Source organism: Spirosoma gilvum (assembly GCF_054776815.1).
Genome location: NZ_BAAHBH010000009.1, coordinates 230687 through 288357 on the forward strand (window position 1 = coordinate 230687; position 57671 = coordinate 288357).

49 protein-coding genes (2 of these 49 running past the window's edge) are annotated in these 57671 nt (G+C 48.2%); 24 read left to right on the top strand and 25 right to left on the bottom strand.

The features are described 5' to 3' along the window. Window positions 1–25, bottom strand: the 5' end (the start) of a protein-coding gene (locus ACYVFD_RS23380; RefSeq protein ID WP_461092919.1) for a dienelactone hydrolase family protein. Its footprint begins 1034 nt before the window's first position; 25 of the gene's 1059 nt are visible here — the first part of the coding sequence; its start codon is at window positions 23–25; its stop codon lies beyond the left edge, outside the window. 269 nt (window positions 26–294) lie between these two features. Here ACYVFD_RS23380 and purE point away from each other — a divergent pair, with 269 nt between their 5' ends. Continuing rightward, the gene (gene purE, locus ACYVFD_RS23385) at window positions 295–783 is read left to right on the top strand and encodes a 5-(carboxyamino)imidazole ribonucleotide mutase (RefSeq protein WP_461092920.1); all 489 of its coding nucleotides are present in this window, start codon (window positions 295–297) and stop codon (window positions 781–783) included. A gap of 47 nt (window positions 784–830) precedes the next feature. Then, window positions 831–1646, top strand: a complete 816-nt coding sequence (locus ACYVFD_RS23390) for a LysM peptidoglycan-binding domain-containing protein (RefSeq protein WP_461092921.1) — start codon at window positions 831–833, stop codon at window positions 1644–1646. A 93-nt stretch (window positions 1647–1739) separates the two neighbouring features. Here ACYVFD_RS23390 and ACYVFD_RS23395 read toward each other — a convergent pair whose 3' ends face one another. Then, a complete protein-coding gene (locus tag ACYVFD_RS23395) occupies window positions 1740–2606 on the bottom strand; it encodes a DUF481 domain-containing protein (RefSeq protein WP_461092922.1) in 867 nt (288 codons plus the stop codon). Window positions 2607–2694: 88 nt separating this feature from the next. Between ACYVFD_RS23395 and ACYVFD_RS23400 the strand changes: the two genes are divergently transcribed. The 3 genes from ACYVFD_RS23400 (at window position 2695) to ACYVFD_RS23410 (ending at window position 6106) form a co-directional block, all read left to right on the top strand. After that, window positions 2695–3660, top strand: a complete 966-nt coding sequence (locus ACYVFD_RS23400; protein WP_461092923.1) for a Gfo/Idh/MocA family protein — start codon at window positions 2695–2697, stop codon at window positions 3658–3660. Window positions 3661–3766: 106 nt separating this feature from the next. Beyond that, on the top strand, window positions 3767–4948 hold the full coding sequence (locus ACYVFD_RS23405; RefSeq protein ID WP_461092924.1) for an AIR synthase related protein: 1182 nt from the start codon (window positions 3767–3769) through the stop codon (window positions 4946–4948). Window positions 4949–5005: 57 nt separating this feature from the next. After that, complete coding sequence (locus tag ACYVFD_RS23410; protein ID WP_461092925.1) at window positions 5006–6106, top strand: T9SS type A sorting domain-containing protein; 1101 nt, start codon at window positions 5006–5008, stop codon at window positions 6104–6106. A 51-nt stretch (window positions 6107–6157) separates the two neighbouring features. Here ACYVFD_RS23410 and ACYVFD_RS23415 read toward each other — a convergent pair whose 3' ends face one another. From ACYVFD_RS23415 to ACYVFD_RS23440, 6 genes are all read right to left on the bottom strand, one after another. After that, window positions 6158–9226: an efflux RND transporter permease subunit gene (locus tag ACYVFD_RS23415; RefSeq protein WP_461092926.1), complete on the bottom strand. Its 3069-nt coding sequence runs from the start codon at window positions 9224–9226 to the stop codon at window positions 6158–6160. A 96-nt stretch (window positions 9227–9322) separates the two neighbouring features. After that, complete coding sequence (locus tag ACYVFD_RS23420; RefSeq protein ID WP_461092927.1) at window positions 9323–10372, bottom strand: efflux RND transporter periplasmic adaptor subunit; 1050 nt, start codon at window positions 10370–10372, stop codon at window positions 9323–9325. Further along, window positions 10369–10815, bottom strand: coding sequence for a DUF3995 domain-containing protein (locus tag ACYVFD_RS23425; protein WP_461092928.1), 447 nt, complete (start codon window positions 10813–10815; stop codon window positions 10369–10371). Before ACYVFD_RS23425 ends, ACYVFD_RS23420 begins: the two co-directional genes overlap by 4 nt. Before the next feature lie 20 nt (window positions 10816–10835). Next, complete coding sequence (locus ACYVFD_RS23430) at window positions 10836–12215, bottom strand: TolC family protein (protein ID WP_461092929.1); 1380 nt, start codon at window positions 12213–12215, stop codon at window positions 10836–10838. 49 nt (window positions 12216–12264) lie between these two features. Continuing rightward, the gene (locus tag ACYVFD_RS23435) at window positions 12265–12876 is read right to left on the bottom strand and encodes a TetR/AcrR family transcriptional regulator (protein WP_461092930.1); all 612 of its coding nucleotides are present in this window, start codon (window positions 12874–12876) and stop codon (window positions 12265–12267) included. A 299-nt stretch (window positions 12877–13175) separates the two neighbouring features. Continuing rightward, window positions 13176–15335 (bottom strand): ATP-binding protein, encoded by a 2160-nt coding sequence (locus ACYVFD_RS23440; protein ID WP_461092931.1) that lies wholly within the window; start codon window positions 15333–15335, stop codon window positions 13176–13178. 197 nt (window positions 15336–15532) lie between these two features. On the opposite strand from ACYVFD_RS23440, the gene ACYVFD_RS23445 reads away from it, so the two are divergent. The 3 genes from ACYVFD_RS23445 (at window position 15533) to ACYVFD_RS23455 (ending at window position 19096) form a co-directional block, all read left to right on the top strand. Further along, on the top strand, window positions 15533–16108 hold the full coding sequence (locus ACYVFD_RS23445; protein ID WP_461092932.1) for a thioredoxin family protein: 576 nt from the start codon (window positions 15533–15535) through the stop codon (window positions 16106–16108). A 148-nt stretch (window positions 16109–16256) separates the two neighbouring features. Then, the gene (locus tag ACYVFD_RS23450) at window positions 16257–16802 is read left to right on the top strand and encodes a sll1863 family stress response protein (RefSeq protein ID WP_461092933.1); all 546 of its coding nucleotides are present in this window, start codon (window positions 16257–16259) and stop codon (window positions 16800–16802) included. Window positions 16803–16975: 173 nt separating this feature from the next. Next, entirely contained in the window at window positions 16976–19096 is a 2121-nt protein-coding gene (locus tag ACYVFD_RS23455; protein ID WP_461092934.1) for a peptidylprolyl isomerase, read from the top strand. A gap of 235 nt (window positions 19097–19331) precedes the next feature. Here ACYVFD_RS23455 and ACYVFD_RS23460 read toward each other — a convergent pair whose 3' ends face one another. Both ACYVFD_RS23460 and ACYVFD_RS23465 read right to left on the bottom strand, forming a co-directional pair. Beyond that, window positions 19332–20264, bottom strand: coding sequence for an RraA family protein (locus ACYVFD_RS23460; protein WP_461092935.1), 933 nt, complete (start codon window positions 20262–20264; stop codon window positions 19332–19334). Between the two features lie 111 nt (window positions 20265–20375). Then, complete coding sequence (locus ACYVFD_RS23465; protein WP_461092936.1) at window positions 20376–21314, bottom strand: RraA family protein; 939 nt, start codon at window positions 21312–21314, stop codon at window positions 20376–20378. A 141-nt stretch (window positions 21315–21455) separates the two neighbouring features. On the opposite strand from ACYVFD_RS23465, the gene ACYVFD_RS23470 reads away from it, so the two are divergent. Beyond that, on the top strand, window positions 21456–22895 hold the full coding sequence (locus ACYVFD_RS23470; RefSeq protein ID WP_461092937.1) for a mandelate racemase/muconate lactonizing enzyme family protein: 1440 nt from the start codon (window positions 21456–21458) through the stop codon (window positions 22893–22895). A 74-nt stretch (window positions 22896–22969) separates the two neighbouring features. Here ACYVFD_RS23470 and ACYVFD_RS23475 read toward each other — a convergent pair whose 3' ends face one another. The 6 genes from ACYVFD_RS23475 to ACYVFD_RS23500 all read right to left on the bottom strand — a co-directional run bounded on the left by ACYVFD_RS23475 (window position 22970) and on the right by ACYVFD_RS23500 (window position 28568). Then, window positions 22970–23881: a TIGR01777 family oxidoreductase gene (locus tag ACYVFD_RS23475; RefSeq protein WP_461092938.1), complete on the bottom strand. Its 912-nt coding sequence runs from the start codon at window positions 23879–23881 to the stop codon at window positions 22970–22972. A gap of 70 nt (window positions 23882–23951) precedes the next feature. Then, window positions 23952–24506 carry a hypothetical protein gene (locus tag ACYVFD_RS23480; protein WP_461092939.1) on the bottom strand — a complete coding sequence of 185 codons (555 nt, stop codon included), beginning with the start codon at window positions 24504–24506 and terminating at the stop codon, window positions 23952–23954. A gap of 107 nt (window positions 24507–24613) precedes the next feature. Beyond that, entirely contained in the window at window positions 24614–25522 is a 909-nt protein-coding gene (gene rimK / locus ACYVFD_RS23485) for a 30S ribosomal protein S6--L-glutamate ligase (RefSeq protein ID WP_461092940.1), read from the bottom strand. Between the two features lie 83 nt (window positions 25523–25605). Next, window positions 25606–26073: an ATP-dependent zinc protease family protein gene (locus ACYVFD_RS23490; protein ID WP_461092941.1), complete on the bottom strand. Its 468-nt coding sequence runs from the start codon at window positions 26071–26073 to the stop codon at window positions 25606–25608. Window positions 26074–26159: 86 nt separating this feature from the next. Next, a complete protein-coding gene (locus ACYVFD_RS23495) occupies window positions 26160–27284 on the bottom strand; it encodes a DNA polymerase III subunit (RefSeq protein WP_461092942.1) in 1125 nt (374 codons plus the stop codon). A gap of 66 nt (window positions 27285–27350) precedes the next feature. After that, window positions 27351–28568, bottom strand: a complete 1218-nt coding sequence (locus ACYVFD_RS23500; protein ID WP_461092943.1) for a GlmU family protein — start codon at window positions 28566–28568, stop codon at window positions 27351–27353. A gap of 84 nt (window positions 28569–28652) precedes the next feature. On the opposite strand from ACYVFD_RS23500, the gene ACYVFD_RS23505 reads away from it, so the two are divergent. Continuing rightward, the gene (locus tag ACYVFD_RS23505) at window positions 28653–29708 is read left to right on the top strand and encodes a hypothetical protein (RefSeq protein WP_461092944.1); all 1056 of its coding nucleotides are present in this window, start codon (window positions 28653–28655) and stop codon (window positions 29706–29708) included. A gap of 75 nt (window positions 29709–29783) precedes the next feature. On the opposite strand, the gene ACYVFD_RS23510 is transcribed toward ACYVFD_RS23505, so the two are convergent. Then, window positions 29784–30548 (bottom strand): SDR family NAD(P)-dependent oxidoreductase, encoded by a 765-nt coding sequence (locus tag ACYVFD_RS23510; protein ID WP_461092945.1) that lies wholly within the window; start codon window positions 30546–30548, stop codon window positions 29784–29786. Between the two features lie 104 nt (window positions 30549–30652). Continuing rightward, entirely contained in the window at window positions 30653–31561 is a 909-nt protein-coding gene (locus ACYVFD_RS23515; RefSeq protein WP_461092946.1) for a ChaN family lipoprotein, read from the bottom strand. 167 nt (window positions 31562–31728) lie between these two features. Here ACYVFD_RS23515 and ACYVFD_RS23520 point away from each other — a divergent pair, with 167 nt between their 5' ends. The 3 genes from ACYVFD_RS23520 (at window position 31729) to ACYVFD_RS23530 (ending at window position 35231) form a co-directional block, all read left to right on the top strand. Then, complete coding sequence (locus ACYVFD_RS23520) at window positions 31729–33141, top strand: ATP-binding protein (RefSeq protein ID WP_461092947.1); 1413 nt, start codon at window positions 31729–31731, stop codon at window positions 33139–33141. A gap of 86 nt (window positions 33142–33227) precedes the next feature. Beyond that, window positions 33228–34892 (top strand): NAD(P)/FAD-dependent oxidoreductase, encoded by a 1665-nt coding sequence (locus tag ACYVFD_RS23525; protein ID WP_461092948.1) that lies wholly within the window; start codon window positions 33228–33230, stop codon window positions 34890–34892. A gap of 66 nt (window positions 34893–34958) precedes the next feature. Continuing rightward, window positions 34959–35231 carry a UBP-type zinc finger domain-containing protein gene (locus ACYVFD_RS23530; protein ID WP_461092949.1) on the top strand — a complete coding sequence of 91 codons (273 nt, stop codon included), beginning with the start codon at window positions 34959–34961 and terminating at the stop codon, window positions 35229–35231. A gap of 43 nt (window positions 35232–35274) precedes the next feature. Here ACYVFD_RS23530 and ACYVFD_RS23535 read toward each other — a convergent pair whose 3' ends face one another. Together ACYVFD_RS23535 and ACYVFD_RS23540 are read right to left on the bottom strand one after the other, a co-directional pair. After that, on the bottom strand, window positions 35275–36807 hold the full coding sequence (locus tag ACYVFD_RS23535) for a SusD/RagB family nutrient-binding outer membrane lipoprotein (protein WP_461092950.1): 1533 nt from the start codon (window positions 36805–36807) through the stop codon (window positions 35275–35277). 26 nt (window positions 36808–36833) lie between these two features. Continuing rightward, window positions 36834–40004 carry a SusC/RagA family TonB-linked outer membrane protein gene (locus tag ACYVFD_RS23540; protein ID WP_461092951.1) on the bottom strand — a complete coding sequence of 1057 codons (3171 nt, stop codon included), beginning with the start codon at window positions 40002–40004 and terminating at the stop codon, window positions 36834–36836. A 418-nt stretch (window positions 40005–40422) separates the two neighbouring features. Here ACYVFD_RS23540 and ACYVFD_RS23545 point away from each other — a divergent pair, with 418 nt between their 5' ends. The 11 genes from ACYVFD_RS23545 (at window position 40423) to ACYVFD_RS23595 (ending at window position 51616) form a co-directional block, all read left to right on the top strand. Further along, the gene (locus ACYVFD_RS23545; RefSeq protein ID WP_461092952.1) at window positions 40423–41241 is read left to right on the top strand and encodes a phytanoyl-CoA dioxygenase family protein; all 819 of its coding nucleotides are present in this window, start codon (window positions 40423–40425) and stop codon (window positions 41239–41241) included. A gap of 57 nt (window positions 41242–41298) precedes the next feature. Further along, on the top strand, window positions 41299–42513 hold the full coding sequence (locus ACYVFD_RS23550; protein WP_461092953.1) for a sterol desaturase family protein: 1215 nt from the start codon (window positions 41299–41301) through the stop codon (window positions 42511–42513). Between the two features lie 71 nt (window positions 42514–42584). After that, entirely contained in the window at window positions 42585–43211 is a 627-nt protein-coding gene (locus ACYVFD_RS23555; protein ID WP_461092954.1) for a peroxiredoxin family protein, read from the top strand. Window positions 43212–43246: 35 nt separating this feature from the next. Beyond that, a complete protein-coding gene (locus ACYVFD_RS23560; protein WP_461092955.1) occupies window positions 43247–43519 on the top strand; it encodes a hypothetical protein in 273 nt (90 codons plus the stop codon). Between the two features lie 13 nt (window positions 43520–43532). Beyond that, a complete protein-coding gene (locus ACYVFD_RS23565) occupies window positions 43533–44693 on the top strand; it encodes a methionine aminotransferase (RefSeq protein ID WP_461092956.1) in 1161 nt (386 codons plus the stop codon). Window positions 44694–44723: 30 nt separating this feature from the next. After that, on the top strand, window positions 44724–45278 hold the full coding sequence (locus ACYVFD_RS23570; RefSeq protein ID WP_461092957.1) for a carboxymuconolactone decarboxylase family protein: 555 nt from the start codon (window positions 44724–44726) through the stop codon (window positions 45276–45278). Beyond that, window positions 45278–46081, top strand: a complete 804-nt coding sequence (locus ACYVFD_RS23575) for a mycofactocin-coupled SDR family oxidoreductase (protein WP_461092958.1) — start codon at window positions 45278–45280, stop codon at window positions 46079–46081. The genes ACYVFD_RS23570 and ACYVFD_RS23575 overlap by 1 nt, the downstream gene beginning before the upstream one ends. A 131-nt stretch (window positions 46082–46212) precedes the next feature. Next, the gene (locus ACYVFD_RS23580; protein ID WP_461092959.1) at window positions 46213–46548 is read left to right on the top strand and encodes a hypothetical protein; all 336 of its coding nucleotides are present in this window, start codon (window positions 46213–46215) and stop codon (window positions 46546–46548) included. Window positions 46549–46707: 159 nt separating this feature from the next. Beyond that, the gene (locus ACYVFD_RS23585; RefSeq protein WP_461092960.1) at window positions 46708–47232 is read left to right on the top strand and encodes a YciE/YciF ferroxidase family protein; all 525 of its coding nucleotides are present in this window, start codon (window positions 46708–46710) and stop codon (window positions 47230–47232) included. Between the two features lie 218 nt (window positions 47233–47450). After that, a complete protein-coding gene (locus ACYVFD_RS23590) occupies window positions 47451–47849 on the top strand; it encodes a T9SS type A sorting domain-containing protein (protein ID WP_461092961.1) in 399 nt (132 codons plus the stop codon). A 365-nt stretch (window positions 47850–48214) separates the two neighbouring features. Beyond that, on the top strand, window positions 48215–51616 hold the full coding sequence (locus ACYVFD_RS23595; protein ID WP_461092962.1) for a PAS domain S-box protein: 3402 nt from the start codon (window positions 48215–48217) through the stop codon (window positions 51614–51616). A 48-nt stretch (window positions 51617–51664) separates the two neighbouring features. Here the strand turns inward: ACYVFD_RS23595 and ACYVFD_RS23600 are convergent, their stop codons facing one another. From ACYVFD_RS23600 to ACYVFD_RS23620, 5 genes are all read right to left on the bottom strand, one after another. Continuing rightward, on the bottom strand, window positions 51665–52369 hold the full coding sequence (locus tag ACYVFD_RS23600; RefSeq protein ID WP_461092963.1) for a TlpA family protein disulfide reductase: 705 nt from the start codon (window positions 52367–52369) through the stop codon (window positions 51665–51667). A 346-nt stretch (window positions 52370–52715) separates the two neighbouring features. Continuing rightward, on the bottom strand, window positions 52716–53783 hold the full coding sequence (locus tag ACYVFD_RS23605) for a PLP-dependent cysteine synthase family protein (protein ID WP_461092964.1): 1068 nt from the start codon (window positions 53781–53783) through the stop codon (window positions 52716–52718). Window positions 53784–53874: 91 nt separating this feature from the next. Further along, window positions 53875–55011: a redoxin domain-containing protein gene (locus ACYVFD_RS23610; protein ID WP_461092965.1), complete on the bottom strand. Its 1137-nt coding sequence runs from the start codon at window positions 55009–55011 to the stop codon at window positions 53875–53877. 140 nt (window positions 55012–55151) lie between these two features. Continuing rightward, window positions 55152–57167, bottom strand: coding sequence for a c-type cytochrome (locus ACYVFD_RS23615; protein WP_461092966.1), 2016 nt, complete (start codon window positions 57165–57167; stop codon window positions 55152–55154). An 85-nt stretch (window positions 57168–57252) separates the two neighbouring features. Next, window positions 57253–57671 carry the end of a family 16 glycoside hydrolase gene (locus tag ACYVFD_RS23620; protein WP_461092967.1) on the bottom strand. It continues 1468 nt past the right edge of the window, so only the last 419 of its 1887 coding nucleotides appear in the window; its start codon lies off the right edge, out of view; its stop codon occupies window positions 57253–57255.

Genomic DNA, 57671 nt, shown 5'->3' on the forward strand with positions numbered 1-57671 from the left:
TGATAAAAAGTAGTAATGGCTTCATGTTGCCTGATTTTGTGTCAGGCAAATCAGTGTTTTTTTTCGGGCAAGTAGTAAGGTTTTAACATTTGTTGAGATTTTTTAACATAAAGCAGCAAATAGTAGTGTGCTATAAACCTTTCGTCGCTACGCGACTATAACTTGAGTTGAAGGACGATTAACCATTTATGGCTAATGCTTCAGATTCCACATCTAAATAAAAATAAGCCTTTACGGTGCGTGATTGTCGGGTAATCTGCGTTATTTCGCAGAGAGTCAAGTTAGTTCATCTGAATGATAGGTATTATTATGGGTAGCCTTTCGGACCGGAAGGTGATGCAAGAGGCTGCCGACATCCTGAATGAGTTGGGTGTAGCGTGGGAAATGGATATTGTTTCGGCCCACCGGACGCCTGAGAAAATGGTCGATTATGCGAAGACAGCCCGCGACCGGGGAGTTAAGGTAATTATTGCTGGTGCGGGTGGTGCTGCTCACCTGCCCGGAATGGTTGCGTCGTTGACAACGCTACCCGTTATTGGCGTTCCAGTGAAATCAAGTAATTCCATTGATGGGTGGGACTCCGTCTTATCGATTTTGCAAATGCCTGGTGGGGTTCCTGTAGCGACGATGGCACTGGATGGAGCGCGTAATGCTGGGATTCTGGCGGCCCAAATTGTAGGAACCTTCGACAGTACCGTTGCCGAAAAACTTAGTCAGTTTAAAGAAGGCTTGAAAGAAAAGGTTGCTCAGATGAGTTCTGACTTAGCCAACACTATGAAATGAAGTAATCAGCTACTTTACGTTATTCACTACCTGTAATTAAGTAAACCATGGCAACGGAAAGCCAACATTCTAATCCACGTCCAGTCGCAAACTCTAATTTGCCAGCTATTACGCTTGTCGTGTTGGTAGGGTTGATTGGGGCTTTGTTATATATCGGTTACGATTATATTACAGATGACACCAACGGCTCTGATGAACTGACCAACGTTGCACTCGATACCGCTTCACAGCAACCATTGGCACAAAACGACCCCGACATGCTGATGTCGCCAGAAGAGGTGGATACGTCGTCGCAACCCGCGCCGGTTGATCTTTCGCAAGCAGCCCCTCCCGAAGATGCCCCGGAAGCCAACGCCAATGCAGAAGAGGTTGCCAAAGATAATCGTGAAACAACGGATGGAAAACCAGCATCTGATGAAAAACCGGTAGCCGTAAAGCCAACGCCTGAAAAACCTAAAGTAGAGAAGCCCGTCGAGAAACCGAAGGAGGATAAGCCTAAGGAAGAGAAGCCTAAAACCGAAGAAGTGGTCGAAAAAGCGAAGGTAAAGCCCGGCGGGGTTACGAGCACTTATACGGTTGGATCAGGTGAAACATTTTATGGGGTCGCCAATCGGTATAATATGAAGATCAGTACCCTGAAGGAAATGAATCCGGGCGTCTCGGAAAGTGATGTAAAAGCAGGTATCACGAAACTGAATGTGAAAGTAATGGCCGTACATACGGTTGGACCGGGCGATGTTCTGCGGGTAGTTGCTCAGAAATACGGGGTTAGTAAGGAAGCCATCATGCGAGCCAATAAGCGGACTAAAGATATTGCGAACCGTGGCGAAAAACTGATTATTCCCTTCCCTGATAAACAGTAAAGGCAGTAATAGGAGTGAGGAGCGAGGAGTGAGAATGGCTGACGCATGTTTTTTTCTTGCGTCAGCATTCTCACTCCTCGCTCCTCACTCCTATTACTGTTTTTCATATACCAGCCCCATCGTAAATCGAAAATCGTTGTTCTGGCGACCGGGTACAATCAGGCTTTCGTAGGCATTGGCGACGGTCGAACGTAGACTGATCACCTTGGTTAATTGAAACTGAACGCTGAGGCTAGCGTTCCAGCGAACATTATATTGTCCTAGAGCGGGTTGGTAAAAAGCTGTATGCGTTATTTTAAACCGGTCGTTATCGAATGAATATTCGCCGAACAGGCGGGCTGAATTTCGAAAGATATTGATGTCAGCCAGTTCAATAAAATCGGTGTATTCCTGCATCACTACGTCGGTGATCGAGATATAGGCTCGCTTTCGGTTCAGGAGTTTATAGCCCATTCCGGCTGCTACTGTCCAGCGATGATTAATTTGTCGCAAATTGCTCCGTTCATAAGAGCCAAAGGCCAGATAATACAGCCGTTTTTCGTGCCGGAATGTCGTTCGAAAATCCCCAAACCATTCCCGTTCGGCCAGGATGCCGCTTTGCTTTCCATAAACAAAGGATGGGCTGCTCGACAGCTTGAAATAGTTACTGAGCTGGTAATCAATGGAGCCTGTTAGTTGCAGTAAGGTTCGATTAACATTGCCGGCTGTAATGGTGCCATCGGCTGTCAGTCGATACCGGAAGATTGGAGCAGGTAGCCTAACCAGCGTGTCTTTGCGTATGGTATCAGTCTTGATTTTTGTTGAATCAGTATTTGTGCTGGTTTTTGTCGTATCAGCTTCCGGTGTCGACGGGCGTAGCGGGTCGGGCTGTTCAACGATCTGGGCATTTACATAGGAACCAGTAAAAAGAAAAACGATCAAAAAGAGCCATAACAGAGCGTATTTCACAGAAAGCAGCATTGGTGAGGTCGCAACTTAGAAAAAAAGAACTTAATTGGCAGTCGACAACGAGTCAATTTATCCTATAGCCCAATCAACTGATCGTACCATGACCCGCTGGGGAATTTTAGGGCCGGGCCGTATTGCCCACAAATTTGTACAGGACCTGCTAACGGTGCCTGATGCCCAACTCTACGCCGTTGCTTCCTCTGACCGACAACGGGCCGCTGAATTTGCCGAAACATATACAATTCCACACGCCTTTGGTTCGTATGAAGAGTTGTTAACCTTGCCTGACTTAGATGTCGTGTATGTAGCAACGCCCCACGTCAAGCACCACGAAAACGTGATGATGTTGCTGAAGGGAGGGGTTGCCGTATTGGGCGAAAAACCCTTTGCGATGGATGGTGAACAGGTTCGGGAAATGGTCGAAACGGCTCGCTCGAAAGGTGTATTTCTCATGGAAGCCCTTTGGAGTCGGTTCATGCCTGGTGTTGTGTTTGCATTGGATCTGGTTAAATCGGGTGCCATAGGGAAAGTGGTATCGGTGAAAGCTGATTTTGGTTTTAAAGCTCCATTCCTACCCGAAAAGCGTCTGTTTAATAAAGCGCTGGGCGGTGGTTCACTGCTCGATATTGGTATTTACCCCTTGTTCTTATCGTATCTGATCTTAGGGAAGCCAACCACGGTTAAGGCATCGGCAACGTTCAGCTCAACGGATGTGGATGTGCAGTGTGGTATGGTTCTGACGTATGCCGACGGACAAGTGGCGTTGCTGGATAGCTGCCTGCTGGCTGCTACAGATTGTGTAGGGATCATTCAGGGCGAAACGGGTCAGATTCGGATTCACAGTCGGTTTCATGAAACGAAGGGCGTTACCCTAAACCGCGAAGATGGCACTACCGAAACATTTCCTTTCGATCGGGATACGCATGGGTATGACTACGAAGCCAAACACGTCATGCATTGCCTGGCTGAAGGAAAAACAGAAAGCCCACTCTGGTCGCTCGATGACAGTCTGAACCTGATGGGATTGCTGGATAGTGTTCGAGCGGAAGCGGGGATTATTTATTAATGAATAATGGAAAATGAATAATGGACATGAACTATGAAGGACGACTGGGAGAACGTACTTACCTTTGTCTATTATTCATTCTTCATTATCCATTATTCATTATTGAATGGATCGCTATGCACAGCGCGGGGTATCCGCCAGTAAAGAAGACGTTCATAACGCCATTGCCCAACTCGATAAGGGCCTTTTCCCCAAAGCTTTCTGCAAAATTGTACCCGACACGCTTGCAGGAGATCCGGATTTCTGTACGATTATGCATGCCGATGGCGCGGGTACGAAGTCCTCACTGGCCTATCTGTATTGGCGCGAAACAGGCGATCTGAGTGTCTGGAAAGGTATTGCGCAGGACGCTGTGGTGATGAATACCGACGACCTTATTTGCGTGGGAGCTACCGGTCCGATGCTGCTTTCGTCGACCATTGGCCGTAACAAAAACCTGATACCGGGTGAAGTCATCGCCGAAATCATCAACGGGACCGAAGAAGTGCTCCAGATGTTGCGGGAACATGGTCTTGAGATTTACAGTACTGGGGGCGAAACGGCCGATGTAGGGGATCTGGTTCGTACCATTATTGTCGATAGTACGGTTATTGCCCGTATGCGACGCGATCAGGTTATTTCTAACGACCACATCCAGTCGGGCGATGTCATTGTGGGATTGGCTTCCTATGGACAGGCAACGTACGAAACTAGTTATAATGGCGGGATGGGGAGCAACGGTCTAACTTCGGCCCGGCATGATGTCCTGGCTCATTATCTGGCTGATACGTACTCTGAGAGTTTTGATCCAGCCGTTGATCGCAGCCTGATTTACAGCGGCTCCAAAAAACTTACTGACACGATCGATATTAAAAATTCTGATTCGCAAGTTGTACAGCCAACTATCGGTCAGCTTATTCTGTCGCCCACGCGTACCTATGCGCCCGTTGCCAGGGTGTTGTTAGATAAACTGCGGACGCAGATTCATGGGATGGTTCATTGCTCGGGTGGGGCGCAGACGAAGGTGCTTCATTTTGTCGATAACCTACATATTATTAAGGATAACCTATTCCCAATTCCTCCTTTATTTCGGTTGATCCAAAGCGAAAGTGGAACGGCCTGGCAGGAAATGTATAAAGTCTTCAATATGGGACACCGGCTGGAGGTATACCTGCCCGAAGCTTACGCTCGGGCAGTGATTGACATTTCGCAATCGTTCGGGATAGATGCACAGGTTATCGGCCATGTTGAAGCCTTTGCAGGCAAGCAGGTGACCATTCGAAGTGAAGTCGGTGAATTTGTTTACTAAGTGACTTATTCCTGTTTTGCGGTCCAATAGGCGAATTCGCTAACTGATCCGCATGCCATGGGAAAAATGTACAGGATTATTGTGTTTGCCGGGTTGCTCATTCATCAAATAGCAATGGCGCAAACGGTACCGTTTGCTGGTACATGGAGTTTTGAAGGGAATGACAATGGAAGCTCGTCAAACCCGCTAGTGGCTGTCTCGTCGGTCAGCTACACAGGCGTCAATAAACTGGCGGTTAATCCCTATACGAGTGGCTATGTAAATCTGGGCGTAAACGTACAGAACTGGTCCACTTCATTATGTAACCAAACCGAATACGTTCAATTTTCTGTCCAACCTCAGGGTACTGCTCACGTTACCTTGACATCGCTTTCATTTGCGTTCGCACACTCTACACAGGGACCTCAGCAGATCTATGTTCGTTCGAGTGCCGATGGGTTTGCGAGTGATATTTACACCAGTTCAATCTCTACATCCTATCAAACGGCTTCAATTACGCTTAGTGGGGCAAACTTTATCAATCAATCATCGGCTATTACGTTTCGTATTTATGCTTGTCAGCCGACCGCTGGTGGAGGGACGCTCAAATTAGATGAAATACAGCTTAATGGCTCGTCCTTGCCCGTTACGCTGCTTTTATTCACGGCTAAGCCTGATGGCGACCGGGTTCAACTGGCCTGGGTAACTACCTCAGAGTATAATGCCGATAAGTTTGTGGTTGAACGGAGCCGTGATTTGGGCGAGTTTGTACGAGTTGGCGAAGTAGCTGCTAAAGGAACTACTTATGAGCGGCAGAACTATGACCTGACCGATAACGATCCGAAACCGGGTGTTAATTACTATCGCTTAAAACAGCTTGATTTGGACGGAACAGTTCATACCTATAAACTTATATCGGCCACGGTCCAATTGAATGAACCAGTTGTCTCGGTGTATCCTAACCCGGCCAGTCCCGACCGGATTCACCTGCGCTTATGGAACGCCGAGGCTGCTACTGTCCGGTTACTAACAGGTATGGGAGAACTGGTTAATGGCCGGTTGGAAAAACAGGAAGGAGAAGCCGATTTCATTGTTGATCAGACATTACCAACCGGACTATATTGGCTAGAAATACAAACCAATGGGCAACGAAAAGTGGTTAAGGTCCTGATACGATAGATAAACAACTTCCCGAAAGTTTTGAACTTTCGGGAAGTTGGAATTTATAAGCTACACCAACTCAGGCTCGGCTTCAACGGCTTTGACTTTAACCTGTGGTGGTAGCAGCTTGTATAGTACTGGCGTTACCACACGTGAAAGTAATGTGCTGGAAATCAGGCCGCCGATGAGTACCCAGGCTAGTGGTGAATAGAGCGGATTGCCTTCAATGGCGAGCGGAATCAATCCCCCGATGGCCGTTAATGAGGTTAGTACGATCGGAACAAAACGAATTTCGCCCGCTTCCTGAATCGCATCGATGAGCGACATACCTTCTTCGCGCAAATGGTTGGTGAAATCGACCAACAGTATGGAGTTTTTGACTTCGATACCGATCAGGGCAATCAGACCGATAACAGCGACGAACGAAAACGGATTCCCTGTAAAATAAAGGGCCAGTACCGCTCCAATCACGCCTAAAGGAATTACCGACAGTACAATCAGCGTGCTTTTGAAGGTGCCAAACTCCAGAACCAGTACGGCAATGAATCCAAAAATGGTGATCAGGATAATGGTGCCTAACCCACCGAATGATTTTTCCCGACTTTCGAGTTCGCCCGCAGCTTTGTAGCTGAAACCGTTCGGGAATTTCATCTTATCCAGTTTCGCCAGTACGTCATTGAACACATTATCGACCAGATAACCTGTTTTTACAAAGCCTGTGATGGTTACGTAACGGTCTTTGTCGTAGTGGCGGATCTGATTCATGCTGCTTTCAAATTCCAGATCGGCAATCTGACGAAGCGGTACGGCCGAACCCGTTAATGTGTTGACGTACAAATCGCTCAAAACGCGTTGATCGGCCACTTTCCCTTTAGGAAGCGTTACGTTGATGGTATAATCGTCGCCGTTGGGTTCTTTGAATGTGCCTACGTTCAAACCTGCAATGGCCAATCGGATGGTACGGTTTACATCGGCAATGGAAATGCCCAATAACCCGGCTTTTTCTTTGTTGATGCGTACTCGTAAATCCGTTTTCTGATTTGAAAGTGGGTTGTTGACGTAAATCAGGCCGGGAGTTTGTTTGAAAGCCGTTTCTACACGTGATGCCATCACTTTCAGTGTATCGAGGTTTTCACCAAACACACGAATAGCTACGGGTGCTTCCTGGTCTGGGCCCTGCTCGAAGTCTTTTACTTCGATTTTGGCATTCGGATAATGCTTGAACCGTTCACGAAGTTTATCGATCAACACCCGTTTTTCGGCCGGTTCGAGATCTACTAACTGCACATAAAACTGGGCGTAGTTGGGCGATTCATTCCGCTGAATAATGTTGTAATAAATTCGCGGTTGACCGCGCCCTACGTTCGTTGTAATATATTTGACATCTGGTTCACGCTTCAACGCACCCTCCACATAACGCGCTACGCGGTCTGTTTCAGATAAGCTGGTACCATCCGGCGTTTCAATGTTAATCAGGAACTGCGGTTTTTCAGAAGCGGGGAACAACGCAAAACCAACGAGTTTGAACATATATAAAGCGCCGGTAAACAACACGCCAGCGATCAGCAGCGTCACAACCGGATGGCGTAAGCCCCAGTGCAATAAGCGACTATACGAACCACTGATCAGCTTTTTCAGCGCCCGCATGAAGATGTTGCCTTCGGGGTTATGCTCTTCTTTCAGAATCCGGCTCGATAAAAACGGAACAATGGTCAGCGAGACAAACAGCGACGCCAGAATCGTGGTGACGACCGCCATTGGCAGCGAACGGATGAAATCGCCGGAAGCTTCGGGCAGAAACAGTAGCGGCAGAAATGCCAGGATCAGAGTCGTGGTACAGCCAATTACGGCCAGCGTAATCTGACTCGTCGCTTTGATGGCGGCTTCCCGTTTGGAATAGCCCTCGCGGAGGTAACGCTCGATGTTCTCGACCACCACAATGGAGTCATCGACCAGAATTCCCAGCGCAACGATAAGCCCAACTATGCTAAGCTGGTTGATACTAAAACCTAATAAGTCGAGACCAGCCAAACCAATTGCCAGTGAGAGGGGAATCGAAATCATCACAACGATAGCTGCCCGGAAACCCAATGGTAATAGGGTGAGTGATACCAATAGAATCGCCAGCCCAAAATCCTGAACAAAATGATCCAGTCGTTTATTAACACTAACCGTCTGGTCGAAATTTTTAACGAGGGTAATATGGGGAGGTAATGTCTTCGCAAAACGGTCGATGGCTGGATTCAACTGTTGACCAACCTTGCCAATGTTTTCTCCAGTTTTCTGCCCGGCCGTGACCAGGACGGCCCGGTGTCCGTTTAATCGGGTGATGTAGGTTTCATCTTCGTAGTTGAAATCAACATCGGCTACATCGCGCAGGTAGATTATTTTCTGCCCATTAGTCGATACAATCGTATTCCGAATTTCGTCCAGCGACTGGTAATCACCCGACGTTTTTACGTTGAATTTCCGGGTACCCGCCTGGATATTTCCGCCGGGGATATTGAGATTTTCGGCCTGCAATGCACCCAGCACCCGATTGACAGCGATACCGTTCTGAGCCATCTTTTCGATATTGAGCGATACCCGAACCACCGATGCCGGGTAACCCCAGTCTTCAGCGTTTTTGAGGCTTTTGATTTTCTCAAACTCCTTTTTCAGCTTGTCGGCATACTCGCCCAGTTCTTTGGATGAAGCTACTTCCGACAGTAATGCAACCTGTACAATGTTTACATCAGTTGGTGAAAACTTCTTAATGTCGATTCGGTAAATATCTGATGGCAATTCGGCTTTTAGCGCATTGACTTCCCGGATCACTTCCTGATACTTCTCGTCAGGATCAACGCCATAATCGTAGTCGAGACGAAACACGGCCAACCCATCGTCCACGTTGGTAATCACGTGGTTCATATTTTCCAGCGAATTGAAACGGGCTTCACCGGGATCTACCACCAGTTTCTCCATATCGAGCGCATCGGTACCTGGATAGATAACGGCTACTGCGAAGCTCGGTGCCGTAAATTCGGGATCTTCACCCCGTGGCATGTTCAGCAGCGAGTTAATGCCAAGTGCAGCAACCCCCAGAAATAATACCAGCATGAACTGCCAGTTTTTGACGGAAAATTCGGAGAGATTCATATGTTTTGCTTTGTGAATCTCTGTGCTATCTCTGCGCAGCTCTGTGTCACAGCTATTACACTGAGTTACACAGAGGCATTGGAGACACACAGAGGGTTATTTTACCACCACATTTGATTCCTCTGTCAGATAGGCTGAGCCTGCTGTTACCACTTGCTGTGCACCCGTCAAACCATTGGTCAGGAGTACTTTATCGCCGTCCAGAAACCCGATTTGTACGGGCGTTTTGCGGACGTGTTTTTTATCATCAGCCAGCAGGTAGACAAAGCCTTCCTTACCATTTCCTTCTACAATCGCTTCGACGGGAACAAGGGAGTAGCTACGGCTTTGGGCAGGTATGAGCGTTACTTTGCTAAACAGACCCGGAGCCAGTTTCACACCACCAGCGTTAATGCGAATCTCCACTTCGTAGAGCTTATTGACTGGGTCGGCAGCCTGAGCCAGCTCGCTAACGGTACCTGTAAACGTTCGGTCGGGATACGCGTCGAGCTTGATGCTGGCTTTGTTGCCGAGTCGGAGCCGTGCCCAGTCTTTGTCGGATACGCCAACCCGTACCACCCAGTCGCTGGGTCGGTTCGATGAAATCAGGTAGATCGGAGCGCCGGGAGATGTTATCTCGCCAGCATTGGCAATTTTACGGGTAACTGTACCATCGACCGTTGAGCGTATCTGAGCATAGTTTCGGTTGAACTGCGCAATGGTCAGGTTTTGCTTCGCCACGTTCTGGCCAGTCGTCGCATTTTGTAGCTGTTCGAGGGTAGCGGCTGTATCGGCATACAAACTTTTTACCCGGCCCAGGTCGCGTTCGGCTTTTTCAGTGGCCAATTGGGCTTGATTGACCTGTGCATTAATTTCGGTCAAATCGAGGGTTGCCAGAAGCTGGCCTTTGCGGACAGTCTGGCCTTCGTCAACATACATTTGGTTGATAATGCCGCCGATTTTGAAGGATAACCGGGCCTCCTGATCAGACGATACTAGACCTGATGCAACAACCGGCTCAGCCCGAACAACGGTACTTACCGGAGCAAGTTTGATGGGAACAATCGTTTCATCGGCCGTTTCAGCTTTTTTAGTTTCGGCTTTAGTGCCGCACGACCATAACGCAACTGCCATTAGGCCGCTTGTCAGAATGGGGAGAGTTTTCATGACTGTACGGGAAAAGCGATAAGTAGTAATGTATTCAAACTTAACAGTAAGCATAAGGGAGAATAAAATTTTGTGTCTAGTTCAGCGAAACGACTGTTTGTAAGGCGTTTAAAAAAGCCCACGTACCGAAAATCGCCAATAGCTCGAATAAGAAAGAGAACAGCTAACAACCAAAGACCATATTGACTTAACCAGTCAGGAACAAGAGAGCTGAGTGTGGTGAACACGCCAGCCTTATTTAGGTAAAGCAACGACATACACCCGAAAATTACCGATACCGATAGTGTCATGAATCGGCCTGGCTGGAAGGCTTTTGTTCCATTTCGCTCGGGTAATGCTGCCCGAAATCCCCACTGACCACCCATTGCCCAGTAGAAGTGAAGTAGGCTGATTAGTAACAAACTTGCCGAATTTACATAAGCTGGTATCATGATTAGATCCATTTTTAGTGTCGGGTAGATTGCTATTGGATAGCTACGGCTCGGTCGAGAGCAGCGCGTTTGACGAGGACATCCATTCGGGCGAGCGAGTGTTGAAGCTGAGCCGTCTGGCGGTCGTTCTGGTAGCGTAGGTATTCAATGAGCAACGACTGGCCATTGCGGTATTTGCTGTCGATAACCCGAAACGTCTGATCGGCATTGAGCATACCACTTTGAGTCGCTGTCAGGCTTTCAGTAGCTGCAGTCAGGTCGTAATAGGCTTGTAGTACCTGCAACTGAATCTGGCGTTGCACTTCGGCGAGTTTGGTTTGCAGGGCGTCGGTCTGGATTTTAGCCTGCTGAATCTTCGAGCGCTTTTCATAGCCCTTAAACAGATCCCATTGCAAACCCACCTGTGCCACCAGATAGGCCTGATTCTGAAACGTATAACCAAATCCCTGAAAACCCGTATTGCCACCGATGTAGACGTTCGGGATTTTGGCATTGGCTTCGTTTAGCTTCACGGCCGTGCGGGCCGCATCCAGCGATCCATTCAATTGAGCCAATTCCTGCCGACCACGTAGGGCCGTTTGCTGTAAATCATTAAGGTTTTCTTTCGACTCGGGTAGGATTTTCGTGAGGGATGAGTCTACGTCGATAGCAGCCGTCAGTTCCCGATTGAGCAGAAAGTTGAAGTACGCTCTGGCCGTTTCGCGGTTTTTCTGTGCTACGGCTAGTTGCTGGTCTATTTTACTAATTTCATAGCGGGCCGATGTTAGCACTTCCTTGGTTGCAACGTTATTGGCAATCAATTTCTCATTCAGCCGCGCCAGTTCATTCAGCACTTTGTTCGAATTTTCGTAAATCCGAATGGCATCCAGTGTTTGCAGATACTGATAATAGGCTGTAGTGATGTTGTAACGTAGCTCGTTTTCAACCACCCGCTTACGAGCTTCCTGAGCCGACACCAATTGTTTCTGAATAAGATAGTTATACTGAATATCTGTGTTGAAAATGGCGTAGCTGATAGTCAGCTTTGTATCGTGGAAATTGTTGGGAGCCAGAAGCTGATTGACATTCTCAATGTTGGTTGGAAACCGATCCGCTCCAATAATTTGATTGAGCGTTTTATAGGCCGGATTGAGCAAATCGCCTACTGGAAACTCCAGCCGTCGTCCGCCAGCTGCCAGCGAATACGTTGGATTGAAGGCCACACGTGGGTAAAACAGCGAACGCGCCTGGTTCAGCGACTCCGTTATGCGGCTAATTTCCAGCGATTCCTGCCGAAGCGCCAAATTGTTGGTCATTCCTTCCCGGATGTAATTTTCCAGAATCGGCGACATACCCGATGGTGCAGGTTGTGCCGAGATGGATAGGGGAAGCAGCAGCGTCAGATAGCGAATGTGTTTCAGTATGAGTATCATAATCGCTTATCAATTAATGAACAGTGTTTAGTGTAAATTCAAAAAAATATCAAAGGCCCGTTCTGAGCGTTTGGCAAAACAGATTAAATGCTTCATCCATAATCAATTCCCGATCGCATTCTGGAAACATGCCCAGCCGCTTACGCAGAAACAGAGCTGTATAGCCGTGTATGCCACTCCAGATCATCATCGATGTAGCCTGTACATCATGCTTTTGGAAAATACCAGCTTCCATACATTCTTCTACGACCCGCATCAGAAGCCCGAAAGCCTGATCGCCCTCAACCCAGTCTTCTTTTTCAAGCTTGTCCATTGGGGCTGTCATGATGAACATCAGATCGAACAACTCAGGGTTTTCGACCGCGAATCGGATATACGTGCGTCCCATTTCCACAAGCTTTTCGAATGGATCGTTGAGCGTAAGAAGGGGCTGGAACTGTTGCACCATTTTCACAAAACCGCGCTGATGCAGTGCAAATAGCAGTTCGTTCTTGTCTTTATAATACAGATAGATAGTAGCCGGGCTATACTCGATTTCATCCGCGATGTTACGGATGCTAACTTTATCATAGCCATTAGCCAGGAACAGTTTTTGGGCACCATCCAAAATCAGCTTCCGCATTTCTTCCCGTTCCCGCTCTTTTCGCTCTACGATACCCATTGATTTGTTAATTAACGATGCAAACTTACTGAACACTGTTTAGTAAACAAGCATTGATCAGAATTTTTTAGCTAAGTTGAGCAAACGGTCGAAAAATTAGCTCAGATAGTCAGGATTATACGGGTACAGTTAAGCGAATTATGGTTGATGGCTTTTTGTCATCCCGACGCAGGAGGGATCTTCGGAGATAACCTTTTATACCATATCCGAAGATCCCTTCTGCGTCGGGATGACAAAAGTTACTACCTTGAATTGATAACGAGATGGTTATGCTGTAGATGGTTCGTAATGAACATGCGTTATTTGACAGGCAAGGCTATAGTAAATTCAGTGAATGCTCCGGATTCCGTTTCTAGACTCAACGTTCCTCCATGACCCTTTGAAATAATGTCGTAGCTAAGCGATAAGCCAAGTCCTGTTCCTTCACCAGTGGGTTTAGTGGTAAAAAAAGGCTGGAAGATTTTCGATCTTACCGACTCAGAAATGCCAGTTCCGTTATCATGTATTCGGATAATTACTTGTTCATGGTCCTGCGAAGTATTTACCGAAACTACTGGCACATAGCCCGGTGTCGATTTACTTTTTTCCTGAACCGCATAGAATGCATTGTTAAATAGATTGACCAGTACCCGGCCAATATCTTCCGAAACCAGATTTATGGTTGGCAGATTGGGAGCAAAGTCAGTAAGTAGCTGTGCATTAAAGGATTTATCTTTCGCCCGAATACCGTGATAAGAAAGACGTAAGTATTCGTCGACGAGCCCATTGACATCGGTAGGCTGTTTTTGCCCTGAACTGGCTCGGCTGTGTTGAAGCATTCCACGAACGATGCTAGCGGCCCGTTTGCCATGATCGCTGATTTTCTGTACGTTCTGGCTAAGATCACTTAATAGCTCCGTTTCCAACTCTTCATCGCGTTGATCGGCAGGCTTTTCCCGTTCTTCATTCAGTTCGTCCACCAATTCGACCGACACTTCGGCGAAGTTGTTCACAAAGTTGAGTGGGTTCTGAATCTCATGAGCGATACCTGCCGTTAGCTCACCCAGCGAAGCCAGTTTTTCCCGCTGAACGAGTTGGGCCTGGGTTGTCTTAAGTTCTTCCAGAGATTGGTTAAGTTCGGCCGTTCGTTTCTGCACCTGCTCTTCCAGCAGTTCGTTCTGACGGGCCAGTAACTGTTGTTTTTCCTGCTCCTGCGCCAGCGTTCGAGCCGACAATTGCTCTACCTCGCGGAGGTTGTCGCCTAAGGCTTTATAAGTACGGGTGTAATCGCGAACCAGCGAAAGCGATAGGCCAACCGGAATACTAAACAATCCCAAAGCGCTGAGCGCAATATCAATCGCCAGCATGTATTCCATGCCGAAATGGATGGCACTATCTAAAATGCCAGCACTCACCGAGAACAGGATCACCAGAAGGTAGCAAAACAGTGCGGCCTTAAGCGAGTTCCAGGGTAAACGAGCGTCGGGGTCTTTGCTTTTACGGCCTCGCCAACTGATTCGGATGTAGTCGATAATAACCAGAACAAACGGAATACCTGCCAATTCTTCCTGAGGATAGCCTATAAACAGATGGTATCCCTGAGCTAGTACTACAATACCCAAAACTGTATAATAAATCCAGGTTCTTTGCAGATGAAGATATTGGTAGACAGCCGTGAGCAACAGGACAAAACCGGCATGGAGGCTTAGATCACTCACCAGATCGGTAGCGGAAATATAGGTAAGTGTACCGATATAATTATCCAGCTCAGACATGACGAAGATCAAGGCAAAAAAAAGCATCGTCCAGGCCAGTGTTCGGTTGATGGGCTGATTTCGGTTGGCGCGGTAGAATAAGAAATGGAGAAGTGCCAGAATAGCAAAAACACCCATAAAGCATCCATCTAGCACAGATGTCCAGTGTGCTTCACCAACCACCGTATTGCCAGCCTCATCGGCACTATAAATCCCAATCTGAAGCGGATCGACGTTGGTGGAGGATTGGATAACAGGGTCCCGGCGAATCTGGTAACGCACGGCCAGCACATGCTGATTGGTATCACGCAACTGAAGAGGGATGAACTGGACGAGCCGCTGAGAACCACCAGAGTCGAATTGGGGCGGTTTCAGGCTAGCCAACAGACGGCCATCTAAATAAACTTCCGAAGCACCGAACTGCTGGATTACGATTTGAAACCGTCGACCAACGGCCTTATGTCGCACAGAGATGACCTGTCGAAACCAGGCTTTGTTGCCAGGCCATAAGTCCTCGTTGAGTTTAGTTGCATCGATATCTGTTATGACTTTCCAATGACGGTCATTATACGCAGAATCGGCCCATTGACGTTCATCACCAGCTTTAAAGCGCCATTTTGATCGCTTTAAGTCATCTTCACCACGGGTAATCCGTACGATACCTTGTCCGAATGCTATATTGGCGGCCAGACAGGCATATATCACCCAAAGTAATCGTCGGTTCATTGGAATAGAAAGAATACCTATACGTTTGTTGAGCTAACGGCTGGAGCAGCTCGTTGGTCGGGTTTACAATACTGAAAAGAAAAGTAAGCCTAAATCTGGAGCAAACTAATCTTTGTAGCCAATTTGTTATCTAAGCATAAAAACATAATCCGTTGAAAACAGGTAAACTAGTTGGTTTGTCCCTATCCTTGCTGCTCATGCTGACAGCTACGTTGGTTGCCTATGCTCAGCCGAAAGGGTATAATATCGGCGATGCCGTAGGTGATTTTCGTCTGAAAAATGTGGACGGTCGAACCGTCTCGCTGGCTGATTACCGTTCTCAAAAAGGAATAATCGTTGTTTTTACCAGCAACCATTGCCCATTTGCGAAAGCGTATGAAGACCGAATCATTGGATTAGATCGAAAATTTGCTCCACAGGGTTACCCCGTGCTGGCCATTATGCCGAATGATCCGGCAGCTTATGACGATGATTCCTTTGATAAGATGAAAACGCGTGCTCAGGAAAAGGGCTATGGATTCGCCTATGTGATCGACGAAACCCAGAATACTGCCCGTGCTTTTGGGGCTGCCCGTACTCCTCAGGTTTATGTCCTGAATCAGAAGGCTGGACAGTTCTATCTGGAGTATGTCGGGACCATCGACGATAACCCACAGGATAGTGCCAGTGTCCAGCGTCGTTACGTTGATGAAGCTGTGAGTAATCTATTACTAGGCAAACCCGTACAGTCGCCCATCACCAAGCCGATCGGTTGCGCCATTAATTGGAAGTAGAGGAAGGAAGAAAAGGAGGAAGGGAATAAAGGAGAGTCGGGTCAGTGAGCCTTTCCTTTACTCCCTTTTCTTCCTTCCTCCTTTTCTCCTCCCTTTCTGGCACATCGTTTGCCAAACTGGTTTGTGAAATCAAACTACACAAACTACTATGAAAAAGTCCGTATTATTATTTACACGAATCAGGCAGGTAGCCGGTACCTTACTGCTGGTGGCATCGTTAGTGCTATTGCAGGCCTGTGGTTCCGACGGTAAAAAAGAGTCTCGTACAGAAGATGCGCTGGAAAAGACAGGCGATGCTATTGAGGCTGATACCAAAGATGCTACCGAAGAAGCAAAAGAGGATCTGAAAGAAGCTGGCGATAAAGCTAAGGATAAATCGGAGGAGATCAGTGCTGATTTTAAGCGGGAACGCGATGAGGCTGTGGCTAAAATGCAGGTTCAGAAAGAAAAATTAGACGCAAAAATTGATGAGTTAAAAGCCAAAGCCGATAAGCAGGGTGATAAAGCGAAAGCAGAAACCGAACGACAAAAAGCCAAGCTGGAAGAAGAACGTAAAGAGCTTTCGGCCGATATCGATAATGCTAAAAATGCTACAGCAGATGCCTGGAAGGACGTAAAAAAAGGCTTTAAGCGAGCAGGGCGCGACATCGGTGATGCCTTCGATAAAGCGGGCGAAAAGCTGAAAAAAGACTAAACGAAGGCAATAAATTTAGATAAAAGGTGCCAACTCACTAAAAAGTTGGCACCTTTTGTGCTTTAAGGTTGTGGAATCCGCTCCTCAGTTTTGAGGATAGATATACAGTTACTACTTGTATTCCAACGAGGAAAATTGTTATTTTGCGGGCTAAATTGTCTGTTAAAAGCGAAATGTCTGTCATTAATAAGATCAGAGAACGTTCAGGGTTAGCCGTCGGTGTGATTGCCGTGAGTCTGATTCTGTTTATTGTGGGTGGTGATTTGCTCGGCGGTCGGAGTTTACTGTTCGGGGGAGACCAACAGAAAGTGGGTGAGATTGCTGGTCAATCAATTGATTATCAGGATTTCAATGCTAAAGTAGACGAGCTGCGGGCGCAGTACGAACAGCAAACAGGTCGTGCCCCAGCCGATCAGGAGATGACCCAAATCCGGGAGCAAGCCTGGAATCAGCTTCTGTTTGAAATTGCCTACCAGAAAGAATTCGATAAGCTCGGTCTGAAAGTATCATCCGAAGAACTCGTCGATATGGTGCAGGGTAACAACATCAGCCCCGCCGTTCGTCAGGCATTTACGAATCCCCAAACGGGTGTTTTCGATAAAAGCTCGATCATCAGCTACCTGAAAGGGCTGAAAAATCTGCCTCCTCAGCAACAGGCTGCCTGGGCTAGCTTCGAGAAAAATCTTAGCTCGGACCGGCTTCGGGAGAAATTCGAAGGACTGATGCGCCTGTCGGTTTACGCTACCACGGCCGAAGCCCAAAAAGAGTACCAGGCTCAGAATACGAAAGCGAATGTGAAGTTCCTGTTTGTACCCTATTACACGATCAATGATACGACCGTGAAAGTGACGGATTCACAACTGGAAGAATACCTTAACAAACATAAGGACGACTACCCTGGTTCGGACAGCCGTTCGATTCAGTACGTAACCTTCTCGGTGGCTCCATCAAAAGAAGACAGCGCTACACTGTATAACGAAATCAAATCGCTGGCTCGTGGCCTGGGCGCTGCGCAGAACGACTCCACATTTGCTCAGCAAAACAGCGATGTTCGGGTTCCGCTTTACATGACGGCAGGCGAAATGCCTGAGCAACTGCGGGCTTCCATCCCAACCTTTGCACCGGGTGGTATCTACGGACCTTTCCGCGAAGGCAATACCTACTTTATTTATAAGTATGGCGGTTCGAAGAAAGATACCAACTTTACGGCCCGTGCCAGCCATATCCTGATTCAGACAAAAGGACTGGCCGATTCAGCGAAAGCGGATGCACGCCGTCGGGCAGAGGGTATCCTGAAGCAAATTCAGGGTGGTGCCAGCTTTGAGGCTTTGGCACAAACCAACAGCCAGGACGGTTCGGCACAGGCCGGTGGCGATCTGGGCTATTTCAAAAACAATGGCCAGATGGTTAAGCCCTTCGAAGCGGCTGTATTTGGCGCTACGTCGGCTGGTTTGATTCCTCGCCTGGTTGAAACCGAATTTGGCTATCACATCATCAAAGTGACGGAGCCTAAATCGAATGTACTGTATCGGGTGGCGGCTATCGGCAAAACCATTGCCCCAAGCCAAACCACGCGTGACGAAGCCCTTCGGAAAGCCGACCAGTTTGCGGCCGATGTGCATACCAAAGCGGATTTTGACGCAAAGATTAAAGAAGACAAATCGCTGGTAATGGCTACGGCCGACCGGATTCCGGAAGGTGCTGCGCAGATCAATGCTCTGACAGGTCAGGAAGTTCGGCAGATTGTTCGGTGGGCGTATAATGACAAAACCGATATTGGTGATGTGTCAGAGCCATTTGAAGTAGGTGATCAGTATGTAATTGCTGTACTGACCAACAAGACCAATAAAGATAAAGTAACTGTCGATGACTATCGGAACGAACTGACCGCTAAAGTTCGGAATGAGTTAAAGGCACAACAGATCATTAGCAAACTCGGTGCTGCCACTGGCGAGTTTGATGCCATTGCTGAGAAGTATGGCTCAGGCGCTCTGGTTGAAACCGCCGATGATATCAATCTGGCAACTGGCTTCCTGCGCAGTGCTGGTGTTGACCCAGTTGCCCTGGGTAAAGCTTTTGGCCTGAAGCCTGGCAAACGTTCGAAGCCATTTGCTGGTGAAGGTGGGGTTCTGGTTATGGAAACAACCTCATTGACTCCTGCTCCGACCGTAGCTGACTACAACATGTATAAAACTCAACTGCAGCAAAATAACACCTCCCGCGTAGGTTTCTACATCAATGAAGCCATTAAGGAAGCCGCTAAAGTTGAAGATCGCCGGGCTAAGTTCTATTAATAGCTGGCATCGATATAAACAAAAAAGCCACCGTTCGGAACGGTGGCTTTTTTATTGCGGTTGACTGTATACCTGTTTAAACATGCATTCAAATACCATTTTTTGTCATGCTGAGGAACGAAGCATATTAAAATATCTCTACTTGAGAGTTAATAAACCCTAAGATGCTTCATTCCTCAGCATGACAAAAGTGCTAATTTGTAATCTCTTTGCAGAGGTCCAAACAACTTCTATACTACCAGGTACGCTTGCTCATCATTTTGTCAAGCTCAGCCCGGCTCATGGTTCCTAATTCGGGGTGTTTACTGAGCCAGGTCAGAAATTCGGTTTTGATTTCATCCGTCCATTGGCTGTCAATTTGACCAGTGGTATACCGCCCCGATTTCACGACTTCGAATCCAAACTGATCTTTACGCACCACAAACTCGCAGGTACTGATCACCTGTTCGGCCATATGCGCTGGTACAAACAAAACGCCTTCCCGTTGCGCAATAACCAGATCGCCCGGCAGGACCATCGCACTCCCAATGCGGATCGGTGTATTTAAGCCCATCAGCACCATTTCTTCCAGAAACGATGGATGAAAGTCGCGCACAAAAGCGTTGAACCCTTTGATATTTTCCAGTTCCTGTAAATCTCTGGCTGCGCCGTGGAATACGACGCCGTTGCCCGTCTTGCTGAAAATGGCGTTTCCTAAGGTAGCGCCCATTAAAGTTCCACCGCCGATTTTGCCAAATGCGTCCGCTACATACACGTCCCCTTTGGTTAGCGTTTCGATTGGCCAGGCATTGGTGTTGCCTTTACGTCCTTGTTTGCTGATTCCGCGTTCTTTGATATTCTTCTCTACATCTGGGCGGCTGGGCATAAACATCGCGGTAACAGCACGACCGACCACTGGTACATCGTTATGAATCAGTTTCCAGCCACCTTCAAACTGGTTTACGTATCCTTCGTTTTTCAGGACGGTCCAGGCATCGTCAATGCCAATATGTTTGGCTCGCTCGATGAGTGCATCAGAGATTTTGGGCCGACCATCAGGAAAACGATCTCCTTTCCACTCAGAGGTTAGAAACAGAAGTTCTTCTTTGGGAAGGGTTTGGGCGAACAGAGCGCTCGAAAGACAACATACAGTGAGAAGCGATAAGACGCTGATAGTACTGAATTTCATTAAATCAACTTTTTAAGTACCAGATAACAGGATGAATGCTGAAACGGTCATCTTCTGCGCAAACGTAGGCTTTACACAGGCGATGACCGTTTTCAGGTAGGTTAGTTAGTGTTATTTATGTCCTTCTTTGGCTAGATAAGCTTCTATGTCTTTTTGTGTAACGGCCAACTTCTTGGGGTATTTGCCAACCCAGGTTCTGAATTCCCCTTTGATTTTGTCCGACCAGTCGCCGTGGATTTCGCCCGAAGGGTACTTGCTCTGCTGAAGCAAATACCGTTCAAATTCGTCGCGCAGAGCAGTCATTTCCGAAGCCGAAACCAGTCCTTCGACCAGATGAGATGGGATAAACACGACGCCATATTCATTCGCAAAGACCACATCACCGGGCAGTACCGTGACTTCGCCAATACGAATAGGCGCATTAATAGACGTAGGAGTCATGTCCTTAATGTAGGAAGGATCGTGCCCTTTTACCCAGGCGTTGAAGCCCGGTGTATCCTTCAACTCCTGCATGTCGCGTATGGAGCCGTAAAAGATGACCCCTTTGCCGGTTTTACCATAAATAGCATTACCCAGACTTGAGCCGATCAGCGTACCATCTTTGATTTTCCCATACCCATCGGCTACGTAGATATCCCCTTTGGTTAAAATGTCGATCGGCCATATGTTGATACCGCCTTTTTGAGAACGGCCTTCAGCCTTTCCCTGGGCACGTACCAGACTATCGAGGTCAGGTCGGGTAGGCATGAATTGCGCCGTTACAACCCGGCCCGTCATGGTTTCGCCCGGTTTCAGAATGACCCAGTTCTTTTCGACCTGATTACGATAGCCTTTGTTGCCCAGGTAACCCCAGATTTGCTCCAGGGTACAATTTTGTAATCGTTCCAGCACAATATCCGGGACTTTCGGACGGCCATCCGCAAAACGTTCGCCTTTCCAGTTGGCGGTTAAGGCCGTAATGTATTCGACCGACGAACCTATTCGCTGGGCCTGGGCCGAAATACCGATTGTAACTATGGCACTTACGGTAAGTAACGTTCTCTTTATCATTGTTTTACGTAGAGCCAACTTCTCCATATGCAAAATGAAAGGTTTAAGATTATTCTATACATAAAAGACACCTTAATAAGTAAATTACTGGCATTGATTCATTTTATAAGTGAATCGCTATAACACCCTGACTTTTTCCCCATGAAAAACATTTTCTCCCGGTTGTCGTCGCCCGGCAACTCGTCTGACCGCCGTGATTTTATCCGAAACGCCGGATTGGGCGGTCTATCGCTTGGCATGATGTTCGACAAGCTTGGTGGCCCGCACGTCGTTGATCAGGAACTGGAGTTTATCACGCAGAAGGTAAATCGTGACTCGAAGCCTGCTGAGTTGAAGATTACTGATATGCGCATTGCCGTGCTACAAGGCGTTCCATTTTCCAGCCCAATCATCCGAATTGATACCAATCAGGGGCTGGTTGGTTGGGGTGAGGTTCGCGACGGAGCCAGCGCAAATTACGCCCTGATGCTCAAAAGCCGACTTTTAGGCAAAAACCCGTGTAACGTCGAGCAGATTTTCAAGCAAATCAAGCAGTTTGGCGGACAGAGCCGGGCAGCTGGTGGCGTTTGTGGCGTTGAAATGGCGCTCTGGGATCTGGCCGGAAAAGCCTACAATGTTCCAGCCTATCAGTTGCTGGGCGGTAAGTACCGGGATTTTATCCGGCTCTATGCCGATACACCCGAAGCGGATACATACGAAGGCTTTGCCCAAAATATGAAGAAGCGTCGGGATCAGGGTTATACGTTCCTGAAAATGGACTTTGGTATCGGTATGCTGGCCGATCAACCCGGTATGCTGGTCAATGCAAACAACTGGAGTGTGAAGCGCCAGTGGAGTGATGCCGAACCCGGCAAATTAGGCAACTATGCCAATACAAAACACCCATTCACCCGGATTCAGGTGACGAAGAAGGGGCTGGACAGACTGGCCGAACACGTCGGAAAAGTGCGTGAAATTGTCGGTTATGATACCCCGCTGGCGGCTGATCACTTCGGCCATTTCGATGTCAACACAGCCATTCAGATAGGCAAAGCCGTTGAACCCTTCCGGCTGGCCTGGCTGGAAGACCTAGTGCCCTGGTTCTATACCGATCAATGGAAACAAATTTCTGACGCCATTGAAACGCCAACCCTAACCGGCGAAGATATTTACCTGAAAGAAGGCTTCAAGAAACTGATCGATGCCCGCGCTGTCGATATGATTCACCCGGATCTGGCTTCGTCAGGCGGTTTGCTGGAAACGAAAAAGATTGGTGACTATGCCGAAGAAGCGGGTATTCCGATGGCCATGCACTTTGCCGGTTCGCCCATTTCGATGATGGCCAACGTACACTGTGCGGCTGCTACCGAAAACTTTGTTGCGCTGGAGCACCACGGTGTCGATGTGGCAGGTTGGGAAGATCTGGTAACGGGTATGAAACCAATCGTGGAGAAAGGTTTCGTGCGTGTGCCTGAGAAACCGGGTCTGGGCGTTGAACTGAATGAAGAAGTCGCTAAAAAATTCCTCAAGAAAGGAGCTACCTGGTTTGCGCCAACCGACTCCTGGAACACCCGCGATTCGGCTGACCGGGAGTGGAGTTAAAAAATGAATAATGGATAATGTACAATGAATAATGGTTTTATAGCGCTCATTATTCATTGTACATTATCCATTATTCATTTTAACAAATCCTCTAGTGCTGTTTTCAGATCAGCGTACTGGTACGAGAAGGTCGTTTCGTCGGCGATTCGTTTGTTGAGTACATAATTACCCCCAATGACCACAATAGCCATTTCACCATAGAGAAGCTTAATTGAGAAAGCAGGGATGTTGGGCAATAGAAGCGGGCGATGCAGCACATCGGCAATGGCGCGTGTTAACGTTTCGTTTGTGACGGGATTCGGGGCTACTGCATTATAGATTCCCTGCCAATTAGTATCGGTTAAGGCTTGTAGGTACATCTGGCACATATCATCCAGATGAATCCAAGGGATGTATTGTTGCCCGGAGCCAATAGGTGCCCCCGCTCCTAAGCGAATGGGTTGAGCCAGCTTAGGTAAAGCCCCGCCTTCGGCTGTCAGCACGACACCGGTTCGTAGAATTACCGTCCGAATACCGAGCGATGCAATCTGCATTTCCGATCGCTCCCAGGCACGCACGACCTGCGCTAAAAAATCTGTTCCGCCTTCGGTGTTTTCCGTTAACGGTCGATCGCCCGTATCACCCCCGTAGAAACCAATGGCCGATGCACCAATGAATGACTTTATGTGGTGATCGTTTTTGGCTAATGCCTTTGCCAGTAAATCCGTCGACTGGGTACGGCTATTCAGAATTTTCTCTTTTCGACTATCTGTCCATCGACCGTCGGCAATGCCTTCGCCAGCCAGATGAATAATGTGATCCGCGGTTCGGATTGCTTCCAAATCTAGCTCCCCCTTTTCGATATCCCATTGATAGACCGTCAGGCCAGGAAGTGATTTAGCAGAATGGCTCAGAAGCGTTACCTGATAGCCCTGCTGTTGTAACAATTGGGTCAGGCGCCGACCGATGGTACCGGTACCTCCCGTGATTAAGACTGTCTGAGGCATACGTTAGTGAATGGAATAATTTATCCACAACCGGATGTTTAACCACACGGTTTAGCGAAATCCTATTTGTTTATAGGTCCCATTCTTTCGGTAGACCTAGTTGCCGGGCGTAATGGGCTGGTGCTGTGTAATGTAGCCAACTGAGGAGCTTATTGATATCATCGGCAAATTCGATGTAATAATCGGGGTCGAGCTTAACGACTTTTTTTAAGACTTGATCGGCTCGTTTGGCAATGTAATCAGCGGCTTTATCGGTACGGGAATTATATTTCTGAAGCAGATGGGCGTTATGCTCATAAAAGGTATTGAGCATGTAAAGCATTAACTCAACTTCTCCGTATTTATCTTTCGTTACCTTCAGATGGCGGCTTATGTAGCCATTTGCCGTCCGCATATCCATCATAAGCCAGGCCGCCGTATCGGCATGAAGTTTAGCCGTTCGGTCGATAAAGTCCCGAATTAGTCCCCGCCGTTCGTCAATCGTTTTACCACCTTCGACCAACTCAAACTGCAGTCGTTCGGTTAGCACAACATCTTTGGCAATCAATCGCAACAGTAATTTATCTTTCTCCGAGCCCGGCATGCGGACAATGGCTTTTTTCAGATCAGGGTCAAGAGCAGGCATAGTTCAATGTTGAATGATAGAATGACTGAATGATTGAATTGATGAATCAACGTAGAATCTCTAAAACTACTTTAATTCACCAATTCAATCATTCAGTCATTCAAAATTTAGACCCCCACCGTATCTCCTTCGTCGGCTTTGATTTTTTCTTCGATGTAGGTGATGATTTCAGCGGCAATGTCGACGCCCGTTGCGGTTTCGATGCCCTCCAGACCGGGTGACGAATTTACTTCCAGTACGAGCGGCCCCCGTTCGGAGGGGAGCATATCGACACCGGCTACTTTCAGGCCCAGCGCACGGGCGGCAGCAATGGCTGTATGCTCTTCATCGGCCGTGAGTTGTACGGATACAGCATTGCCACCCCGATGAAGGTTGGAACGGAATTCACCTTCCAGACCCTGTCGCTTGATAGCTCCCACGACACGATTGCCAACAACAAACGCCCGGATGTCGGACCCTTTGGCTTCTGCAATGAACTCCTGAACCAGCACGTTCTTTTTGAGACCGTAAAAGGCTTCTATCGTTGATTTGGCTGTTTTGATACTCTCGGCCAGTACAACCCCTATGCCCTGCGTACCTTCCAGCAGTTTGATGATCACCGGTGGGCCGCCAACCAGCTTGATAAGTTGGGTAACGTCGCCATTTTTAGGGTGGTTGGCAAACATGGTTTTAGGCAATCCTACACCCGCTTTGGAAAGTACCTGTAAGCTGCGCAGTTTATTGCGGGATCGCATAATGGCCTGCGATTTGCCCGTTGTGAAAACGTTCATCATTTCAAACTGCCGAACAACCGCGCAGCCATAGTCGGTTACGGAGGCTCCAATACGAGGAACTATGGCATCGAACGAGGTTAGTTCGGCCCCCTCATATAAGACCGATGGACGGCCCCCTTCAATCATCATCTGACAGTTCAGATGGTTTATTACACAGCCTTCATGACCTCTTGCCTGTATGGCGTCAAGAAGGCGTTGAGTCGAGTATAAATCGGGCTTGGCCGATAATATAGCAATACGCATAAACGTGAGTAAGTCGATCGTCAGTAGTCGATAGTTGTTAGTCGACGGTCAGTAGTAACTAGTGGTTTTTCAGAGATTAGCGGCTACTGGCCGACAGCTATAGACTGTTGCTTAGCTTGATAAGAGAGGTTTTTTTGCGAGACATCTACGATGAATCGATTTCGAAGTAGTTTTCGACCCAGCAGGACCGGGTTTCTTAGATTCTCCCGGTCGGCAAGGGTAAATTCCGCCCGGATGGTGCGCCCAAATAGAATAATGCGAGTTTTAATAACGTACCGTTTTTCGGCTACGCCAAACGAATTACGAATCATGCGTTGGCTGAACTGGTCGCTATAAAACTCCCGATGGGGCTCTCCAGTTTTGCCAATCAATGAAAACCGCAATTTTGTTTGGGTTCCCGATTTAACCAGGCGAACTTTTTTACAATGTAGCGCCGATGTATAAGCCCCCGTATCAATTTTTGCCTGCACATCCATAAGATCCAGGTCGGGAAAATCGACAAGGTCCGTCGTGCCGATCAGTTTCTTGGGCTTAGACGTGCGAAGCTTCATTCCAGAGTTGTAAAGTTATGAAGTTGTCAGGCTATAAAGTCGAAAATCGAATGGATTGGCATGCTAATCGTTATAACCTGACCGCTTTATAACTTTGTTTTAATTAATCGGCTAAATGTGAGCGACATGTCGAGCATAATCATTTTGGCGCGAGCGTTCCGTTCAAGATGGTAAGCCGCTTCGTTGAGGTCGTTAACAACTCGTTCAATATGACTGGTTGTCAGTATTTTGGCAAAGTTTTTCACAAAAGCCATTTCATTGTCAGGTAGTCGTAATAACTCGGTAGCGCCTTGTTGCCAGAGAAACAGATCGCGGTAAAGCCGGATACTGTATTCCAGCAGGCCTTTCTGCTTTTCCTTGCTAAAACTATCAAACTGATCCGCCTGTTTGACCAGTTCGATCAAATCCTGTCGATAACAGGTACGCATCCATTCGGCAAACCAGTTGTGCTGTTCAACGGAAGCGGTATCCTGCTTGCTGCGCTGTAAGGCTTCGGCCAGATTGCCATCCGCCAGGTAAGCCATGCGCCGGGCGGTGGTTTCGTCGAAGTTCAGATGCTGGCGCAGGTAGGTGGCCACTTCTTCATCCGTAAACGCCCGTATAGCTACCCGCTGCGTTCTCGACAGAATCGTAATGAGCAGTTTATCGGGCTGATTTGTTACCAGCAAAAACAGCGTTTGAGCAGGAGGCTCCTCCAGCACTTTCAGCAACGCATTGGCCGATGAGATATTCATCAGTTCGGGAAGCCAGATCAGCATGATTTTGTAAGCGCCCTCGTAAGCTTTCAGCGATAGCTTCTGCAAAATATTCCGAGCCTCTTCAGCCGAAATATTCCCCTGCTTGTTGTCGGCATTTACGGATTCGAGCCAGTCGGGGAGTGTTCGATAAGGCGAAGCGAGCAGAAATGACCGCCAGTCGGCCAAATACGCTTCAGAAGTTTTTCCCTTGGCCAGATTAGCGACGGGGAACACCATATGAAGGTCAGGATGCACGAGCTTTTGTGTTTTTATGCACGATGCACACCGCCCGCACGAATCGCCTGCCTGCCGGTCTTCGCAGTTCACGTATTGCGCTAAAGCCAGCGCCAGCGCCAGATTGGCACTTCCTTCCGGCCCATCGAACAGTAAGGCATGGGCCAGATGATTCGTCTGTACAGCCCGAAGCAGCAGCTGTTTGGTATCGTCCTGACCAATAATTTCGGAAAATTGCATAACTCAATGAAAAGTACCCCGCCTGGTCAGTCCACTAAAAAGGCTAACGTAGGTTTCTGGGATAGCTCATAGATCAAATTTGGTTGAGCTAGTCAGCGATCGGGTTCGTTCGCGGGCGAAAATTTCTCGCAGAATGGCTTCTTCCTGTTGATCAAAGTCTATATCTCGTCGTTTGAAAGCTTCGGCAGCTACCTGAAGCGCCTTGTCGAGACGGTAGGTTGAGAAGCCGTCGATAGCACCACCCCACGAAAAAGAAGACACATGTTTGGGTTGAAAGCCACTTCCGAATACGTTAGCGCTTACGCCGACTACCGTTCCGGTATTGAACATCGTGCTAATACCGGCTTTGGTAAAATCACCCATCATCAACCCACAGAACATCCGGCCGGTTTCTTCCAGCTTGCCCGTGGCGTAGGAGTGAAGTTTCACATCAGTATAATCATTTTTGAGGTTCGAGTTGTTGACGTTGGCGCCTAGATTGCACCATTCACCGATGACCGAATTCCCCAGAAAACCATCGTGCGCTTTGTTGCTGTAGCCAAAGAAAATGGAGTTACCCACCTCGCCACCTACCTTACAAAATGGTCCGATGGTCGTATTGCTACGCATTTTAGCGCCCCAGTTTACCGTTGAGCCTTCGCCCAGTACAAACGGTCCAATTACCACAGAACCTTCACTGATGGTAGCATCGCGGCCAATGTAGATCGGTCCGCCTTCGGCATTTAAAATAGCCGCCCGAATGGTAGCGCCGGGTTCGACAAAGATATTTTCAGGTGCATAACAGCGGGTAAAGGGATCGGTGATCGGAGCTGACGTTCGGCCAGCGGTCAATCGGGCAAAATCGGCCCGAATTTGATCGCCGTTTTGAACGAAAATATCCCACAGATGGCAGATGATCGTCAGCGGTTCGGCAAATGTCTGAAAATCAAAGTCGTCATTAACGCAGGGAGCAGCAGATAACCTCTTGTCGGTCCGCACAGCCAGTACCAGACCATCCGATGTGATCAGTCCTACGTTAGGCTCCAGCGTTGTAATGGCCTGTTGTAAGGCCTGAGTCGGGCAAATAGCGCCATTAACGTACCAGTTATCATCACCGGCTTTTTGGGGGAATTTACCCTGTAAATAGCTTTCTGTCAGAAAAGACGGCGTTTGTGCCAGCACATCGGTCCACTTCTCGGCCAACGTCTGTATCCCAATCCGAATGCCTGCTACCGGCCTTGTGAAGGTGAATGGCAATAGGGCAGTTCGGATAACCGGGTCGTCGAATAAAATCAGCGTAGTCATTGAATGCATCAATGGATCAGGTGGCAAATATCTAACCTTAATCTGGAAAAAGAGAATACATGAAACAGTACTTTTACCAAAACTATGGCCGCTCCAACGATCGATTCAATTATCCGGCACATCGCCAGTTTGCAGGGCGACGATGGCTTGTTTCCATCAGTTCGCCGGAACGACCAGCTTGGCTACCTTCGACCAGACACGAATGTGTTTTTTACGGCCATTACCGTTTTCACGCTGCAAAATCTTGCCAAAACGGTGTCGTCAGCGAATCAGCAATTGATCGATCAGATTACCAATCGGGCTCGAATGGCCTATCCTGTTTTTCAGAATAAAGACGGATTGAAGACTTATAATTTCTGGCCTACGCGTCCTTCCCGCCATTTTCCTAATGGTTATCTGTTTCGCCGGTTCGAGCATTTTCGCATTCCTGATGATATTGACGATACGGCTATGGTGTACCTGACGACCGAGCTATCTCCCTCACATACGTACTGGTTGAAAGACAAACTTAGTCAACATGCTAATGGCAGTCAGCATCACCAGATTCGAAATACTTACCCTGATTATCGACATCTAAAGGCGTATTCGACCTGGTTCGGCAAAAACATGGGCGTCGATTTCGATGCCTGCGCGCTGAGTAACATACTGTATTGTATCTACCAATACAACTTGCCATTGAACCAGCACGATACTGATTCGCTGCAATATCTGCGGTCAATTGTGGAGTCAGGGCGGTACGTTTCTGAGCCGTTTCAGTGTGCTCCGCATTATGCCCGTACATCGCTGATTATCTATCATATAGCCCGGTTGATGGCGGCTTTCACTATCCCCGAACTGGAATCTATTCGTAAAAGACTAATCGCTGATGCCCAGCAGGAGCTGAAAAAAGCAACTAATCGGGTTGAGCAGTGTGTGCTGGCTACGGCCCTGTACCGATTGGGCGAATCACCCCCAGCTATTTCGCTGGACGGTATCGAAACGGACGTCAAAACCTTCCACTTTTTCATTGCCGGATTACTAACCGCCTACGAACAGCCCTGGCTCCGTCAATTTGCCGACCGACCTATCGTTCAGATGCGCTGGCAATGCGAAGCCCATGGTTGGGCGCTGGTGGGGGAGTATTTAATTTTGAATGAGTGAATGATAGAATGATTGAATAGAAAAGTTTGCGCCATCCTATTCAATCATTCTTTCATTCACTCATTCAACATTAAACTATAGCCCCATGCCTCCGTCTACAAAAATGGTTTGGCCGGTGATGTATCGACCTGCGTTTGAGCAAAGTAGGAGGGCCATACTGGCTATGTCGTCGGGTTGGCCTTCGAAGCCGACGGGGATGGTCATGCGTTGGCTGATCTCATCAGGAATGGGTGGGGTCGGCTCATCGGTTCGTGGCGTTTCGATAACGCCGGGCGAGAGGTTGTTGACCGTAACCCCTTTCTCCGCAAGTTGTAACGCCAGATTTCGAACCGTGTTGGCAATAGCTGCTTTGGTCCCGGCATAGACCATCATGGCTGGGTGAGGTTTTAATTCCTGTACGCTGCCAATGGTCAGAATCCGGCCCCAGCCCCGCTCGATCATGGCGGGCGAAAACCGTTGTATGAGCAAAAGGGTCGATTTCCAGTTGGCATTTACTTGTTTGTCGAAATCGTCTAACGAAGTTTCATTCCAGACTTTAGGAATTTGCACGGATGCATTCGTAACCAGAATGTCGATTGTTCCAACTGCTTGAACTGACTGCCGAAACAGGTTCTCAACCGCATCAGCTTGGCCCAGATCGGCTCCAATCACTTCACATTTAACCCCTAACTGTCGAATTTGCTCTGCTACTTCCTGGGCTTCATCGTCACCTTTTCGGTTGTGTACCAGCACATTTGCCCCAAATTCGGCCAGAGCTAAGGCAATCGCCTTCCCAATACCCTGGCTAGAGCCTGTTACGAGAGCATTTTTGCCTGCTAAGTTGAAAGAGTCCTTTATCATTGTTTAAGGTTGGCTGACGGAAAAGGAATTGATATGCCAGCCAACCTTAAACCTGGAACCTGAAACACTTAATAGGTTCTAAAAATCTTATTAACTGCAACGGATCAATAGGTCTTGGTCATATCGGCCGGGATGGTGATCAGGTAGTCGGCCAGATTCCGATTTTCAGTGGCAGGCTTATCCACATCGGCTAGTTCGACGGACGAGATTGTCATAATTTTCAGATCGGGCTGTTGCTGACGCAAATACCAGACAATACCCTCGAAGTTTTTGGAATGGTAGTCGCCGTTGAAATGCAGAAAGGTTTGCCCTGATTTACGATTTTGTAGAATGAAATGAGCCATGGTTGCATCCTTAATAGCCTGAGCACGGGCAAAATTAGCCGCCATATCCGTAGGCGCTTTGTTGCTAGTCGCTGTCTGCGAAGTGGTAGCTCCACCATGCGATGCATCGCTCATCATATCGATCATACCTTTGTAGCCGGGCAAGGATAGATCAACGGTCAGCGGGAGTGGTGCTATCTGGCGTTTGGCATCAGTTGAAAGTGTATCGAGAGCCGAAAGTCCCTGACGCGATACCAGCCGGGCATAGATGCGGGGGACATTGGTGGCAATAAATGGGATATGCTGTTCTCTGGCAAAATCAGTAATGGGTTTATAGTCGGTATTGAAATTTGGCCAGAGACGAGCTTGTGTGGCTAACTCCTTGGCCGTTGTTTTAGCCTGAATATAATCGGTCAGGGCGGTTTGGTTATCGGTTTCGAACATCTCCGCACCGAGGACTAAAGCTCCTTTTTTGGCGTCCTGCAAATCTTTGGTGAGCTGAAGTTCGAGCCAGTGACAAATCGGATTGTTGTGCAACTCGCCAAACAGAACCACATCGGCCTCGGCGGCCTGATGAACAAGTTTAGCGTAGCTTGTCGCTTTCAGGGCTGGTGTATAGAGTCGATAGGCCGGTTTATCAGGACGAAATGAGAACGCCATCAGGCAAAGAAATAATAAAGTCAGTCGCATGAGCGGTACAATGTAGTTAACCTATCAAAAATTCTGCAATTTTCAGAAAAATTGCAATCAATGGTTTGTCAGGTAACCAATCAGAGCAACAATTCGTTACCTGACAAACCAATTGCCTGATAGCTATCTGAACGTTATTATAAAACGCGGTTGTGACCTCCTCTTACATGAGCCTATTAGAAAACCTACGTCAATTTCCTGCCTTTCAGACTGTTCCTGATGAACAGCTTCAATGGGTAATTGATCATGGCGAAGCCGTACAATTCCCGGAAGAAACGCTGATCTACAAACCGGGCGATACTGTCGATTTCCTTTTCCTGCTTCTGGAAGGACGAATTCGAATTGAATTTGGAGCTGGTGGGTTATCAGACGAGATGATTATTTATGATAAGTATGCTATTGTTGGGCTACTACCATTTTCGAGGATGAAAACCTTTTCGAATCGGCTGGTGGCTGAAAAACAAACGCATATTCTTCGGCTGCATCGAGATCAAATCCGGGCTTTAACGCAGTCATGCTATGAACTCACGGCAGTGATGGTGCATCAAATGACCACACGCGTTCGGGATTTTACGAAGCAGACCCAGCAGAATGAGAAAATGGCTTCACTCGGTCGCTTATCGGCAGGCCTGGCCCACGAACTAAACAATCCTGTAGCGGCCGTTATCCGGTCGGCCGAAACGTTGAAAGCCCATCTTCGGACTAGCTCCGAAGCCTTTAAGGCAATCATGAACCTCAAGCTGACCGACCAGCAGATCGATTCGGTTAATACAATGTTTTTCGGGAAGTTGGATCAGTGGCTGGCTAAAAGTTCAACAAAACCTCTGACCTTACTGGAACGTAGTAATCTTGAAGATGAGTTGACCGATTGGCTCGATGATCATGGCGTTGATGATGCGCTGGATTTAGTCGGTCCTCTGGTTGAATACGGCTTCTCTGTTACGGATCTGGACTGGATTCTGGAGAAAGTTGGCGACGACAATCTGGTCAGTGTAATTAACTGGCTGGTCAATAATTTAGTGACCGAAGATCTGGTGTCGGATATTAGCGAGGCCTCCAAGCGTATTTCAACCCTGGTTGGTTCCATAAAAAACTATACCCACATGGATCGGGGGGCGGGAAAAGAAGAGATTCGGCTTGCCGAAGGGATTCATAGTACACTGACCCTGCTGAATCATAAAGTGAAGAACAAACACATTACGGTCAACCTGAACTTACCCGACAACCTGCCCGTTGTGTGTGGCTGGCCGGGCGAACTGAATCAGGTGTGGACTAATCTGATCGACAATGCCATCGATGCCTTACCCGACGGTGGACAGATCGACATTAGTAGCCAGCTCGACCATCAGGCAAATGGGTTAGACTTCGTGCTTACCAAGGTGATTGATAACGGCAGTGGCATACCTGCCGATATTCAGGATAAAATATTCGAACCATTTTTTACAACTAAAGAAATCGGAAAAGGTACCGGTCTTGGGCTGGATATTGTGCAGGGTATTGTGAAGCATCACAACGGCGCTATCAAAGTCCATTCGGTGCCGGGCCGAACCGAGTTTAGTATTTGTTTACCAGTTCAATGAGTGGATTAGTGATTGAGTGATTGGGCGAATACGAGTTCGCATATAATCATCTCAATCACTCATTCGCTCAATCACTCAATCAATTTATGCGCCTTCCTATCATTTTTTCTATTGACGACGATCCGCAGGTTTTGCAGGCTATTCAGTATGACCTGCGAAAACAGTATCGAAAAAAATACCGTATCCTTTCGACCAATTCGGCTCGCGAAGCGCTGGAAACATTACCCGACCTGAAGAAAAAAGGTGAAGAAGTGGCACTGTTCTTATCGGACCAGCGTATGCCCGACATGACGGGGGTCGAGTTTCTGGCGCAGGCTCGTAAGCTGTTTCCGAGCGCTAAACGTGTGCTGCTCACGGCCTATTCCGATATTGAGGCTGCCATACGGGCCATCAACGAAGTGCAGTTGGATTACTACGTTGCCAAGCCCTGGGACCCTCCTGAGGAAAAACTTTATCCGGTGCTGGACGACCTGCTCGACGATTGGCAATCGGGCTATCGACCTGCTTTCGAAGGGTTGAAACTGGTCGGGTATCAGTTTTCACCCCGATCACATGAATTAAAGGATTTTCTGGCGGGTAATCTGTTCCCCTATCAATGGCTCGACATTGAAGCTGATCCGCAGGCGCAGGTACTACTCGATTTACATGGCCTGACGCGTGATCAACTCCCCGTAGTGGTACTGGAAGATGGAACCGCCTTAGCACGGCCTGCTCTGACTGATGTGGGCGAAAAGCTAGGGTTAAAACCAAAGGCATCTCAAAGCTTATACGATCTGGCCATCATCGGAGCGGGACCGGCGGGTTTGGCCGCAGCCGTATATGGTGGGTCGGAAGGTTTACGAACCATTCTGGTTGATAAACGAGCGCCGGGTGGGCAGGCTGGTACCAGTTCCCGAATTGAAAATTACCTGGGTTTCCCTAATGGACTGAGTGGCTCCGATTTGACCCGACGGGCGATCAGTCAGGCGCAGCGGTTTGGCGTTGAGTTTCTGGCTCCGCAGGAAGTGGTTTCCATCAAGTCGCAGGGGGCACAGTATAAACATATCAAAATGGCAGACGGAAGCGAAGTAGTTGCGCGAGCCATTCTGTTAAGCACGGGCGTATCGTATCATAAGCTGGAAAACGAAAGCCTGGATAAATTCACGGGAGCGGGGGTGTATTATGGTGCTGCAACAACCGAAGCATTCGCCTTCCGGGGCAAGCCCGTTTATATTGTGGGTGGAGGTAATTCGGCGGGGCAGGGAGCCATGTATTTATCCCGAACGGCTTCGGAGGTGGTTATCTGCGTTCGCCGACCCGACCTGACCGAAACCATGTCGCAATACCTGATCGATCAGATTGCCAATACCCCGAATATTCGGGTGATGGGGTGTACAGAGGTAATCGAGGGATTAGGTAACGAGCAACTGGAGTGCCTGGTACTGGAAGATATGAACACGAAGGAGCGGAAAACCGTACCGGCCGCCGGGCTATTCATTTTCATTGGCACCAAGCCGTTTACCGACTGGATCGAAATGAATATCATCAAAGATGATAGAGGCTTTATTGCCACCGGTCGTGACCTGGCCCGTTATGCCGATTTCAAACAGGTCTGGAAGCATGATCGGGAGCCTTACCTGCTCGAAACATGCAGTGCGGGTATCTTTGCGGCCGGTGATGTACGGTCAGGAGCCATGAATCGGGTCGCATCGGCCGTAGGTGAGGGAGCCATGGCTGTTAGTTTCGTTCATAAATATCTGGCGGAAAACTAAGTAACGCGGGCGGAAGCCCGTGGCTGTAACTTAAAAAATCGCGGGTTTCCACCCACGTTACATGTTATGCTCAACCAAACCATCTGTGACCATCTCGAATCATTGACCGAAGTACGTACAGCGCAGGAACATGTCTGCGAAGAGTGCGTTAAAACGGGTAGCTCATGGCTACATCTGCGTACCTGCCAAACCTGTGGCGTTACACTCTGCTGCGATTCATCCCCGAATAAACATGCTACGAAGCATTTTCACCGGAGTGGGCATCCCGTTATTGCCTCGGCCGAACCGGGCGAGCGATGGCTGTGGTGCTTCGTTGACGAGCAAGTAGTTGCCTATTAAATAAAAACGAAACGAGGGCCAGAGCCCTCGTTTCGTTTTTGGTTTATTGCTTGTCCCACCAAACGCGGGTGTCAAGGTTATCGGGCCCCTGACGATTAACCGCTTCGGTTAATTTGGCTAGGTTCACCGAAGTTTCGGAATCAGGATAGGACAGGCGGTTAATGAAGCTCCCTTTGATTTCCTTACCAGGATAGGGGTTAGGGGTTAGCTTCGGATAACCACTGCGCCGGAAGTTGGCAAACGCTTCGGGGCCGTTTAGCAGCGAGGCAATCCAGTACTGAGTGTTGATTTGCTCCAGGCCGGTGGCGGCTACATACGGATTCTGTTGGAGATAAGCCGTAATAGCGGCAGCCGGTACCAGCGAAGTAGCATCGTAATCTCCTAATCGCTGCATATCCGCCGTTACAGCCGCAGTATAATAATCGGCAGCGTTGCCCGTTGTCCAGCCCCGTTGAGCCGCTTCGGCCAGCAGGAGTTGGGTTTGGGCGTAGGTCACCAGGTAGCAGGGTGCATCGAACTTGCCCATCCGGGTGCGATCCAACTGCGAATAGTCGTAAAAACTAACCAGCCCATCGGCTGTAACCCGTGCTGGGATGGTACCATTATCATACCCCATCGGCATGCCGATCTGGACGGCTGGATCTTTGCTGGCCTTAGCGGCTGTCTGTTCAGGACCACTTTTGGCACCTATATAGCGAACCGCAATCGACGCTAACCGTGGGTCGGAAGTCGATTTGAGGTAGTCGACAAAATTCTTGGTCAGGTAAAAATTTGATGCTTCCGTAGATGTCAGCGTGTTACCGACCCCATTTTTGTAGTTCGCATCATTTTTAACAACCGCATTGTCGGCATTCGATTGCATTAAACCACCAGCTACAGCTTTCTGAACGGTCGATTGAGCCAGTGTTGGGTTTATTTTTGACAAACGCATACCAGCCCGCAGCAAGAGCGAATTACCTAGCTTCTTCCATTTAGCAATGTTACCGGCATACATCACCTCACCCGCTTCGGTAGGCTTCGACGCGTCGAGGGCGGCCGAGGCTTCGGTTAGCTCCTTAAGGATGTCGTTGTAAATGCTCTCCTGCGTATCGTATTTGGGCGTGGTGTTTTGCGACAGATACCCAAGTCCGGCATCAGTATACGGTATGTCGCCGTAGGTATCGGTCAGCACCATAAACGAATACGCTTTTATAATACGAACCATGTTGTACAGATTGGTTCGGTTGGCATCCGACTTGGTTTGATTCAGTACATCCACCAGATACCGGATATTGTTCTGGTAGTACTGACGCCATAGACCACCATTGTTACCCGTGGGCCCTCGGTTGTCGATGTTGAAGTTTCCGCCCGAATTGATACCTGAGTTCGGCGTAAATATCTGCTGGACGATGCCTTCTTCAAATATTAACGTAGACCCCGGAAACGCTGTATTGATGATGGCGTTGTTGAACGTAAACGTCGGATTCAGTGAAGTAGCCGCTGTTGGGTTGATGTTCAACTGATCGAACCCTTTGTCGCAACTACTCAAGCCAACCAGTATGGCAATCAGTGGTGTATAGAGAAGTTTCTTTTTCATGATAGAAAAGTTGTTGGCTTTCGCGTTTAGAATTTAACGTTCAGGTTAAAGCCGATACTACGGGTGGTGGGCAAGCCCGTCGATTCCAGACCAATCAGGTTATCGGAGCTGAAACCGAATGACTCAGGATCGATGTTGGGCACCCATTTTTTGATAATAGCTACGTTGTTCGCAATGGCACTCACCCGAATTCCCTTAATAAACAGCGACTTGGGTAAGAAATGCGTAAAGTCGTAGCCGAGGCTGATTTGACGAAGTTTCCAGAAGCCGGCGTCATATACCACCTGCTCGCCCAGGCTCTTCGTCCGACCTACCGAGTAGTAATCCTGTACAAACGCCCGAACACTGTTGGTTTCGCCTTTATCGTTTACGCCGACACCCACCATTTTATTATCGGCTTCACCGCGGCCAACCAGGGTTTCTTTCTGTAAGCCATGCCGGAATGCATTCAGGTTGGTACCCGAAATCATGTTCCCTCCCAGTTTGAAGTCGATCAGGAAGGAGAGGTTGACCCCTTTATAATTGAAGGTGTTTGTGATACCCCCCACATATTTAGGGATAGCCGAGCCAAATGAGATCGGAGTAGCCGTCCGGTTAGGCTGGCCATCGCCACCGTGTATGATACGTCCCTGCGCGTCGCGGGCATATCCATACGTGTATAGCTGGCCAAGGGGCATACCTACTACCTGCCGAAGCTCACCAACATAGATACCGTTACCAACCACAATTGACTCGCCCGGAGTATCAGTCAGGAGCCGGAGCAGTTTGGTTTCGTTGTAGGAGCCATTCAGAATAATATCCCAGGAAAAGTTTTTGGTCTTTACCGGCGATAAGGTAAGCAACATTTCAAGCCCACGGTTCCGGCTTTCCCCACTGTTGATCAGCTTCGTGGTGTAGCCCGATGCATCCGATGCCTGAGCGGCTACGATCTGATCGCTGGTGACTTTGTTGTAATAGGCCATGTCTAAGGCGATTCGGTTGTTCAGGAACTTCAGCTCCAGACCAAATTCCGTTTCGGCTGTGCGGCTTGGGCGAAGTGTAGCGCTGGGGATCGTGCTGGAGGTGATGTTGCCAACGGGTTGCCCTGCGAACGTAGCGGAGTTAATCGAATAGAACAGGTTATTTGAGTAAGGCGATACGTCACCATCGCTACCCACCTCGGCATAAGCAGCCCGAAGTTTACCAAAGTTCAACCAGGATGGTAGGTTCTCGAAGGCCTGCGAGAATACGAAGCTACCCGTGACCGATGGATACAGAATACTGCGGTTGGCAGGAGCCAGCGTTGAGAACCAGTCATTCCGAACCGTTCCGTTCAGATACAGGAAGTCTTTGTACGAAAGTTCAGCAGCCCCATACAACGAATTGACTTTTCGCTCGCTAAGGCCGTAGGTTGGATCTTTCAACCGACCGTTTTGTGGTACATATAATCCACGAATAACGAAATCAGTGACCATGGTGCTGTTCACATCACTCCGCCGATAAAGTTGGTTACCGCCCACCGTAAGGTCGACGCCAATGACACCGAATTTACGATTAGCACCGATCAGAAAGTCGGTGTTCAGTTCGCGGAACCGACGAACTTCCTGCACATACGCACCATTGACATAACCAGCCGGAGCTGCCGCCAGCGAAGCCTGACCGGTTGGGAAGTTATAGTCCTGATCGCGTGACCAGTAATCCTGCCCAACACGACCTTGTACGTACAGCCAATCGGTCACATTATACCGGGCCGATACGTTGCCGAACAGACGATCCCGACGGATATTTTCGAACTTATTGTTCAGGACGAAATACGGGTTGGTTCGGTTCATGAAGCGCGAGTAAATAAACTCATTACCGGTTGCCGGGTTGATCTGATTCGCTTCCAGCACATCCAGCGGCATTGAGTTGGCCAGCGTATAGATGACGGTTGGCGTACTGTTGTCCTGCTGGGCAATCTGGGGTGGGTTCTTGTTGTACTCATTCGAGTAGTTCATCGTTCCCGTTACCGTCAGCCGTGACGACAGGTTATAGCTAAAGCCCAGGTTCAGGGTTTTCCGGTTAAAGGAGTTGTTGGGCGTAATCCCTTTGTTATCTGTATTCGATAAGGAAAGGTTGAAACCACCTTTTTCGCTGCTTGAGGATACGGCAATCGAGTTGGTCCAGGTCGACCCGTCACGATAAAATTTGTTGATCCGGTTGCGAACGGGCTCGTAAGGAACCGTTACACCGCCAAATAGTACCTGAGTTTGACCCGCGAATTTCTCCCCAAAGCTCCACACGCCCGATGTTGGGTTGGGGGCTGTTGGCCGAACGCCATATTCACCCTGCCCGTACTCGTATTGATAATCGGTATAATCGAGTGGACGGTCTGTGGTGAAGTTTGTGTTGTAAGTTACGCCAATGCCCTGGCTGGTTCCTTTGGTTTTGGTCGTGATCAGGATAGCGCCGTCTTTGGCCCGAGAGCCATACAGTGCAGCCGCCGTGCCACCTTTCAGAACGGTCATGCCTTCAATGTCGTCGGGGTTGATGGATGAAAGGCCATCACCACCATCCGAATAGTTACGGTCGCGGCCAGCCACCGAGTTATCGCCCCCCACATTACCATTGTTCTGGCCAAAGTTGGTGTTATCGATGGGTACGCCATTGACAACGATAAGTGGGTTGTTCTGGCCCGAGAAAGACGACTGACCACGAATACGTATTTTACTCGTACCCGCTGCGCCGGTACCTAAGCTCGAAATGTTAACCCCGGCAATTTTACCCTGTAGGGCATTCATGAAGTTAACTGTGCGGTTCGTCGTAATCTGTTCGGGAGCTACGGTCGCTGTGGCATAACCCAGCCGCTTCGATTCTTTCTTGATACCCAGCGCCGTTACGACAACTTCGCCCAGATTCTGTTCGGCTTCCTGAAGTGTAATGGTTAGTTGGGTCTGGTTACCAATGGCCTGTGTTTGTCCGGCAAAACCAATTGCACTGAAAACCAACGTCGCATTGGGGCCGACGTTGAGCGTAAAATTACCACTGCCATCGGTCGTAGTACCTAATTGGGTGTCGCGCACCAGAATGTTTACCCCTGGAATGGGCTGCTGATCTTTGGCCGAGATAACCCGGCCTGTCACCCGGCGATCCTGCGCCTGAGCTACCTGACTCATCAGGAAAGTGGCCCAGAGCAGGAGGCAACAGGTTCTAACTTTCATTAATAAACTGTGTTTCATCAGAATTAGAGAGTTGGTTATAGGTTTGTTATTTGAAAAAGACAAAATATTCTTTCTTAATTCTTAATTAATAAAGGATTAAATTTGATCTATCTACTAGCTTCTTCACAATCATTAAGAAAAAATTTGGAATTAAAGATTTGGTTATTCACCTTTGTCTATCAATAAAGGGGGGTTAAGGCGGGCTAGTGTAAAGGCTACGAATTTACCTTTGACAACCTGTTGATAACCAATAAGCAGTGCATTAAGACAAAGATTATAGGTAAAAGATGTCATTAAGACACTTTTTACTGTTCTCCGTCAAAGAAAGTATTTTTGCTTACTCAATTTATCAGCAAACTTTCCGTTTGCCTTTTTATTAATCGATTTACTATACTAAATATATAGATTAAATAGTAAATCAAAACTGACAGACCCAATGGTACTTACCGAGCAATTAGCATCTTCTCAAATAGCCAATAGCCTGACTGACGATCAGTTTGCATCATTTACCAAAAATGGCTTTCTCCACATCAAAAATTTTGTCAGCCGTGATACGGTGCAGCTTTTTTTACAAGAGTTACAGCGCATAGAAACCAACTGGATCGCGGAGAAAGTAGATAAGATCAATGGAACACCTATTAAGTACGGCCGGGATGAAAACGGGCAGCTTATTGTGCAGCGATTTGCCTTTGCTTCGCTGTTTAGTCCTGTACTGCGGGAGTTTTTGCAAAGCAGCCAGCTACAGGCGCTGACCGTGCTGTTGCAGCCGTATGACGGGCGTATCAATGAGGAGGAAAAAGACGGCCTGGTTGTTAACCATTACGTGCGTACGCCTGAGAGCAATTTTTCGCGGATGGGCTGGCACACCGATAGCCCGCGCGATTTGTTCCTGGGCCATCGGATTCGGCCTATGCTGAACGTAGGTCTCCACTTAGACGATTGTCCCAGAAGCAATGGTGGCTTACGGGTTTTGCCGGGCACCCATCGGCAAAATACCCTGATGACCTTGTTCCGAAAACGGCAGTTTATCGACCACCGACCCGACCGGCGGGAAGTTGGGTTTGATATTGAAGCCGGTGATCTGACGATTCATAACGGAAGTCTCTGGCACCGGGTCGAACAGTCGCCGAAGCTGGGCGCAGAAAGCCGTCGCCGGGTTATGTACATTCCGATCATTACGGGCGAATATCAGCCGAAACATGCTGCCAGTAAAACACCCTTTTATCACATTCTTGGCTCAAAAATCCTGAAATAATTTAGTCGATGTATAAAGAAATAATTGACTGATTGCTGACGATTAACGATTTTAACCATGAATTGGCTCGCGTTTGCTGTTCCGCTATTTCTGTTTTTTATGGGTCTGGAATACCTCGTATCAAAGATTCAGAAAAAGGCTTATTTCCGGTTCAACAATTCGGTGGCTAACCTGAGTGTAGGGATTGCCGAACGATTGCTCGACAGCTTTACGGTTGGGTTATTCTACTTTGCGTATGATTACCTGCATCGCCACTACGCACTCTTCGACATTCGGGCCACTGCCTGGACCTGGGTAGGACTATTGATCGTAACGGATTTTGTCTGGTATTGGTACCATCGGCTGGCGCATGAGCTCAACCTATTTTGGGCGGTGCATGTGGTTCATCATCAGAGCGACGATTTCAATTATACCGTTTCGGCCCGGATTACGGTATTTCAGGCCATTGTGCGCACGGGTTTCTGGTCTGTCCTGCCGATTATTGGCTTTCCAGCCGAGATGATCACGACCATTTTGCTGGTGCATGGCTTATATCCGTTTTTCATTCATACCCGTACCATTGGTAAATTGGGCTGGCTCGAATATGTGTTCGTAACGCCCTCGCATCATCGTGTTCATCACGCCAGTAATCCTGAATATCTTGACAAGAACTATGGCGATGTGCTGATTATCTGGGATAAACTCTTTGGTACGTTCATTGAAGAGAAAGCGGAGCCGATTTATGGGCTGACCAAGCCGCTGGATAGTCATAGTTTTTTGTGGCAGCATTTTCATGGCCTGCTCGAAGTGCTCGTGTCGGCTTATCGGGCAACAGGCTGGTCGTCAAAACGCCTTATCCTGTTTGGACGGCCCGATGTGATTGATCCAGGTATTCGGGCCGAGCTGGAAGAACGGTTTCTGTCGGCCAATGCGGCTGGGCGCTCGGCAGCGCATCACAAAAGTCGGCGGTTTCGCGGGTACGTAGTCGGGCAACTGGCTGGCACACTGGGCATTTTGTTTGCTTTCCTACTGCTTGAAGCCTATGTGTTGGGTTACCTTCAGTTTCTGATCGCCTTATTTATCCTACTAACCTTAATCAATTGTGGGGCACTGCTTGAACAGCGGCAGTGGGTTCTTTACCTCGAAATTGGTCGTGTCGCCATACTCTGGCTGGGGTTATACGCCGTATTGGGTTACCCAATGCTGATTGTGCTGGCCTACATTGGCGCCCTGTCGCTATGGGCTTATTTTTCTCTGGTTCAAAAACGATACCTGCGGCTGGTGTATGGATAATAATCCAGTCCTAAACGGAACGTACTCAACATACAGAACACATTATCTTCCTGTAAAAAACAACGACAGCTATGACACTTGAATTTGAAAACGAATTAGGCCATATCCGTAGCGTAACCAGCGCGCTTAACCGCCCGCGAGCAGAGCGCAAGAAACCCTTATTAACGGGCGAACTGGCTCCATTCTTTAGTCTGGCTGGGGCCGCCAGCGATTGGCGTGTTTCGGTATTTGGTCAAAAGCCGGCCGATCAGGCAACGTCGGTACTGGATTTTATTAGTACGCGTCCGTTGGTTGTTAGCTTTTATTGCCCTTGCTGGGGGCGGTATGCCAAACCGTATCTCGAATCGCTGGTTCGATTGCATCAGCGCCTGTTGAGCGAAGATGCCGAATTGGTAGTATTTTCAAATGAATCCCCTAAAGTGCTGGCCCGTCAGGTGCCCGATCTGGATTTTCGGGTAGCCTACGATGCCGAATCGGCCGTGGCACAGCGGTTTGGTGTATATAGTGAAGATGATCCGGTTTGGGAGCGGATATCGGGTATTTCGGAAGAAGCATTTACACCTGCCTTATATGTCATTGACCCCGATCGGCGGATTGCCTACCATTTTCTGGATACTGATTTCGACCAGATACTTAATCAGGAAGAGATTGCCCGTGTTGTTCGTACATTAAATGATGCTTACTATGAAACGTATTGAACGGTACGGCGACCATTACTAGTCAGATCGATTGTATGCATACTGGACAAGACCACGAGGGGGCTGCTTTCTTTCATCAACTTCCGTATGAAGACCAGCTCAATACCGTCTGGCGTCAGGGAAAATTACTGGAAGCTCGTCGAATACCCGGCTTTTGGCTGCATTTATATGCAGTCAATGCGTTTTTTGTCGAAATGTGGGTTTGTCAACGTCGGTATGATGTCGAATTAGTGCGTGTTCTGGCGAATACAAATGAATTAGAACCGTATATTGACAAGATTTCGTTAACAGATCTGCTCTCCTGCTGACCGATTCGTTTGTATGCATCCATCTATTGCAACCCGTTTGACCTCAAAACTTCCCAACGTTGGCACCACGATTTTTACGGTCATGTCGAAACTGGCTTCCGAAGTGGGAGCTATCAATTTGTCACAGGGATTTCCGGGCTTCGACTGTTCTCCTGAGTTAGTAGGGCTGGTAGAAACCTACATGCGGAAAGGATTCAATCAGTATGCGCCTATGACAGGCGTTCCGGCATTACGGGAAGCACTGGCTCAGAAAACCTTCGAGCAATATGGGGTAGCCTATGATCCAGACACCGAAATTACGGTTACGTCGGGGGCTACTGAAGCCATTTTTGCCGCTATTGCTTCCGTCGTTCGGTTGGGCGATGAGGTGATTGTGCTGGAGCCTGCCTACGATAGCTACGTACCCGCCATTGAACTGAATGGTGGCGTTCCCGTATACGTGACACTTACTCCTCCCGACTATTCGATTGACTGGGGAGCCGTTCGGCAGAAGATTACGACTAAAACCCGGATGATTCTGGTCAATACCCCGCATAACCCCACTGGCTATACCTGGACGGCGGATGACCTGGCTCAACTGGCCGACCTGATTCGAGACCGCGACATCTGGGTAATGAGTGATGAAGTCTATGAACACATCCTGTTTGATGGCCGGAAGCACCAGTCGCTGATGACACATCCTGAACTACAGGAACGAACCTTTGTGGTGGGCTCGTTTGGGAAAACTTTTCACATCACGGGCTGGAAAATTGGGTATTGCCTGGCACCGGCTGAGTTGACTACCGAGTTCAGGAAGATTCACCAGTATCTGACCTTTAGTACGGTTACGCCGATCCAATATGCGCTGGCCGATTATTTGGAAAATCCAGCTCATTATCAGCAACTACCCGATTTCTACCAACGAAAGCGCGACTTATTTCTGCAAGGATTGCAAGGTTCCCGATTTACCTTTAAACCTGCCGAGGGAAGCTTTTTTCAGACGGTTTCGTACAAGTCTATCACCGATGAATCGGATTATGAACTGGCTATTCGCTTAACGAAGGAAATTCGGGTGGCGTCAATTCCTATTTCGGTGTTTTATCATCAGAAAAACGACTATAAAATGCTTCGATTCTGCTTTGCTAAAGACGACGCTATTCTTCAGGAGGCCGCCGAGCGGTTACGTCGATTATAACGGGGAACAAACTTTAATCCGAATGGACCTATGCCCAGAATCACGCCTTTACCGTCTACAGAAACGCCCCCCGATGTTCAGGAAGCCTTTGAGGAGCACGTTCGCGATTATCCGGGTAGTCGCATTACGAACATGAAAGCCACGCTGGGGCGATCGTTACTGGCGTTTCAGGTATATATGCAATGGTACCCGCTCTATGAAGAGGTCAAGAAAATTCTTGGGCATCGATTGGCCTACCTCTATGCTCATGCTATTTCCGAGGGTTCAAACTGCCCATTGTGTACAACGTTTTTTCGTCGAATCATTATCGATAATGGGGAACAACCCGAAAACCTGACCTTGACGGATCATGAACAGGCCGTGATCAATTTTGGCAGTGCAATCGCGCAGCATAAAGGGGAAATCGCCGATGAACTTTACGCTCCTATGGGTGAGAATTATGACGAGACTCAACTGGTAGTGCTGGTCGCATTTGCGGGGCAGATGATTGCTACAAACGTATTTAACAACGTGCTGGACGTGAACATCGACGAATATCTATACCCGTATCTTCCGTTAACCGGACCTGTTCACGCACAATCCTGATGGCAGATTTTCATTCTAAAGTAGCGTTTATTACCGGAGCCGCTCACGGGCAGGGTAGAGCTGTTGCGCTGGCACTGGCGAGCGAAGGGGCCAGTATTGTAGCATTTGATCTGGCTAAACCCATGACGTATCCGGGTTATGCACTCGGTTCCGAAAGTGAACTCGATAGCCTGAAACGGGAGATAGAATCCTTTGGCTCTCAATGCCTGACCGCTCAGGGCGACGTTCGACGCGATGAAGATATTGTTCAGGCTGTCGATGCTGCTGTCGCGCGCTTTGGCCGTATCGATATTCTGTTCAACAACGCAGGCATCTGTGCGTATGGACTGGCCCATGAGTTGCCGGAAGAGGAGTGGGATGCCATGCTCGACATTAACCTGAAAGGAGCCTGGCTGGTTGCCCGACGGATTATACCAGTGATGATTCGGCAAAAGTCAGGCGTTATTATCAACAACTCCTCGATTGCAGGCTTACGCGGAATGAATCGGCTGAGCCATTATGCCGCATCTAAATGGGGATTGGTAGGGCTGACCAAATCGTGGGCTATTGAACTGGCTCCGCACAACATCCGGGTGAACTCCATTCATCCTACGGGTGTAAACACGCCTATGAACGACGGACTGGCTGAACTGGAAGGCACTACGACGCAGGAAATTGCCGAACGTTCGGCGGGTAACTTACTACCTGTGCCCTGGGTAGAACCAGAAGATGTATCGGCGATGGTACTCTATCTGGCCTCCGACAAAGCTCGTTATGTGACAGGGGCTCAGTTTGTGCTCGATGCCGGATTATTGACTCGATAATAGTTCGTTCTGAAGATGGGTAAAGGATGAATCTCAATCGTAGATAGTAGCCTTTAAACAAACAACCAGCGAAAGCGGTTATTACTCAACGAATTTAAAGCAGGGCTTCAGTACCTTAATACAAGAACGTTATGAAAACGAAAGTGCTTTTATCAATTGCGCTTTGCGCGGCCTTAACAACCGGCGCGTTAGCACAGGATGATCAGGCTGCCGTTCGCGCAGCACGCAAAGAGAAAACCAAAGAAGACGTAAAACGCGTTGGCAATAAAGTTGAAAACGGTGTTGCTGACGGGGCACATGCCGTTGGGACGGCTGGCAGAGCCACTGGAAAAGCTGTCGGCAAAGCCGGAAAAGCGACAGGCAGAGCTGTGACCACCGGGGCAAAAGCCACCGGACGCGCGGTTACCAAAGCGACTAAAGCTACAGGAAGGGCCATTAGTGGTGAAGCGAAAAAAATAGACAACTAGCCATCGTTGCCGATACGCAACAGGTTGGAGCGGTAGCTTTTTTATAAGGCTACCGCTTTTCTTTTGAACGTATCACCAGACATACATTAAATGCCATAAAGCGCAAACAAATGAATGGGTGGTCGGTTGTTTATATTCAACAAAACATACTTAACGAATATGGCAAGCAAATCCACAACCGATCAGCAAAGTGCTTTGACGGAGCTGTTCCAGGATGAATTAAAAGATATTTATTGGGCCGAGAAGCACCTGGTAAAAAATCTACCCAAGTTAGCCAAGGGAGCTACCTCTCCTGAACTTAAAACCGCTTTTGAAAAGCACTTAGCCGAAACCGAAGGGCATGTGACCCGGTTAGAACAAGTCTTTGCCGCTATTGGCGAAGAACCCAGTGCGAAAAAATGCCAGGCGATGGATGGACTAGTTAAAGAGGCTAAAGAACTTCTGGAAGATACTGACGAAGGTACTTTAACCCGTGATGCCGCCTTAATCTCAGCAGCTCAGAAAGTTGAGCATTACGAGATTGCTTCTTATGGAACGCTGAAAACGATGGCTGGGGTTTTAGGCTTTACCAAAGCGGTTAGCCTGCTGGATCAGACCCTGAGTGAAGAAAAGAAAACCGACGAGTTGCTTACCCAGATTGCTGAAAACTCAGTCAATGAGTTGGCTAGTAGCGAATCGGCATAAGGTCGTTCATAGTCATTTCTGAAACGAAGGTGGTAGAATCATATCGGTGATTCTACCACCTTTTTTATTGTCATCCTCAAATTCTGACCACTCATCCAATTCGGCAACCGTTCCGGTAGTTTGTAATGCATAGTACCATCTAGTACCTATAACTTTGGTGCAACAAATCGGGAAAGAAACCCGACCTGCTTCGAACATAACACAAACAACATAATACAATGAAAACGCTCATCAAATCCTTCGCTTTAGCTCTTTCTCTGGGTATCGTTACATCGGCTGCTACATTTGCTGAAACTAACCCAGGTACTAACTCAGCCAAAACCGCTTCGTACCAATCGGCTGTTTATACGACCAACAGTGGTAAAATCAGCATTGCTCTTGATAAACAAAAAGGCAGCACAGCCGATATTAAATTGAAAAATGATAACGGCGATGTGCTGTACAGCTATCACCTTGGCAAAAACGAAAATACGTATCGGAGCCGACTAAGTGTGAGTGAACTGCCCGACGGCGTTTACCAGGTTGAAATCTCGAATGGCGCTGAGGTCACAAAACATACCGTAACCGTTTCGACACAACAGCCTACCACGATCAATCGCGTTATCTCGCTAAAGTAACTCTCACCCATCACTTACAATCAAAAGCCGCTCTGGATAAGTCTGGGGCGGCTTTTTCGTGTTGTAGGCCTTTATGGCAAAGGCTATTCCCATCCTCACCCGGTCGCACAGACCCGCAAAGAGCGTCGGGCAGGTGTCTGGACTGATCAATTTCAGTTGAGTTTATGATTAAAGTTATATGAGCACTACCCCATCTAAGGGAATATTTGTACTCTGTCCTACAATAAGTATAAATACTCCTATAATGGTATTCTTCAACTGATTTATCACCAGATAACGTTTTTTGAACTATTCAAACAGAGTATTAAGTCAGTTGGCTGAGGTTTTCTGGCCAATCAATTCTCTGTATTTATTAACCTCACTGTATGGAGTACTCTCAGTTGCTTGCCCGTCAAATTAACCGCTATCTACCTCAGGAGCTTCAGCAGCTGCCCGAACTAACGAAATTCCTGGAGGCCGTTCAGCAGTCGTACTTGGCTTACGAACGGGATCGTGAACTAACCGAACGGGCCTTTGCCATTAGTGAAAAGGAATATATTGAGTTACACGCCCGATTAAAACGTGAGCTGGAAGTTAAAAAGCTCTCCGTTCAAAAGCTGGAAGAAGCTGTAAGCGCGATCAGTGGATCGGAAATTCAGACGGACTCCAACGATCTATTGTCAATAGCCCGGTTGCTACATCAGCAAATCAACAAACGGAAAAATGCCGAAAAGATCTTCACCTCTCTGATTACCAATATGGAGAATGGGGTCCTGGTAGAAGATGAAAACCGGGCCGTTGTCTTTACCAATCAGGTTTTTTGCGATTTATTCACCATACCTGTATCGCCCGAGTCGCTGCAAGGTGTTGACTGTACCAATGCGGCCGAAGCGTCTAAAAACCTATTCAAAGACCCCGATCGGTTTGTGCGTCGAATCGATACCATTCTGGCTGAAAAAAAGCTGGTTCGGGGCGAAATTCTGGAACTGGCGGATGGTAGTATATACCAACGGGATTATATCCCCATATTCCTTGACGAAAATTACAAAGGACATCTCTGGAGTTATACCAATATAACTGAACAAAAGAAGAGTCGGGATGCTCTTGAGCAGAGTGAGTTGAAGAGTCGGCTGATTATGAGTGGGGCTCTGGATGCTATAATTACTATTGACATTGAAGGGGTTATAACGTTCTGGAACCCACAGGCCGAAAAAATATTTGGGTGGACAACCCAGGAGGTACTCGGCAAGAAATTAGCCGATCTTATTATTCCGACTATCCATCGGAGTAGCCACGAGCGGGGTTTGCAAGACTATATAAAAACGAGGAGGGGTAATGTGTTGGGCAAACAACTGGAACTCGCGGCCATAAATCGTAGTCAGAAAACCTTCCCCATCGAGTTATATATCATTCCCTTGAAACAGGGGGAAGATGAATTCTTCTGTTCGTTTATCCGGGACATATCTGAACGTAAGAAAAATGAATTCGAACTGGAAAAACTATCGCTCGTGGCCAGTGCCAACAAAAACGGCATAATCTTCGTCGACCTCAGCAATACAATTTTCTGGTCGAATGAGGGCTTTCAAAAGCTTACTCAATACAATGTTGATCAAGTCGCAGGTAGGTCACTGTTTGAGTTGTGCCAGGGGCATCATACGGATGTCACGAACCAGGCTGTCATGGACAACGCGTTTAAAAACGGCGAAAGCTTTATCCTTGAAGGTATTTATTACAGGCAGGATAAAAGCTGGTTCTGGGCGCGCATAAGTGGCCAGCCCGTAACCGATAAACAGCAGACGATCACGCATTATTTTTTAATGGTGGAAGATATTTCCCAGGAAAAAACTGTGCAGCGGCAGCTTAAAGAATATGAAGAAAAGTTGCGGATGGCGTTAACAAACGTTGGCGATAATTATTGGGAGCATGACTTTCGTACCCATAAAACCTACTTTTCCAATCCAACGAATAAGTTATTAGGCTTTTCAATCGACCAGTCAACCGATCTTGCCAGTTTATGGTGGCGTCAGGTTCATCCGGCCGATCGATTCATTTTGGAGGAGAATGACCAAAAGTATAGAGCTGGTTTGCTCATTCAGCATTCAGTTGAATACCGGGTCGTCCATAAAGACGGATCTATTTATTGGGTACTCGATCGGGGAATGGTAACCGAGCAGGATGCCGCCGGAAAACCGTTAAAAATTATTGGCACTCATATTGACATCACCCGTCAGAAAGAAATGGAGATCGCTCTCAAACGGGCGAAAGAAATTGCCGAAGAATCGACCCGCTCGAAAGAGCTGTTTCTGGCCAATATGAGCCATGAAATCAGAACACCCATGAACGCCATTATGGGTATGAGCAATCAACTGAGAAAAAGCGCATTGACCGAGCAGCAACTGTTCTATCTGAATACGATTCAGGCGGCTTCCGATAATCTCCTGGTCATTATTGATGATATCCTCGATCTATCTAAAATTGAAGCCGGTAAACTGACCATCGAACAGATTGGCTTTGAACCTCAGCAGGTTGTAAAAAAGGTGATGCAAATAATGAATCACCGGGCCGAAGAAAAAGGGCTGTTATTTACGAACTCATTTTTCGATGCCCGAATTGCGCCCGTTCTGATAGGCGACCCCTACCGGCTAACACAAATATTTCTTAACCTGATATCGAATGCGATCAAGTTTACAGATAAAGGTAAGGTCGATATAAGCTGTCAGGTTGTTGATGAAGAAGCTACTCAGCAAACCATTCGAGCGACGGTACAGGACACGGGTGTTGGTATGGATGAAGAGTTTGTCCAAACGATTTTCCAAACCTTTACCCAGGAAGATGCTTCCATCACCCGCCGGTTCGGAGGAACAGGGCTTGGCATGAGTATCTGTAAAAATCTGGTTGAGTTAATGGGCGGACAGATACAGGTAGACAGCCAAAAAGAAGCAGGTACCTGTGTGACATTTACGATTCCCTTCCGTAAAGGCGAATCCTGGCATTTACCGCAAAAACAGCAGGAACAAATAAATACTGATCTGCTGGCGGGAAGTCAGATTCTGGTGGTGGATGATAACGAAATGAACCGGTTGGTGGCAGCTACCATACTCAAGAATTATGGAGCGGTAATAGGGGAGGCACGGCAAGGGAAAGAAGCGATTGAAAAGCTCGAACAGCAGCCTTACAACCTCGTGCTGATGGATGTTCAGATGCCGGTTATGGATGGTTTGGAAGCTACCCGCGAGATTCGGTCAACCTTGAAATACCAATTACCGATTATTGCCTTGACAGCCCTGGCCGTACCGGGCGACCGGGAAAAGTTTCTGAAAGCTGGCATGAACGATTATCTGGCCAAACCGTTCGATGAGTCAAGTCTGCTTACGGTCGTAACAAAATGGTTAGGGAAAGACGAGTACATTCCGATCCTCCCTGCCAAAACTGAAAAGCAGGATAGCCTATTTGACCTGACGGAACTACGATCTATTGCGCAGGGCGATGAAGAGTTTGTTTCGGAAATGGTTACCATGTTTATTGATCTGGCACCTGCGGGGTTAAACGAGATTAAAACGGCCTATCAGGCAAACGACTTCAAAAAAGTTGGTCAGGTCGCCCACCGGCTTCACCCTTCGGTTGCCACACTTGGTATCCATTCGCTAACTGATGTGCTGAAAGACATGGATAAAAACGCCGAAACCTACCAGGCTTCCCAGCAGCTAGAGAACTTAATTTCAAAACTGGACGAAGTGATTACGGAGGTGGTGAGTCAATTAGTAACACATGTTAACTTGCGTTCGTAAGTGATTCAAGCAGCTCGTACTTTGACTAACACAAAGGCACTTATTTAACTATTTTAAAGCCTGTTCAATTGCATTGGGTAGTTCAGCCTCTGCAATTTTTTCGCTTGTTTTACTATTCGTGGTACCAGATTGAATATAACGCAAATAGCCTGCTCGGTCAACTACGATGTGGTAAGGGTAGCCAACTGCATCTAAAGTGTTAAACAACGATTGAGCCTGGGGCAAAATCGTGTACATAAAGTTCTGTTTAGACAAGACCTTATCTCTTTGGGTTAATGATTCAGGGGCTAATGCTAAAAAAACGACTCCTTGACCAGCATATCGATTTACCAAGGCATTTAGTTGAGGGATTTCTTCAAGGCAAGGGATGCAGGTTGTTGACCAAAGATTTAACACAGCCACTTTACCCGCTATCGAAGCATTATCATAAATGCGACCAGTAGTATCCTGAAAGGAAAATGTTGGCAACCTTTTATCAAGCCAGTTTCGTTTCACAGAAGCCACGGACGTAATGACCATAACATTAAAGGTGGTCTGAATTTCGTTGGTTACTTCCTTTGACTTAGTCAGGCTTATGACTTTATCAGGGTCTTTGACCAAGATTCGTGAGAGGCTATCGAACTGTAATTGTGTGTATCGTCGTTCTGTTTCTCCATCAATATAAACTCTATACTTTTGAGCCTGACAATTCAGGCTTGTTAATATCCATACGGCTAAAATGCCTATAATTACCCTGCGTCTCGACACGTTCATATGAATTAGAGAAAATCAGATACCAATATTTTTCGATTCAATTTGATAGAAGCAAGCGTTATTGCATTTGCTGGTTTGTTACTTTTCTAATAGATGTGACACCATCCTTAATTGCATATTTCTTGCTTTAATTTCTTTACATACTTCGTACTTATGGAACAGGAAGGGACGTAGGCTACTGGGACAGAAGTAGTAGTCGCTAAACCTGTTCCAGTAGCCTACCGTAACTGTGTCAATTACTTCTGGCTCATCTTAACGGGCTACTACCTGATAGCACAACACGCAGAAGCCGCTCCAAACTTATCTGGAGCGGCTTTTTAAGCTGGTATAAATAAGTTTGGACTGATCAGAATATGCCCGGTCGTCCGACAAGCAAGCGGCTAATTGGCCGGTAATCAGTAAATTCGATGTGGGGTGCTACATAGCCGGGTTTGATGGGTTCCTCTTTGACCAGATCAGTGCTGAGGTATTTTTTATTACTGTCACAGAGGATCGTAACCACCCGTGCTTCGGGACCCATTTCGGTTTGCAGATTGATAGCGCCAATCAAGTTTGCACCCGACGAAATACCAACGGCTACGCCCAATTGTAAGGCTAGTTTCTGCGCCACCAGAATCGAATCACCGTCGCTGGCCTGCACAACCCGATCCAGTTCGTTCAGCTTCAGGATGTCGGGAATAAACTCATCAAAAAATCCCTGAATACGGTGCGAACCGGTTTTGTGGCCAACCGATAACGTGGGCGATTCGGCCGGTTCGAGCGGGTGAACGCGAATGACGGGCTTGCGCGACTTCAGGTAACGACCAACGCCCATGACCGTACCGCCCGTACCTACGCCAGCCACAAAGGCATCGGGTGTAATGTCGACGCCCTGAAGCTGGAGCCAGATTTCTTTACCGGTGGTTAATCGATGCGCTTCGGCGTTATATTGGTTGGCAAATTGGCGGGGCAGAAACACATGCGGATCGGCAGCGGCCATTTCTTCGGATCGCTGGATGGCTCCCAGAAAACCACCTTCTTCCTTGGTAAACAGAATAATATCGGCACCCAGGCTTCGAATAATATCGATCCGTTCCTGACTAATTCCGGCAGGCATAATGATGGTGACCGGATGCCCTAACGCCCGCCCGACGGCCGAAAACGCAATGCCCGAACTACCGCTGGTGGCTTCAACGATCCGATCGCCGGGTTGGATATGTCCCTGACGATACGCCTGATGCAGCACATGCAGGGCCATCCGGTCTTTCATGCTACCCGTCAGGTTATAATGCTCACACTTCACGTAAAGGGATCGGGGCTGACCATCAAACGTATAAAAAAGCTCCAGCATAGGCGTGTTGCCAACCAGATGCCAGAGGTGTTCAAACTTTTCCTGAATAGCAGGCTTTATCGTCGTTTCGGTGGGGGTAATCATACAGCAGACAAATGAGTTGGGTAAAAATAAAGGTTGCTGGTCACGATCTCTAAGAGACAACAACCAGCAACAGTAGATAAATAGGGTCTAATTAGGGCTTGATCGTCAAAATCTCTTCCAGTTTTTTACCCAGCGCTTCACCACGGACATTTTTGGCCACGATTTTACCGTTGGGATCGAGCAGGAAATTCTGAGGGATCGACCGGATAGCGTACTGTTTAGCCACCTCGTTGTCCCAAAATTTCAAATCGGATACCTGCGTCCAGTCCAGCCCATCCTTATGAATGGCTTTCAGCCAGGCTTCTTTAGCATTAGGCCGGTCGAGCGATACACCGAGTACGGTGAAGTTCTTATCTTTATATTGATGGAAGTTCTTCACCACGTTCGGGTTTTCGGCTCGGCACGGTCCGCACCAGCTGGCCCAAAAATCGATCAGTACATATTTGCCCCGGAAGCTACTCAACGACACCGCTTTACCTGACGTATCGGCCTGAGTGAATTCAGGGGCAACAGCTCCGATGGCCGTTGCTTTGATACCCAACAGCATTTTTGCATACTCTTTACCCAACTTGGTATTTCTTACATTTTCAGCCAGACCATCGAACATGGGGCTCACTTCAGCGTATTCAGGGGTATAGTCGTACTGTTGAAGAGCGTATAAACTCACCAGCGATTTCGGATTGTTTTTGATGAACTGGGCGCGAATTTTCTTCTGCTCTTCTTCAATCGCTTCGTATCGTTTGTCGATGTTTTCTTCAAACTCTTTCGACTTTTTCTGCTCAGGCGTTGCCGCCCGATATTCTTTCATCAGAACTGCCATTTTATCGGTAGCCGGTTTGAGCATGTTCGTCAGTTTCTGATGATCGTCGTTCATGGGCGTGCCACTCACTATAGCATTATCTAATGAATCAGGGCTTTGTACACTGATCGTTCCGGATTCCAGATACAGACTGATGTAGGGAATAGGCCGGGCGGTGGTATAGCCTGTTCCCAGTTTATCGACAAATAGTCCGACGGATACAGGGTCTTCGACCGTGCCTTTAAAGGAGAATTGACCATTCTGAATCTGAACCGAGTCCATTTTGTTCATAGTACCTACGCGATAACGCAGGTAGGCTTTGGCCGGGGCCTTCACTCCATTAAGTTTTCCGTTGACGGTATAGGAACCTCCCTGTGCCCAAAGCATTACCGGGCTAAGCAGGCAGATCATGGTGACTAGTTGCTTCATGTGAAGTGTCCGTTTCGTTTATGTGAGTTAAAAATAAGGATAGATTTCGCCTTTATCAAAAACGGCCAGCCTCTTCGGAAGCTGACCGTTTTTTGTTCTACCAGGTATTGACCGCTGCATAGGGTAATAACCAACCTAAATTAAGGCTTAGGTTCGCCAGTTGAGGTACTGCCAGCGGCAGGGGCCAGTGAATTGATCCAGGCGGCAATTTTCAGTGCATCGGCTTTTGGCACCTGTGGCATAGGTGGCATTTCGGTCGCATAATCGGGCCAGTTGTGCGGCTTCGGATTGTAAATAAGCTCCACAATCTGGTCGTTGGTGTATTTGCGTTTGGCAACATCAGCAAAGGCCGGGCCCACCTGACGCTTGTTGGCCTGATGGCAGGCCACGCAGGTATGGCGTGTCAGCAGCCCTTTTACTTCTTCGTAGGTTGGCGCTTTAGCCATCGTTACGGCCTGACCTTCTACTAACTTAGGCTTACCGCCGGTGGTCGTTTTAGCAGGCGCTTTTTTGCCGGTTGCGGGTGCTGTTGGGGCAGCCGCCGGGGCCGGGGTAGTGGCTGGAGCAGCCGCCGAGTTTTTCGTGCTGACCTCGCTCATGGCTAATTTTTCACCGGCTGGAATGTTGTTGAGCGTGTAATACGCAATGGGGTGAACCAGTGAGTAAGAGCCTTCGGCTCCGCGAACACCATCGAGGGTCAACTGGTGAATGTAATACCGGCGCAGGTCAGCGACAATAAGCCGGGCTTTCAGTCCATCGGCCGACACTTTCACCCCTTTGATGGGCAGTGCTTCTTTGTTGATGGTTGGGCTACCGTAAACGGGGTGGTATTTGTACAGAAAGCTTTCGACCCGGTAAGAGGCCAAATCTTCGGCGGTTTTCCGGTCGACGGGCTTTGTGAACTCGACTTCAAATCCATCGGGCATGGCTTTCACAGTACGCATCTCAAACGGGGTAGCACCATTCCAGACCAGCCGTTGTAAGCCTTCGTTGGCATCGCCAGCCGATCCCCAGCCCCGATTCGTTTCGCCGACAAACAGGGAACCGTCTTTGGCAAAGGCCATCCGTAACACACCCGACCGGAATCCGTTTCGGAATTCAATCGCACCGCCCTGGTATTCCCCATTGACCTTTTCCATGAATACCCGTGAGATTTTACTCATGCCCTGATCACCAACCAGCAGTTGACCTGAAAATGGGCCGAAAGCATTCTGTGGGATTTCCATAATTTCGGAGTTTGAAATACCCAGAATACCGTGAGGCAGCCAAACGGCGGGCGTTTGAATATCGGCGTTGGGGAATTGCTCCTTCATCTGATAGAGCAAATTAGGCGTCTCGTTCGCCACGTTTTCGGGTTTGATGGCACGGCCGTTTTCGTCCCGGCGCTTGCGCTCGTCAACTTTAGCGTCGAATTGTTCTGTCGTTAGCTTAACGGGCGAATTGGCCATGCTGGACCAGCGCAACCCGGCTGGGTGACCGACAAATACGCCTTTCTTCACATGCACAACACCACCCGAACCCATCCAGTCGCCCTGGTTATCGGCATAAAACAGTTCACCGTCAAAAATGCCTAATCCGCAAGGAGAGCGCATACCCGTTGCCCAGGGTTGCATGGTACCATTCTCGTTGATTTTCATGGTCCAACCCCGCCAGGGAACGCGGCTTTCGCCCCGCCACCATTCTTCATCGCCAAAGGCAACGTTGCCGGTTACGAAAAACTGACCATCGGGGGCAATTTTAGGACCGAAGCTGTATTCGTGGTAGTGACCCGATAGCGGCCAGGCATATACGGTTTCGAAAATGTCAGCCTTCCCGTCTTTGTTGGAGTCGATCATTTTGGTCAGTTCACCCCGTTGGGCACAATAGAGTGCCCCATCTTTATAGGTCAACCCTAATATTTCGTGCAATCCAGAAGCAAACTTGCGGAAGAAAGGCTTGCGGCTGGTTGGGTTCTCAATAATCCAGACATCGCCCCGGCGGGTAGCTACGCCAATGTTTCCATCGGGTAAGTTAGTCAGGCCACCGACTTCGAGCAACGTACCTTCGGGGGCACTCACTTTCAGAATCTTGAAAAAATCCTCCTCCTTAGGCGATTCCTGCGCCATCGCCCCCGGAAAGAGGCTAAGGGTAAAGAGGGCTGTTAGTATCTTTTTCATGACGATATATCGTTGAAGAATGGAAATGGGTAATGAAGACTGATTGGTCAGAAATCACTGTCCATTATCCATTGTCAATTATTCATTAAAACAAGATTGAGTAAGTTACTTTCCCTTTCACCGGCACGATCAACTCCTGCCGACCGTTGCTTTCGCGGATGGTTGGTTTAGCACCCGACATGTTGTCGATACGCACGTAGGCCTGATCATCTACAAGGTATAGACCATTTTCGAGAGCGGTAATGCTGGCACCACTAATCAGTCGGGCGTATAAATCGCTGGCTGGATTCGTGATAGTCACTTCACGCTGAATGCCATGCCCATCGCTCATAACCCGGATTTTATCATCAACGGAGGCACCATAACTCTGATACCGGAACGTAGGACGGTCGTTTTCGTCAAGTACATAGCCTTTCGGGCGGAAACCGGAACCGGTTGTGTCAGCAATCCAGTTGGCCTGTGGAGACGATAACTTACTCAGGAACAGAACAGGGGCGCCCAGGC

Coding starts and splice junctions, on each gene's coding strand:
- purE (WP_461092920.1), top strand. CDS start 295: ATGATAGGTATTATTATGGGTAGCCTTTCGGACCGGAAGGTGATGCAA.
- ACYVFD_RS23390 (WP_461092921.1), top strand. CDS start 831: ATGGCAACGGAAAGCCAACATTCTAATCCACGTCCAGTCGCAAACTCT.
- ACYVFD_RS23395 (WP_461092922.1), bottom strand. CDS start 2,606: ATGCTGCTTTCTGTGAAATACGCTCTGTTATGGCTCTTTTTGATCGTT.
- ACYVFD_RS23400 (WP_461092923.1), top strand. CDS start 2,695: ATGACCCGCTGGGGAATTTTAGGGCCGGGCCGTATTGCCCACAAATTT.
- ACYVFD_RS23405 (WP_461092924.1), top strand. CDS start 3,767: ATGGATCGCTATGCACAGCGCGGGGTATCCGCCAGTAAAGAAGACGTT.
- ACYVFD_RS23410 (WP_461092925.1), top strand. CDS start 5,006: ATGGGAAAAATGTACAGGATTATTGTGTTTGCCGGGTTGCTCATTCAT.
- ACYVFD_RS23415 (WP_461092926.1), bottom strand. CDS start 9,226: ATGAATCTCTCCGAATTTTCCGTCAAAAACTGGCAGTTCATGCTGGTA.
- ACYVFD_RS23420 (WP_461092927.1), bottom strand. CDS start 10,372: ATGAAAACTCTCCCCATTCTGACAAGCGGCCTAATGGCAGTTGCGTTA.
- ACYVFD_RS23425 (WP_461092928.1), bottom strand. CDS start 10,815: ATGGATCTAATCATGATACCAGCTTATGTAAATTCGGCAAGTTTGTTA.
- ACYVFD_RS23430 (WP_461092929.1), bottom strand. CDS start 12,215: ATGATACTCATACTGAAACACATTCGCTATCTGACGCTGCTGCTTCCC.
- ACYVFD_RS23435 (WP_461092930.1), bottom strand. CDS start 12,876: ATGGGTATCGTAGAGCGAAAAGAGCGGGAACGGGAAGAAATGCGGAAG.
- ACYVFD_RS23440 (WP_461092931.1), bottom strand. CDS start 15,335: ATGAACCGACGATTACTTTGGGTGATATATGCCTGTCTGGCCGCCAAT.
- ACYVFD_RS23445 (WP_461092932.1), top strand. CDS start 15,533: ATGCTGACAGCTACGTTGGTTGCCTATGCTCAGCCGAAAGGGTATAAT.
- ACYVFD_RS23450 (WP_461092933.1), top strand. CDS start 16,257: ATGAAAAAGTCCGTATTATTATTTACACGAATCAGGCAGGTAGCCGGT.
- ACYVFD_RS23455 (WP_461092934.1), top strand. CDS start 16,976: ATGTCTGTCATTAATAAGATCAGAGAACGTTCAGGGTTAGCCGTCGGT.
- ACYVFD_RS23460 (WP_461092935.1), bottom strand. CDS start 20,264: ATGAAATTCAGTACTATCAGCGTCTTATCGCTTCTCACTGTATGTTGT.
- ACYVFD_RS23465 (WP_461092936.1), bottom strand. CDS start 21,314: ATGATAAAGAGAACGTTACTTACCGTAAGTGCCATAGTTACAATCGGT.
- ACYVFD_RS23470 (WP_461092937.1), top strand. CDS start 21,456: ATGAAAAACATTTTCTCCCGGTTGTCGTCGCCCGGCAACTCGTCTGAC.
- ACYVFD_RS23475 (WP_461092938.1), bottom strand. CDS start 23,881: ATGCCTCAGACAGTCTTAATCACGGGAGGTACCGGTACCATCGGTCGG.
- ACYVFD_RS23480 (WP_461092939.1), bottom strand. CDS start 24,506: ATGCCTGCTCTTGACCCTGATCTGAAAAAAGCCATTGTCCGCATGCCG.
- rimK (WP_461092940.1), bottom strand. CDS start 25,522: ATGCGTATTGCTATATTATCGGCCAAGCCCGATTTATACTCGACTCAA.
- ACYVFD_RS23490 (WP_461092941.1), bottom strand. CDS start 26,073: ATGAAGCTTCGCACGTCTAAGCCCAAGAAACTGATCGGCACGACGGAC.
- ACYVFD_RS23495 (WP_461092942.1), bottom strand. CDS start 27,284: ATGCAATTTTCCGAAATTATTGGTCAGGACGATACCAAACAGCTGCTG.
- ACYVFD_RS23500 (WP_461092943.1), bottom strand. CDS start 28,568: ATGACTACGCTGATTTTATTCGACGACCCGGTTATCCGAACTGCCCTA.
- ACYVFD_RS23505 (WP_461092944.1), top strand. CDS start 28,653: ATGGCCGCTCCAACGATCGATTCAATTATCCGGCACATCGCCAGTTTG.
- ACYVFD_RS23510 (WP_461092945.1), bottom strand. CDS start 30,548: ATGATAAAGGACTCTTTCAACTTAGCAGGCAAAAATGCTCTCGTAACA.
- ACYVFD_RS23515 (WP_461092946.1), bottom strand. CDS start 31,561: ATGCGACTGACTTTATTATTTCTTTGCCTGATGGCGTTCTCATTTCGT.
- ACYVFD_RS23520 (WP_461092947.1), top strand. CDS start 31,729: ATGAGCCTATTAGAAAACCTACGTCAATTTCCTGCCTTTCAGACTGTT.
- ACYVFD_RS23525 (WP_461092948.1), top strand. CDS start 33,228: ATGCGCCTTCCTATCATTTTTTCTATTGACGACGATCCGCAGGTTTTG.
- ACYVFD_RS23530 (WP_461092949.1), top strand. CDS start 34,959: ATGCTCAACCAAACCATCTGTGACCATCTCGAATCATTGACCGAAGTA.
- ACYVFD_RS23535 (WP_461092950.1), bottom strand. CDS start 36,807: ATGAAAAAGAAACTTCTCTATACACCACTGATTGCCATACTGGTTGGC.
- ACYVFD_RS23540 (WP_461092951.1), bottom strand. CDS start 40,004: ATGAAACACAGTTTATTAATGAAAGTTAGAACCTGTTGCCTCCTGCTC.
- ACYVFD_RS23545 (WP_461092952.1), top strand. CDS start 40,423: ATGGTACTTACCGAGCAATTAGCATCTTCTCAAATAGCCAATAGCCTG.
- ACYVFD_RS23550 (WP_461092953.1), top strand. CDS start 41,299: ATGAATTGGCTCGCGTTTGCTGTTCCGCTATTTCTGTTTTTTATGGGT.
- ACYVFD_RS23555 (WP_461092954.1), top strand. CDS start 42,585: ATGACACTTGAATTTGAAAACGAATTAGGCCATATCCGTAGCGTAACC.
- ACYVFD_RS23560 (WP_461092955.1), top strand. CDS start 43,247: ATGCATACTGGACAAGACCACGAGGGGGCTGCTTTCTTTCATCAACTT.
- ACYVFD_RS23565 (WP_461092956.1), top strand. CDS start 43,533: ATGCATCCATCTATTGCAACCCGTTTGACCTCAAAACTTCCCAACGTT.
- ACYVFD_RS23570 (WP_461092957.1), top strand. CDS start 44,724: ATGCCCAGAATCACGCCTTTACCGTCTACAGAAACGCCCCCCGATGTT.
- ACYVFD_RS23575 (WP_461092958.1), top strand. CDS start 45,278: ATGGCAGATTTTCATTCTAAAGTAGCGTTTATTACCGGAGCCGCTCAC.
- ACYVFD_RS23580 (WP_461092959.1), top strand. CDS start 46,213: ATGAAAACGAAAGTGCTTTTATCAATTGCGCTTTGCGCGGCCTTAACA.
- ACYVFD_RS23585 (WP_461092960.1), top strand. CDS start 46,708: ATGGCAAGCAAATCCACAACCGATCAGCAAAGTGCTTTGACGGAGCTG.
- ACYVFD_RS23590 (WP_461092961.1), top strand. CDS start 47,451: ATGAAAACGCTCATCAAATCCTTCGCTTTAGCTCTTTCTCTGGGTATC.
- ACYVFD_RS23595 (WP_461092962.1), top strand. CDS start 48,215: ATGGAGTACTCTCAGTTGCTTGCCCGTCAAATTAACCGCTATCTACCT.
- ACYVFD_RS23600 (WP_461092963.1), bottom strand. CDS start 52,369: ATGAACGTGTCGAGACGCAGGGTAATTATAGGCATTTTAGCCGTATGG.
- ACYVFD_RS23605 (WP_461092964.1), bottom strand. CDS start 53,783: ATGATTACCCCCACCGAAACGACGATAAAGCCTGCTATTCAGGAAAAG.
- ACYVFD_RS23610 (WP_461092965.1), bottom strand. CDS start 55,011: ATGAAGCAACTAGTCACCATGATCTGCCTGCTTAGCCCGGTAATGCTT.
- ACYVFD_RS23615 (WP_461092966.1), bottom strand. CDS start 57,167: ATGAAAAAGATACTAACAGCCCTCTTTACCCTTAGCCTCTTTCCGGGG.